The sequence below is a fragment of the Kitasatospora sp. NPDC002522 genome (genome assembly GCF_053595195.1).
This window is the reverse complement of record NZ_JBSFXE010000026.1, coordinates 1-57671: the sequence shown is the minus strand read 5'-3', so window position 1 is coordinate 57671 and position 57671 is coordinate 1. Positions and strand designations below refer to the sequence as shown.

The following is a 57671-nucleotide window of genomic DNA, read 5'->3' as shown; positions in this document are numbered from 1 at the left end:
CCGCCTCCCCTTCCACCAGCACCACGGCCGGCGGATGCCGCACCGCCGCCAGCAGCAGCCCCGACTCGCGGCCGCGGCCGACGAACCGGAACCGCCCGCCGGGATCAGCCGTCCCGCCGTCGAGCGCGCGCGTCACGTGACCACCGTCCTTGCGTGACCACGGTAGGGCCGGCCCCTGGGGGCGGCAAGCAGCGTCGCCGCAGGCGGTCGGCGCGTCACCCGGGGTGCGGCACCGGGACCTTCGCCACCGCTCGCGTGCCGTCCGGGTCGCACCACAGCATGCAGCCGGTCGAGTACGCGTTGACCAGTGCCAGGCCGCGCCCGGCCAGGGCGCCGCCGCCGCTGTCGAGGACGGTCGACGCGGGCGCCGCGCGCCACTGGCCGCGGTCCCGGACCTCGATGGTCAGCGTGTGCGGGCGGAGGCCGATCAGCACGGCCACGTCGGGGCTCGCGCTGTGCCGCACGGCGTTGGTCGCCAGCTCGGTGACGATCAGTGCCGCGGCGTCCGTGACGCTCTCCGGCAGCCGCCAGTGCCGTGCCACGGTCCGGGCGAAGCGCCGCATCCCCGGCACCGAGCGGGCCTCCGCGGGAACCACGCAGGCGGCGGCACTGTCGGCCGGGCGGCCTGCGCGGGTCGTCGACTGGTGGCAGGTGTCGGCGGTGGGCATCGGGACTCCCTGGGGGCTGGACGGTACCTCTCCCACACCCTCCGGGACCGGACCCGGAGAAACCATGCGGACCCCGGACGATGCGGGTACCCATTCCTCCCCGCCCCGACCCGCGGCGAGGCGGCCGCCGGGAGGGCCGGTGCGCGGCGTGGCGGGTGCCGGTGGGAGTCACCGGACCGCCCGCCCGGCAAGCCTCGCGACGGGCCGACGGGCTCGCGGCCCGGGGAGGACGAGGTCCCAGGCGAGCAGCGCCGCGCCGAGGCACCCGGCCAGGCGGCCGAGGCGGGCCGGGACGATCATCGGCGGGGCGCCGAAGGCCAAGCCGCTCGGCCACGGCGGCGCGCAGCGGGACGAGGTACGGGTCCCCGGCGCGGGCCAGCCCGCCGCCGATGACGATCCGCTCGGGGTCGAGGAGGCGGATCGCGGCGCCGAGGCCGTCGGCGAGGGCGTCGATCGCGTCCGCCCAGATCCGGGCGGCGACGGTGTCGCCGGCCTGCGCGCGCCGCTGGACCTCGTCGGCGCCCACCCCGGCCTCGCCGGTGGCGTGGCGGTAGCGGCGGGCGACGGCCGCGGCCGAGGCGAGGGTCTCGACGCAGCCGCGGCCGCCGCAGGCGCACGGATCGCCGCCCGGGCGGACCACCAGGTGGCCGAGTTCCCCGGCGGACCGCCGCGCGCCCGCGTGGACCTTGGCGTCGAGCACCAGGGCGGCGGCGACGCCGGTGCCGACCGGGACGAAGAGCGAGGAGCGGCAGCCCCGGCCCGCGCCGATCCTGGCCTCGGCGAACCCGCCGGCCCGCACGTCGTGCCCGAAGGCCACCGGGACGTCGACCTGCTCGGCCAGCCAGTCGCGTACCGGAACGTCGCGCCAGCCGAGGTTCGCGGCGTGCACGGCCGTGCCCGCCGCCTCGTCGACGATGCCCGGCACCACGATGCCCGCCGCGACCGGCGCGAACCGGTCGGCGAGGTCGCGGGCGTGGGCGAGGACCGTCTCGACCACGGCCTCCGGGCCCAAGTCGGCGCGGGTGGGGTGCCGTTCGGTGTGGACCAGCGAACCGTCGGCGGCCATCACACCGGCCTTGATCTCGGTGCCGCCCACGTCCAGGGCGATGACGCGACCGGCGGACGCCGGAAGGCGGTGGTCACTCACGATCACCCGATCCGATGTGGTCACGCGGTGTCGCCTCGAAATCCGCCGGGTGTGCCGCAGGTCTTGACGCGGACACCGGACCTGTCCACTCTTGCTCGAACATGCTTGATTCCAGCCATTACGAGTCAAGTTCAATCACGCATTGCATGCCTAGGAGCATCGCATGAGATGGCACCACCGTGTACTCGGAATCTGTTCGGCGGCTTTCCTGACGGCCGGTCTGGCAGTCACCGCGGGCACGCCTGCCGTGGCCGACACCCTCGCGGCCAACACCAGCACCCCGGTCGGCACCAAGCCGATGATGGGGTTCAACAACTGGGCCCGTTTCACCTGCACGCCGCAGGCGCGGCTGGACGGCACCCGGGACGGCTACTCCTTCCAGCAGTTCATGGAGGACCAGGCGAAGGCCATGAAGGACACCGGCCTGGTCTCCGCCGGATACACCAACCTCACCGTCGACGACTGCTGGATGCAGCGGACCTCCGCCGGCTACCTGCACGGCGCCGCCGCCTGGAACGGCAGCAGCCAGCCCGGGTTCGACTGGGAGCTCACCGACTACGCGAACTACGTCCACGGCCAGGGCATGGACGTCGGCGTGTACAGCACGTCCGGGGTGAACACCTGTCAGGGCGTGCCCGGCGGCATCATGGGCCACGAGCAGGTCGACGCCAACTCGCTCGCGTACTGGGGCGTCGACTCGCTGAAGCTGGACAACTGCGGCACCACGACGAGCAACCGCCAGCAGGAGTTCACCGCCACGGCGAACGCGCTGAAGACGGCCACGGCGAACACCTCCCGCAAGATCCTCTTCAACGAGTCCGCGCCGGCCGGGTACGGCCCGAGCTCCGCGGAGAAGTACCGCACCATGGACTGGGTCCGCGGCCTCGGGCAGATGTGGCGCGACAGCCCCGACATCGCGGTCTGGCACAACGCCACGCCGATGGCCTCCGGCTGGGACTGGCAGCACGGCTCGGACTACTACGAGGGCGGTGTGCTGCAGAACTTCACCGACACCGTGGCCCTCGCCCGCTACAACGGCGCCGGCAACCACAACGACGCCGACATGCTGCTGATCGGTGACAACAACCAGCTCACCCTCGCCGAGCAGCGCAGCCAGTTCGCGCTGTGGTCCGCGATGGGCTCGCCGCTGATGATCAGCACCGACGTCCGCAAGATGGCCGCCGACCCGGCCACCTACGCGCCCCAGCTCGGCATCCTGAAGAACGCCGACATCATCGCCGTCGACCAGGACACCACCGCCGGCGGCTACCTCGCCGCCCGCGACGGCGCCGCCACGACCTCCGGCACCGAGGTCGTCGTCAAGCCGCTCGCCGACGGCTCCCGCGCCGTGGTCGTGCTCAACAAGAACGCCACCCCCACCACCTACACCCTCGACCTCAGCCGCGTGGGCTTCGCCAACACCGGCTGCGCCCGCACCGCCAAGGACCTGTGGGCCCACACCAGCGCCCAGGTGACCGGGTCGATCACCACCACCATCGCGGCCCACGACAACGCCATGTACACCATCGCGCCCGGCAGTTGCGGCGCGGCGCAGGCCACCGGCCAGATCCAGGCCGCCCAGCCCGGCTTCCAGGCGTACGCCTTCTGCCTCGACGCCTACAACGGCGCCACCAACGGCACCACCGTCGGCCTGTGGGACTGCCAGAGCGGCAGCAACCAGCAGTGGCAGCGCCAGGCGAACGGCCAGATCAGCTCGCTGGCCGCCCCCTCGCTCTGCCTCTCCGGCGAGAGCACCGGCCTGAAGCTGCGCACCTGCGACGGCACCGACGCGAAGCAGCTCTGGACCTACACCCGGGCCGGCCAACTCAAGGCCAACGGCCAGTGCGCCGACATCGCCGGCGGGGTCCTCGACCAGCGCAGCGCCGCCGTCGCCACCTACACCTGCGGCACCTACCAGCCCAACCAGACCTGGAGCGCCCCCTTCACCACTCCCCCCAGCCCGTAAGCGAGACCCGCGCGCGAGACCGGACGGCCCCCGCCCCTGTGCGGGGGCCGTCCCCGTGCGCCGGTGGTGCTACCCGGTGCGGCGCAGCAGGTCGGAGAGGGCGAGGCGGGACGAGACGTCGAGTTTGCGGTAGATGCGGGAGAGGTGGGTCTCCACCGTGCGGGGGCTGAGGAAGAGGCGTTCGGCGATCTCGCGGGTGCGCAGGCCGGCCGCGGCGAGTTCGGCGATCTCCCGTTCGCGCTCGCTGAGCAGGCCGAAGGGGTGGGCGGTGCGGGAGTGCGCGGACAGCTCGGCGCGGACGCGGGTCACGCGTTGCGCGACGAGCAGCGCCGCGTGGGTACGGGCGACCGCCTCGGCGGCGTCGAGCCGCCCGAGGGCCTCGGCCGGGCCGTGGGCCTGGTGGACGGAGTGCGCGCCGGCGGCGAGGGTCCAGGCGTACTGGACGGGCATGCCGGCTGAGCGGAACGTTTCGGCGGCGAGGGTGAACTGACGGGCCGCCGGGTCGTGTTCGCCGTCGGCCGCGTGCAGGTGGGCGCGGGCGGTGCGGGCGTAGGCCTGCTGGACGGGCAGGCCGAGGCGGTCGGCTTCCGCCTCGGCGGACTTGACGAGGCGTTGGGCCTCCTCGCGGTCCCCGCAGTCGAGGGTGGCGGTGGCCAACAGGGAGAGCAGGAAGGGCCGGGAGAAGGGCCGGACCTGGGGCAGGTGGTTGCCGCGTGCGGTGTCCAGCAGGGTCCGCCGGCAGCCGGCGGGGTCGCCGGCGAGCAGCCGGGCGTGGGCGAGCAGGCCCGTCGCCGAGGCGCTCCACCAGTCGTGGCCGGGCGGGTGGGCGCCCGTCGCCTCCTCGACCAGGGCCAGGGCGTCGTCGGCGTACTCCTGGCCTCGGGCCCACAGCAGGGCGGTGGCGCGGATCACCTGGGCCAGGGTGACCGCGGGCTGCACGCCGAGGGAGCGGCCGAGGTGCTCGGCCTCGCGGGCGTGCTGCTGGGAGGCGTCCAGGCGGCCGGTCCACTGCTCGGCGGTGGCGAGTCCGAGGAGCCGGTGCAGCAGGATCGGCCGCAGCGGACCGGTGCGGTCGGCGGTCAGCCCCCGGCTCAGGTGGCGGGCCGCGTCGGTGAACCGCTCCAGGTAGAGCTCGGCGCTGCCGAGCAGGGCGAGGGTCTCGGGGGTGCGTCCGGCGAGCGGGTCCGGAAGGGCGTCCACCAGCCGGGCGCAGTGGGCGACTTCGTCGAGCGCCTCGGCCAGCTCTCCGGCGTGGGTGACGCAGAGGGCGTCGAGCACCCGGAGCACGGTGCGGTCGGCCCCGTTCGCGCCACCGGCCCGGTCGGACCCGTTCGCGCCCCCGCCCCCGTCGGCCCCGTGGGAGCCGCCGCCGCCGTCCGCCTCGCCGAGCGCCCGGACGGCCTGCCGGAGCAGGGCGCGGGCCTGGTCGTGCGTCCCGCGCAGGACGTGCACCAGCCCGTGCTCGATGACCAGTTCGGCGGCTTCGGCCGGGAGCGGGACGGGCAGCGGGCGGGGCAGCAGGCCGAGGGCGGCGTCGGCGATGGCCGCCGCTTCCGCGTGCCGGCCGAGCTGCCGCTCGGCGCCGGCGCAGACGGCGTGGGCCTGGAGCAGCTGCCGCTCGGTGAGCGCCGCGGCCCGGCGGCCCAGCAGGTCGTGCGCACGGGTGCGGGCCTCGTCCAGCTGGCCCGAGGCGATCAGCGCGCGGCAGCAGGCGAGTTCCAGCTCGGTGCGGACGGCGGCGTCCGCACCCCCGGCGGGCAGCGACTCCAGGGCGAGGCGCAGCCAGTGCGCGGCGGTCGCCGGTTCCTGCGCGGCGATCTCCGCGGCGCCGTCCGCGAGGGTGCGGGCGGCGAGCGCGGCGTCGCTGCCCAGCAGGTGCTCGGCGTGCCGGGCGCGGTCGCGGGCCCGGCCGCCGCGGGCGGTGGCGAGGTCCAGCGCCCGGCGGTGGGCGCGCAGCCGGAAGGAGAGTCCGGCGCGCTCGTGCGCGACGTGGCCGACGACGGGGTGACGGAACATCAGGCCGCCTCGCCAGTCCGCCTGGCGCACCAGGTCGGCGGCCTCCAGTTCGGCGAGCGCGTCGAGGGTGGCGTCCATGCCCAGCTCGGAGACCCGGGCGACGTCCTCCGGGCGGAACGGGCTGCCGGCGACGGCGGCGGCCGAGGCCGTGAGCACGGCCGGCGGCGACAGCGCGTCGAACTCGGCGGCCAGCGGTTTCGCCGCGCGCAGCAGCCCGGCGCTGTCGGTGCCCGCGCGGTCGGGCCAGTGCTCGGGGCGCCAGCCCGCCGCGGCGAGCAGGCGCACGTACCGCGGGTTGCCCTCGGCCGCGGCGCACAACCGGGCCGTGAACTCCCGGAGTTCGGCCGGGGTGCGGAACGCGGGGACGGCGGGGGCGGGCAGGTCGGCGAGCAGCGCGGCCACGGCGTCGGGGGTGAGGGGGCCCGGTTCGATCCGCGTCACCGTTCCCGTCCGCGCGCCGTCCGCCAGGGCGTCCCGTAACTCGGGCGCGGTCTGCCCGGGGCGGTGCGCGAGGGCGAGCAGGAACGGGGCGGGCACCACGGAGCGCACCAGCCGGACGAGCAGCGCCGTCGAGTCCGGGTCGCACAGGTGGACGTCGTCCAGGACCAGGACGCACCCCGCCGCCCAGGCGGCCGACCGGTCGCCCTCCTCGTCGAAGCGCTGCGGCCGTCCGCCGGCCGCCTGCCGCGCCTCCCAGGCGTCGCGGAACACCTGCAGCGGGGCGGCGGCCCGGCGCAGGGCGTGCGCGCGGACCACCGGGACGCCCCGCTGGGCGGCCAGGCCGGCGAGCGCCGCGGCCAGCCGGGTCTTCCCGCTGCCCGGCTCCCCGGAGATCTCCACGACCGCGCCCCGGCCGCCGCCCAGCGGCTCCAACGCCCTTGCGAGCAGGCGGAGTTCGGCGTCCCGTCCGACGAGACGCCCGGCGGCGGCCGGTGGGTGCACTGCGGCCATGGGGCGCCGTCCTCCCTTTCAGGGGCCGAGGCGAGCGCCCGCGGGTGCGCCGCACGGGGGCTCGACTTCCGTTTCTGAAGTACTGTGCCCGCTTCGGCGTCGTTTTCAACGCCAGTACGGTGCTTTGCAGTTCGATCAGTCGGGGATGTCCCATGTGAACCGGTGCACGTGGATGCCGAAGTACGGGAAGGACTCCACGGTGCGCACCTGCGGGATGGCACGGATCCGGTCGTTGATGAGGCTGGACAGCTCGTCCATGGTCCGGCAGACGACCTCCGCGAACAGGTCGAACGAGCCGGCCGTGGACACCAGGTAGATCACGCTGTCGATGCCGTCCAGGGTGTCGATGACGTCCGGCAGCCCGCCGTCGACCCTGATGCCGAGCAGCGCCATGACGGGCAGTCCGAGTTTCAGCGGGTCGGTGACCGCGGCGAACTGCAGCAGGCCGCGCTCCATCAGCCGCTGCACCCGGGTGCGCACGGCGGGGGCGGACAGCCCGACCTCCCGGCCCAGGTCGGTGTACGAGGCGCGGCCGTCCTGCTGGAGCAGCCGGATCAGGATCCTGTCGAGCGCGTCCAGCTCGTCACGGGCCGTCACGTGGTCCCCTCTCCCTCACCCCGGGTGTGCGAACGAGACCGTAGCAACTCGGCGGCCGCCGGGGGGTGCCCCCGACCTCGGCGGCTGCGCGGATACGTACCGCGATTACGTGCTTCCCCCGACGCAGTCGCATCTGCGTTCGATGAAGCTGGGGTCCCGCTGCCGACCGCCGTCGAGTCGAAAGGCCGGTCAAACGTGACCATGTGCGAGCCGCCGACCGCACCGCAGGGCGCGTCCCGCGTCCGGTTCTCCCTGCTCGGGCCGCTGGCGGTCCGGATCGGGGACGACGTGGTGGCGCTCGGTCCGCTCAAACAGCGGCTCGTCCTCGCCATGCTGCTCTGCCAGCCCAACCGGTTCGTCCCGGTCGACCGGCTGATCGAGGCCGTCTGGGCCGACGAACCGCCCCGCACGGCGCGCAAGAACATCCAGGTCTACGTCTCCGCCCTGCGCCGGACGCTGGCCCCCGCCGGGGACCGGATCGTCCACGGGCCCGGGGGCTACCTGCTGCGGCTCGCCGAGCCCGAACTGGACGTCCTGCGGTTCCAGGCCCTCGCCGGGACCGCGCGCCGCACCGCCGCGGACGGCCGGCTCGAAGCGGCCTACGGGCTGTTCGACAGCGCCCGGCGGCTGTGGACCGGGCCGCCGCTCCCCGAACTGCGCTGCTCCGAACTGCTGCGCGGACAGGTCGGCCAACTGGTCGGCCGCTACCTCGCGGTGTGCGAGGACTGGGCGGAGGCCGCGCTGGACGCGGGCCGGCCCGCGGAGGTCGCCGAGGTGACGGCGGAGCTGCTGGAGCAGCACCCGCTGCGCGAACGGCTGCGGGCCGCGCACCTGTCGGCGCTGCACCGGTGCGGGCGGCGGGCCGAGGCGCTGGCCGCGTACGAGGAGGTCCGGCAGCTGCTGTCCCGGGAACTGGGCCTGCCGCCGAGCTCCGCCCTGACGACGCTGTACGAGTCGATCCTCGCGGACGACGGGCCCGTGCCGGGCCCCGGGTGGCCGGGGCAGCGCCGCGCTCCGGTCGCGCTGCCCTCCGCCGTCGCCGACTTCACCGGCCGCGGCGAGGAGCTGCGGGACCTGCTGGCGGCGGTGTCGGACGGCGGGGCGGTGGTGCTCGTCACCGGCCCGGCCGGGGTGGGGAAGACGGCGCTCGCGGTGCACGCCGCGCACCGCCTGGCGGAGCGCTTCCCCGACGGCCGGATCCACCTCGGGCTGCGCGAGCCGGACGGGTCCCGCCGCTCCCCGGCGTCGCTGGCGGCCGAACTCCTCCGCTACGCGGGCCGGGACACGGGGGCGGCCCCGGACCCCGAATCGGCCGCCGCCCGGTGGCGGGACTGGCTGGCCGTCCGCCGGGTGCTGCTGGTGCTGGACGACGCACCCGACGAGGCGAGCGTGCGCCCGCTGCTGCCCGGCACGGGTGCGAGCAGCGTCGTCGTCACGGCCCGGACCCGGCTCGCCGGACTGGCGGGCACCCACCGGGTGGACCTGCCGCCGTTCCCGCTCGACGAGGCGCTGGAGCTGCTCGATCGGATCACCGGCCGGGTCCGCGGCGACCGGGCGGCGGCCGAACGCGTCGTCCGGGCCTGCGGCCTGCTGCCGCTCGCGGTCCGGGTCGCCGGCCTGAAACTCACCGTGCTGCGGCACCTGCCGCTGGCGGAGTACGCGCAGCGGCTGGCCGATCCGCGCGTCGTGCTGGACGAACTCGCGGTCGGCGACCTCGACGTGCGGTCGGTGGTCGCCGACGAGTGGCGGCGGCTGGGAGACGTCCAGCGGTCCGCGCTGCTGCGGCTCGCGGCGCTGCCGGACCCGTCGGTGTTCACGGCGGAGCGCGCGGCGGCCGCGCTGGGGTGCACGCCGGACGCGGCACGGCGGCGGATCGAGCGGCTGATCGAGGCCGGGCTGGTCCTCTCGCCGACCGGCGAGGTGACCGCGCACGCGGCGGTGTACACGCTGCCGCACCTCACCCGCCTGCTCGCCCGGGAGCGGGCGTCCGGCGACCGGGCCGGCCGGGAAGCGGTGTGAGGGACCGGGTGCCCCGCCCGAGCGGGGCACCCGGGAACCGCGGCTCAGTACTCGGCGCCGACCAGGCTGACGAGGCTGACGCAGGAGTTCTCGCTCTTGTCGACGTCCTTGCTCAGGCCCTGGGCGTCGAGCACGGAGCTGTGCGCCTCGACCTCGGCCACGTCCTCGGTCCGCTCCTCGGTGGGTTCGACGTTCTCAGCCATGGCATCTCCCTGGCGGTTGTGGTGACGGGCCGACCGCGAAGCCCGCGGTCCGGCACGAACAGGACGCTAGGCGGCGGGAGTTCGGCAACACCCGACCACCGGTATGAAAACGGTGGTGCCCCAGGTCAGCGGCCCGCACGGAGCCCGGCACGGACCCCGCACGGCGCCGGTCCGGCCGCCCACCAGCGCCCATACCGGTCCACAACCGCCCGTCGACCGGATCGCAACCCGTGCGACGGACCCTGCTGGGGGACACGGCCGCGTCCGGGCGGCCCACCGACGAACCGGGGGCGGCGCGTGGAACTGGCCGAACTCATCGGACTGCGACCGGTCCCGGGCGCGGGCCTGTTCCTCACCCTCACCCGGCGCTGCCCGCTCAGCTGCGCGCACTGCTCGACCTCCTCGACGACGACCGGGGAGGAACCGCGGGCGCAGGACCTGCTGCGGTTCGTCGGCTCGTTCACGCCCGCGGACCGGCCCGAGGTGCTGATGCTCACGGGCGGCGAGCCGCTGCTGCTCCCCGACCTCGCGGCGCGGCTCGCGGCCTCCGCCCGCGCCGCCGGCACCCGCACCGCGCTGCTCAGCGGGATGTTCTTCGCCCGGGGCGGCCGGGTGCCCGCCCCGGTCATGCGGGCGATCTCCGCCGTCGACCACTTCTCGGCGAGCCTGGACGTCCACCACGAGCGCGAGGTCCCCCGGGCCGACGTGCTGCGCGCGGTCCGGCACGTCCGCGACGCGGGCATCCCGGTCAGCTTCCACCTCACCGGCAGCGGCCCGGACGACCCGTACCTGGCGGACGCCACCGCGCAGATCCGGCGGGAGTTCGCCGACCGGGTGCCGATGCTGGTCAACGAGGTCCGCCCGGTGGGCCGCGCCGCCGCCTGGGCGGCCCGGGCCCGCCGCCCGGTGGACCCGCAGCGGGCGCTGCCCTGCCCGATGGCGGCCTGGCCGGTGGTGGCCTTCGACGGCGCGGTGCTGGCCTGCTGCAACCAGCAGACCGTGGACCGCCGTCCGGCCCCCGCGCACCTGCTGCTCGGGCACGCCGCCGAGGACGGCTGGCCGGCCGTGCGCCGCCGCCTGCTGTCCTCCCCGGTGCTGCGGATGATCCGCACCGTCGGCCCGGCGCACCTGGGCGCCCGGTACGCCGGGGCACCGGCGGAACCGGACTGCGGCTACTGCGGGACCTGCCGCGGCCTGGCCGGGCGCCCCGAGGTGCTGGCCGGCGCCGAACGGGACGCCTCCGGCCCGGTGGGCGTCCTGCTGGAGCGGGAGGCGGTCAGGCTCCAGGTCGAGGCCGGCCCGGTGGACGTGGTCCGGCGCCACGGCAGCCCGCCCTACGCGGAGCTGGTGGCACTGGGCGGCCCCGGCGGCGGATCGGTATGAGCGGCCTGAGCCGGTCGGCCGCGCTGCGCGTCAAGCTCGGCCTCGCCGCCCCCGCCCTGCACGCGGCCTCGGCCGCGCTGTGGGAGCCGTCCGGCCGCGCCCGCCGGTACGTCGCCTACCTGTACGCGATGCACGCCCTGATCCGGGCGTCCGTCCCCCTGATGGAGCACGCCGCCCGGCGCTGCGCGCAGCTGGCGCCAGGTGACCCGGTGGCCGGCCCGCTCGGCCGGTACCTCGCGCAGCACATCGAGGAGGAGCGCGGCCACGACGAGTGGCTGCTCGCCGACCTGGCCGCGGCCGGCGCCGATCCGGCGGCCGCCCGCGGCGCCCTCGGCCCGCCCGTGGTGGCGGGCCTCGCCGGGGCCCAGCACTACTGGATCGAGCACCACCACCCGGTCGCCCTGCTCGGCTACGTGCGGGTCCTCGAGGGCAACGCCCCGGCGCCCTGGCTGGCCGACCGGCTCGCGGCGCGCACCGGCCTGCCCGCGGCGGCCTTCCGCACCGTGCGCGACCACGCGGACCTCGACACCGGGCACCTGGCGGCACTCGACGACCTGCTCGACGAGCTGCCCCTGACGCCCGCTCAGGAGGTGGCGGTCGCGGTCAGCGCCCTCCACACGGCGGACGGCGTCGCCCGTCTCTTTCTCCAGCTGGCAGCCACCCCAGGAGGTTCCGGATGACCGACACGACCGGCCCGCAGGACACCCTCGCCCGCCTGCAGGCGGCGGGATTCGACCTGAACGCGTTCACCGACGACCAGCGGGAGGTCCTCGGCGCGCTGACCCCGCACGAACTCGGCGTGCTGGTGGACATCAAGGGCCGCCTGGACGAGACCGGACCCGAGGTGCAGGCGCACGCCGACATCGCGGGCGGGGCGCTGTTCTGACATGGGCGACTGCTCCGCGTGCCGGCACGCGCTGCCGCCCGACGCACGCTTCTGCCCGTCCTGCGGCGCCCCCAGCGCGGCGCCGTCCGAGGGTCCGCCGGACGGCCGCAAGCTGGTGACCGTCCTCTTCTGCGACCTGGTCGGCTCCACCGCGCTCTCCGGGACGCTCGACCCGGAGGTCCTGCGCACCGTCACGCTGCGCTACTTCGACCTGATGCGGCGTCAGATCGAGGCCCACGGCGGCACGGTCGAGAAGTTCATCGGGGACGCCGTCATGGCCGTGTTCGGCATCCCCACGGTGCACGAGGACGACGCGCGCCGCGCCCTCGCGGCGGCGCTGGACATGGTCGGCGCGCTCGACGGGCTGAACACCGCGCTGGCCGCCGAGCTCGGGGTCCGCCTCGACGTCCGGATCGGCGTCAACACGGGCCAGGTGGTGGCCGGCGCCGACACCTCCGCGCGGCAGGCGCTGGTCTCCGGCGAGACCGTCAACGTGGCCGCCCGGCTGGAGCAGAACGCCTCCGCCGGACAGATCCTGATCGGCCCGGACACGCTGCTCTCCGCGGGCAGCACCGTCCGGGCCGAACCGGTCGGGCCGCTTCAGCTCAAGGGGAAGGCCGAGCCGGTGACGGCGCACCGCTTGCTCGGGCTCGGCGAGGACGATCCCGAACTGCTGCGCCGCTTCGACGTCCGCTTCGTGGGCCGGCGGGCCGAGTGGGCCGCGCTCGACGCCGCGCTGGCGGACGTCGCCGAGGGCCCCCGGGTCCGGCGGGTGCTGGTGCACGGCGAGGCCGGGCAGGGCAAGACCCGCCTGCTGCGCGAATGGCTCCGGCGCACGCCGCGGCCCCACCTGCACGGCGCCGGCCGCTGCCGGCCGTACGGCGAGCAGGGCAGCCTGCGCCCGCTGGCGGACGCGGTGACCGAGCTGCTCGCCACGGCCGGGCGCGCGCCCGCGGGGGCGGGCCCCGCCTCCGCCGGGCGCCGCGGCTTCGAGGAGGCGCTGGGGCTGCTGTCCGGGGGCCTGCTGCTGGACGGCACCCCGACGCCCTCGCTGGACGAGACCTGCGCGGCGCTGGTGCGCGTCCTGCGGACGGTGGTCGCCGACGCCCCCGTCGTCCTGGTGGTCGACGACGCCCAGTGGGCGGGGCCGCTGCTGTTCGACGTCCTCGACCGGCTGGCGGGCGAGCTCGACGGGGCGGCCGTCCTGCTGGTCTGCCTGGCCCGGCCCGAACTGCTGGACACCCGGGCCGAGCCGCTCGGCGCGCGGGCCCTGGCGCTGCCGTTGACCGGGCTCTCCGACGCGGAATCGGCGCTGCTGGCCGGCGAGTTGGCGGAGGTCGACGCGCACGGCGACGAGCTGCCGGCCGCACTGCTGGAGCGGGCGGGCGGCAACCCGCTGCACCTCGAACAACTGCTGGCGGCCGCCGCCGAGTCCGGGCTGCGGGACGGGCTCCCGACCACCGTGCAGGCCGTGCTCGGGGCCCGGATCGACGCGCTCGCGCCGCCGGACCGCGGCGTCCTGGACCTGGCCTCGATGCTGGGCCGGGAGTTCACGGTGTCCGAACTGGCCGGGCTCGCCGGGGCGCGGCCCGGCGGCGCGCCCGGCACGCCGGAGGCCGTCCGGGCCGCGCTGCTGCGGCTGGCCCGGCGGCGGCTGGTGGAGCCGGTCCCCGTCGCCGCGCCCGACGAGGCCTCCTTCCGGTTCGTCAGCGGCCTGGTCCAGGAGGTCACCTACCAGTCGCTGTCCAAACGGGCCAGGGCCGAGGGGCACGCCCGGGCGGCGGAGCTGCGCTCGGTGCGCGCGACCGGCCCCGCCTCGGTCGGCAGCCACCTGGAGCACGCCCACCGCCACCGCGCCGAGCTGGGCCTGACCGACGAGGTCACCGACGCGCTGCGGGTCCGGGCGGCCGACACGCTCGGCCACGCCGGCGCCCAGGCGCTCGCCCGCTCCGACCTGCCCTGGGCGGCCGACCTGCTGGGCCGCGCGGTCGCGCTGCACCGCACCGGCGACGCGGGCGACGCCGCCGCCGCGCGCCGGCTCGGCGAGACCCGGCTCGCGCTGGGGCTCACCGGCGACGGGCTCGACCTGCTGCGCCGGGTGCACGCCACCGCGGCGGACCCGGTGGAGGCGGCCCACGCCCGGCTGGCGCTCGCGACCGTGAGCCCCGGCGGCGAGTCGCCGGCCCGGGCGGCCCGCGATGCCCTGCCCGTGTTCGAGGCCGCCCGCGACCAGCTCGGCCAGGCCCGGGCCTGCCTACGGCTCGGCCAGCGGCACCAGGCGCAGGGGCGGCACGGCGAGGCGGCCGCGCTGCTCACCCGCGCCCTGTCCCACGCGGTGAACGCCGACGGCGAGCCCGAGCGGGCCGCCGCCCTGGGCGCGATGGGCGTCTCGCTGTGGCGCGGTCCGCAGCACGCCGCCGCGGCCGTCGACCACTGCCGGGCCCTGCTCGCGGAGCACGGCGCGCACCGCCGTACGGTCCGGCTGACGCTGAGCTGCCCGCTGGCGCTGCTCCTCGCGCTCGACGACGACTGGGACGCGGCCCGGGCGAGCCTGGCGGAGGCCGAACGGCTGGCCGCGGAACTCGGGTTCGCGGAGGCGCGGGTCTTCCTGCCGGTCTTCGGCGCCACCGTGGAGACCCTGGCCGACCGGCCGGAACGGGCCCTGGCCCTGCTGGCGGACGCGGCCGTCGAGGGCCGCCGGTACGGCGCCGGCACGCTGCTCGACGGCATCGCGCTGGAGTCCGCCCGGCTGCTGGTCGACGCCGGCCGGGTCGATGAGGCCGCCACCGCCGTCGAGCGGCTGACCCGGGAGTCCGGCCGGCCGCACGCCGAGGCGGTCGAGCTGGACGGGCTGCGCGGCCGGATCGCCGCCGCTCAGGGGCGCCGGGAGGACGCGCTGCGGCTCGCCGACCGGGCCGTCGCCGCCGCCGCGGCCACCGACTCCCCGGTCGTGCGCGGCCTCGCCGCGCTGGACCACGCGCGCACCTGCCTGCTGCTCGGCCTCGGCGCCCGGGCCGCGGAGTCCGCGGCCGAAGCCGCGAGCCGGTTCCGCGCCAAGGGCCACCGGCCGGGGCAGCGGTGGGCCGCCGAGGCCTCCCGCGCCGCCGCCGGCCGCCCCGCCGTCCCGTCCGCCCACCCGCACCGGATCGAGCACCGATGACCACACCGAGCAGTACCGCAGACGGCCGCGAACTGACCTGGAGCCTGCGGGGCAGGGGCCCCGCGGACATCCCGGTGGCGGCGGCCGCCCTCCCCGACGCCGCCGCGGCGGCCACGGGGGGAACGGGCCGGGGCGTGCGGGTCTGCGTCGTCGACTCGGGGGTCGAGCGCGACCACCCCGTCGTGGGCCCGGTGCACGGGTCCTGGGTGGTCGTGAAGGACGACGACGGGGTCCGGGTGGAGCGCACCGACACCGGCGACACCTGCGGCCACGGCACCGCCTGCGCGGGCATCGTGCGCCGCGTCGCGCCGGAGTGCGAGCTCTACAGCGTCCGGGTCCTCGGCGAGCGCTTCTCCGGCACCGGGGACGTCCTGATGGGCGGGCTGCGCTGGGCCGTGCGGCAGGGCTTCGACGTGGTGAACCTGAGCCTGTCGACCACCCGGACCCGGTTCGCGGAGGAGCTGCACGCGCTGGCCGACGAGGCGTACTTCACCAGCACGGTGATCGTCGCCTCGGCGCACAACACGCCGGTGGAGAGCTTCCCCTGGCGGTTCGCCTCGGTGGTCTCGGTCGGCAGCCACCACGAGGACGACCCCGGGCTGCACCTGTACAACCCGCGGCCGCCCGTGGAGTTCTTCGCGCCGGGCCAGAACGTCGAGGTCGCCTGGCTGGGCGGCGGGACGATCCGCACCACCGGCAACAGCTTCGCCACGCCGTTCATCACCGGGCTGGCGGCCCGCATCCTGTCGGCGCACCCCCGCATGACGCCCTTTCAGCTGAAGAGCGCGCTGTACCTCTCCGCCGCCAACGTCCGTCTCCCCCACGCCGGCAGCGGTCCGCAGGCCGCCGCCGACGGCGTCCCCCAGTAGAGGTGCCCCTGTGTCCCGTGCGAACCGACCCGCGACCGACCCCTCCGGTACCCCGGCCGACCCCGCGGCCCGCGAACTGCTCCAGTCGATCGTCGACGTGGCCCGCGCGATCTTCGGGGCCGAGGCGAGCTCGGTGTTCCTGCTCGACGAGGAGGCCGGCGAGCTGGTCTTCCAGGCCGTCTCGGGTCAGGGCGAGGAGTTCCTGGTCGGCCGGCGCTTCCCGGCGGACCGCGGCATCGCCGGCTGGGTGGCCGCCTCCGCCGAACCCATGATCGTGGACGACCTGGCGGCCAACGCCTCCTTCGACCGCTCCCTGGCGCAGTCCACCGCGTACGTGCCCGACGCGATCATGGCCGCGCCGCTGATGGACGGCGACCGGGTCCTGGGGGTGCTGGAGGTGCTCGACCCGGCGCCGCAGTCCCGCTCCAGCCTCTCCGACCTCGACCTGCTGTTCCTGTTCGCCCGGCAGGCCTCCGTCGCGCTGCGCATCGTCACCGAGCGGCGGGCCGACCCGGCCGCCGCGGGGGTCGGCCTCGCCCCCGACCGGCGCACCGAGGCGGCCGAGCTGGTGCGCCGGCTGGAGGAGCTGCTGGTGGACACGCCGCGCCCGTGACCCGCCGCCGCACGCGGCCGCGCCGCCGACTCCGGTGTCCGGGGTCGGCGGCGCGGCGGTTGCAGCCGGGCGCTACAGCGTCTCGTAGAAGTGGCTGGCGAAGATGCTCAGGCACGGGTAGGCCGCGTCGGCCTCGGGCTCGGGGTCGGCCTCCAGCTGCTGGAGGGCGAGGATCTCGGTCATGAAGGTGTTCCTTCCCGGTCGGGTCAGTAGGTGTCGTTGTCGACGAACGAGCTGGCGTAGACGCTGAAGCAGGGGAAGGGGTACGCCTCCTCCGCCTGCTCGGTCTGGATCTCGAGCTGCTGGAGGGCGAGGATCTCGGTCACGGAGCTGTTCCTTCCTGGTCGAGGCGGGGCCTGCGGACGGCGACGGCCGGGACTACTCGGGGTCGAGCCACGTGCTGGCGTAGATGCTGAAGCAGGGCCACGGGTAGGCCTCCGCCGCCTGCTCGGTCTCGAGTTCGAGCTGCTGGAGGGCGAGGACTTCGGTCATGGACGGCTCCCTTCGGTTTCTCGTGGATGGGCGGGATCCAGGGTGAACCAGTCGTCACCCGGGCCGTGGAGGGCTCGGTGCAGCGCCAGCAGGATCCCTGCGCTGCCGCTGGCCACATCGGCGCTGAACCGGAGCGAGCCCGTTCCGAGCCAGCGGACGCCGTCACCGTGCGGGACGGCGTACTTGAGGAGCCCGGTCGCGAGCCGGACCGCGTCGCGGCGGTCGGCGTCGTCCCGGGTGAGGTCGGCGTACTCGGCGAGCAGGTAGGCCAGCCCGGCGAATCCGTCGTGCAGGCCGGCCTGGGCCGCGCAGACCTTGCGGGCGTCCGCGACGACGCGGGGCAGCGCGGCGGGGCAGCGCTCGTCCGCGGTGGCGGCCGCGTAGCGCACCAGGACGGTGCCGATCCCGGCGGATCCGGTGGCCAGGTACGGCATGACCCGCTTGTTGACGCTGTTGTCGGCGAACGACAGGGAGCCGTCGGGGAGGTCCACCGCGCGGTCCAGTTCGGCGTGGAGCAGCCCGAGTCCGGCCGCCCGGTAGCGCGGCTCGCCCGTCGCGTCGGCCAGGTGGTGGAGGAGGAGCGCCAGCCCGGAGCGGCCGTGGAACAGGCCGCGGGCGTCGTGGGCGCCGAGGGTCGGCACCAGGTCGGCGGTGCGCAGGATCGCGTCGCCGGCGGCGACGGCCCGCTCCAGGTGGTGGGTGTCGCCGGTGTGCCGGTGCAGGGCGAGCCAGGCCAGGCCGAGGCCGGCCCGTCCGCCGGCCAGTGTGGTCGTGGTGGCGGTGAGCGGGTGGCCGTCGGCGGCGCGCAGCAGGTCGACCGCCTCGTCGAGGTGGCCGGCCCGGGCCAGCACCCGCGCGATCCCGGCCGAGCCGACGGCCAGCCCGGGCGGCAGGGTGTCCGCCGCGGCCAGGGCGTCGCGGCGCAGCCGCTTGTCGACCTCGTCCGGGACGGGCAGGCCGGCCCGCTGCAGGGCGTGCACCACGCCGGCCGTGCCGTAGGCCACGCACACCGTGTTGGTGCGGAAGGCCAGGGGCGACGGCGGGAAGACCCAGTCGGGCCGGTCGGTGTCCGCCTGGTCGAGCAGGCTCTGCGCGGTCTGCGCGGCGAGTCGGGCCAGGCAGCCGAGCGGGTCGGCGTCGACCTGCTCGGGGTCGGGCAGCGCCCGGGAGGCGTCCGTGCCGGACGGGTGGAAGGCGGTGGCGCGCTGCCACAGGTCGCGGGGCACCGGGGCGGTCGCCGCCAGGTCGCGCCGCAGCAGGGCGAGGTTGGCCGGGGTCAGCTGGGGCGCGTTGTGGAACGGTGCGAGCAGGGTGAGCGCGAGCGCCGCGAGGCCGTAGCGGTCGGCGAGGACCGGGTCGGCGGGGTGTCCGGCGGCGAGGTCGGCGGGCGGGGCGAAGCCCGGGGTGCCCATCCGGGCGGGGCGGGCGGCCTGCGGGGTCACGGACTCGAAGTCGACCAGCCGGGCGTCCCCCTCGGGGGTGACGATGACGTTGCCGGGGCTGACGTCGCCGAACCGGAGCCCCAGCGCGTGGAGCCGCCCGAGGGCGGCGTCGAGCGCGCCGAGGATGCGCCGGCAGTCGGCGTGGTAGCGGTCGAACTCCCGCACCGGCCGGTCGACTTGGAGGATCGGCGAGCTGCGGTTGATCCACTTCACCAGCGGGAGTCCCTCGACGTGTTCCATGACGAGGAAGTCGTGCTCCCACTCGGTGAACAGCTCCAGCGGTTCGGGGCACACGCCCGGGGCGGCCGCGTGCACGGCGGTGAGCGTCTCGTACTCCCGGCGCAGCCGCTCCTGGGCGCTGACGCCGTCCCAGGTGTAACCGGTGTGCGGGCGCGCCTCCTTGATCAGCACCAGGCGTCCGGTACGGGTGTCGCGGGCCTGGTACGCGCCGCCGGCGTTGCTCGGCTGCAGCACCCGGAGGACCTCGTGGTCGCGGATCCGGATCGCACCCCGGTGCGGCGCGGGCTCCTCGGCCACGAACGGGTCGGTGACGCCCGCGGGCAGGACGAAGTACGGCTGCCGGACGTCCGCCGCCTCCTGTCCGTGACCGTCCGTCAGCAGCGGCAGCGCGGTGCCGTCGGGCTGCAGCCGGCTCCTGCGGGCGAACGCGCCGTAGCGGTAGTGCACGGTCCGGGAGTCGCGGTACCGGCGGTCGCTGAGGACGTACGCGCCCTCCTCCCCGTGCAGGGCGTCGACGAGCAGGTCCAGCAGTCGTGAGGCGGCCTCGGTGTCCGGCGGGTAGACGGCGCAGAACTTGCCCGACTGGGAGCGGGCGGCGTGCTTGTGGTGCAGGGCGAGGTAGAAGAAGCGCGCCGACACGTGCTTGAACGGCACCGCCTCGGCGAAGCAGACGTCCGCCACCGTGTCGAGGACCTCCTGGGCGCGCTCCAGCCGCGCCGACACGTGGATCTTCCAGCCCTGCTCGGCGCGGCGGACCCCGGGGGCGCTCCACGCCGTCCAGATGTCCCGGTCGGCGCCGCGCCAGCCGGCCGGCACCCGGGCGGGGGCGAAGCGCGGGCCGGGGTCGGCCATCGTGCCGAGCGGCGCGTAGTACTGCTCGTCGGCGAGGGCGTCGGACAGTGCGTCGAACAAGGGGAACTCCTCCGGTGGTCGTGCCGTTGCCCGGGATCAGCCGATGGCGAGCAGGGACAGCAGGCCGCCCTTTCCCTCGAACGCCGTGTGCAGGGCCAGCAGGATGCCCGCCGTCCCGGTGGTCAGGTCCGCGGACAGGCGCAGCAGGCCCATGCCGGGGAAGAACAGGCCCTCGTCGCGGGTGACGGCGTGCCAGGAGAGCCGGCGGACGGCCAGGTCCACCTCCTCGCGCCGGTGCGGGCCGCCGAGGGCGGCCAGCACGGCGATCAGCCCGGCGCGGCCCCGCATCAGGCCGGGTTCCCGCACGAAGTGCGAGGCGCAGCCGCGCCGGACCGGCTCCAGCAGGTCGGCGAGCCGCGGGTGGTCCGTGTGGTCGAGGTACTCGCGCGCCGCCAGCGCGATGCCGCCGCTGCCCTCGTCCAGGTACAGCAGGTGCCGGTGGCCCTGCTTGGCCTGGACGGTGCCGTCCGGCATGGTGACGCAGCCGTCGAGGTCGCGTTCCAGCGCCGCGCGGGCCATGGCCAGCCGCCGGCGCTCCCCGGTGATCCGGTACAGCCGGAGCTGGAGCAGGGCCGCGCCGCTGAGGCCGTGCATCAGTCCGGCGTGCGGCGGCGTGGCCACGCCGGGGTGGGCCCCGTCGCGGACCAGGGCGTCCAGCCGGTCGGCGGTGCGCGCGGCGGCGTCCAGCAGGGCGCCGTCGCGGGTGGCGGCGGCGAAGTGACACAGGCTCAGGGCGACGCCGGCCTGGCCGCCGAAGAGTCCCGCGTGCCGCGGTTCGGCCGCGGCGCGGGCGCGGTCGAGGGTCTCCAGGGCCTCCTCGCGGCGGCCGAGTTCGTCGAGGGCCAGGGCCGTGCCGTGCAGTCCGTCGTACAGGCCGAGGCCCGCTCCGGGGCGGGCGCGCCGGGCGGCCGCGACCAGCCAGTCGGTGTGCGCGTCGGGCACCTCCGCGCCGGTGCGGTGCAGGGCGAGCAGCACGCCCGCCGCGCCGTGGGCGACGGTGTGGCCACCGTCGGCGAAGACCCGCCGGTCCGCGGGGAACAGCCGGTCCGCGCGGTCGGGGGTGGCGGAGGAGCGGATGCCGGCGACCAGCCGTTCGCGGAGGGCCGGCCAGTCGGCGGTCGGGCCCGCGAACGGGTCGTCGCGTTCGGCGGGCGCGGCCGCTCCCGGCGCGGGGCCGATCACCGGCCTGCGCGGTCCCTCGGCGGGCGCCAGGCCGAAGCACGCCCGGGCCTCGGCCTCCAGCACCTCGGCCTTGCCGGGGTCGAGGCCGAGCATCTCCACCAGCGGCATCAGCAGGCTCAGCCAGGTGGCCCACAGGCCGTACCGGTCGGCCTCCGCTCCGGTGGCCCCGTGCGGGGCGGCGAACCCGGTGGCACCGACCTGGGCCAGCTCCGGTGCGGTGAGGTCGGTGGCGTACTCGAAGTCCACCAGCACCACCGACCCGTCGGGGCGGACGATCACGTTGCCGGGGTGGACGTCCCGGAAGCAGAGCCCCCGCTCGTGCACGGCGTCCAGCGCGGCGCCCAGGCGGTCGGCGATCCCGGTGGCCCACCGCCCGTACGCGCGCAGCGCCTCCGGGGACCGGTCGCGGCCCGGGGTCGGGTAGCGGTGGATCATCGCGTCGAGCAGGCGCTCGCCCTCGATGTGCTCCTCGATCAGGTAGTGGTGCTCCCAGGCGGTGGCGACGCCGTGCACCCGGGGCACGCAGGCGAGGCCCTGCAGCCGGGTCAGGGCGCGGTGCTCGCGGTGCAGCCGCTCGACGGCATCGGTGCCCTCCGCGTCCACGCCGCCGTACGGGCGTGCCTCCCGGAGGACGACCCGCTCGCCGGTGACGCGGTGCTCGGCCAGGTAGATGCCGCCCGCGTTGGAGTGGTGCAGCGCCTTGCGGACGGTGTACGGGAAGTCGCCCCAGCCCGCGTCCCGCCGGGCGGCCAGGTGCGGCTCCAGCACCGGCGGCACGCCGACCCAGTCGGGGGTCCGGAACACCGGTCCGCGCTGGTCGGGCACCAGCTCGCCGGAGGGCGTGCGCAGCGCCAGGACGCGCGCACCGTCCCGGTCGGTGCACCACTGCTCGACGAAGGCGCCGTAGCGGACGTGGACGGGGCCCGGGCCGATCCGCAGGTCGCTGAGGACGTAGGGGCCGGGAAAGCCGTCCAGGGCGTCGGCGAGCTCCTCGACCAGGTCGGTGAACCACTCCTCGTCCGGCGGGTAGACGGCGACGAACTTGCCGCTGCTGCCGCGGGCCATGTACTTCTCGGAGATCAGCCGCAGGGCCGCCGCGCTGCGCAGGAACTTGAACGGGACACCGCGCGCCAGCAGGATCACGCAGGCCGCTTCCAGCAGCTCCGCGGCCCGTCCCGGCACCGTCGACAGGTGGATCTTCCAGCCCTGCGCGACCGGCGGGGCGTCGACGGGGGTCATCGTGGTCCACAGCCCGGACGCGCCGCGCCGCCAGCCCGCCGGGACGGCCGCGCGGGTCTGCGGCCACCGGGAGTCCTCGTCCGGCAGCCGGCCCGGCGTCTCGAAGTGGAGCCGGTCCGCGACGCAGTAGACGACGGCTTCCTGGGGGTCTGCCATGCTGCTCTCTCCTGTCGGGCCGTCGGCGCTGCTCGGACGGGGCGGGGTCAGGCCAGCGGTTGCTCGCGGGCGGCGCTCCACGGGGCGGCGTCCCGGGCTTCCGGCTCCTCCGGCCGGGCAGCGGCGGGCGCTCCCCGGGGCTCGGAGCGCGCCGCCGACACCAGGACGGCGCAGACCAGGAAGACGGCGCCCAGCACGCCGTACGCGGGCGCCGGGCCCCAGGCCGCGAACAGCGCGCCGCCCGCCAGCGGGCCGAGCGGCTGGACCAGCGAGGAGAGCAGCCCGGCCGCGCTCTGCACCCGCCCGACCATGTGCTCCGGGGAGGCCAGCAGCAGCGAGCTGTTGAACCCGATGCCCGCCACGGTCGCCAGGGCCAGGGACAGCCCGGACAGCAGGCCCAGGTACCAGACGCCCTGACTGAGCGTCATCAGCCCGGCCGCCGCGGCGCAGGCCCAGCAGGTTCCGGCGATCAGCAGCCCGGGGCGCAGCCGCGCGGGCACCCGCGGGGCCAGCAGCGCGCCGGCCAGGGCCCCCGCGGAGGTGAGCGAGACCACCGTGCCGCCGCCGACGCCGGACCTGCCCCCGTCCGAGGCCGCGGCGAGCGAGACGAACATCAGGGCGCTGAACGCGGCGTTCATGCCCAGTCCGAAGACCAGCAGCACGGTGCGCAGGAACGGCCGGCCCCAGAGGAAGGCGATGCCGGCGGTGAACTCCCTGCGGCTGAACGGGGAACCCGCCGACGGGCCCGGCGCCGAGCGGGTGCGGACGCCCGCCAGGCAGGCCACGCACAGCAGCAGGCCGGCGGCCTCGGCGGCGAACGGCAGCGCCGGATGGACGGCGAACAGGGCCCCGCCGACCAGCGGTCCGATCAGCCGGGCGGCCGAGGACCTGGCCTGCAGCCGGGCCGAGGCCGCCGCCAGCCGGTCCGCGGGGACCACCGCCCGCAGCAGTCCCAGCGCGGCGGGTCCGACCAGGCTGGAGATGGCGGCGTTGGCCACCGCCACCAGCATGACCAGGGCCAGCGGCGAGTGCCCCAGCAGCACCGCCACGGCCAGCGAGCCGACCACGGCCGCGCTGCCCACGTCGCACCACAGCATCAGCCGGCGCCGCTCGACGGCGTCGGCCAGCGCCCCGGCGGGCAGCATGCTGACCAGCAGGGCCGCGACCGCCACGCTGCCCACCGCGCCCGCCTGGACGGCCGAGCCGGTCTCGCGCAGCACCAGCAGGGGCAGCGCGATGGCCGTCAGCTGCGACCCCAGGGCCGTCATCAGGCCGCCGACCCACAGCAGCCTGAAGTCCCTGTTCCCGCTGAGCGAGCCGTTGCGCGATGAGGCGCTCAAGGATGCCTCCCCCGGTCCGTCCGCAGTCTCCGAAGCGGCCATCGCCCGGCGGACAGGACGCTAGGCGCCGCGGGTTCGACAACGGTCAAGTCGCGGTATGGGAGCGCCTGTTCACTCCTCGCGGCTTGTCGAACAGGCGTCCGCTGGTAGCCTCCGGAGAGCATGCGAGACACAGGGGGACCCCATGCGATGGACTGATGCCGAGGGTGTGCGGTGGCGGATACGCCGGCACCGGCTCGCCGGACAGCGGCGGATCAAACCGGAGTGGGCGAACGACATCATCCCCGGCGGGCTCGGGCAGGACCCGATCTCGCTGATCATCGCGCTGCCCGCCCTGGTGGTGCTCGCCGTGCTCGTCCCGCTGTGGCTGGCCGAGTGGCTGATCAGGCTGCTGCTGACCCCGTTCGCGGTGGTGCTGAGACTGACCGGCCAGGTCCCGTACCGCCTCGAGGTGGAGCGCGCCGGCCGCACGGTGACCGCCCACACCCCGCGCGGCTACCAGGAACTGCGCCGCACCCTGGCCGAGGTGAGCCCGCAGCGCTGACGGTCCGCCCGGATGTGACGGGGCGTCAGGAGTGCTCCGCGGCCTCCTGATCGGCGCGGGCCCACAGCGCGTGCAGCGACGCGGCGAGGCGGTCGGGCTCGATGCGGTGGGGCGGGTCGAAGTGGTGGCGGTCCTCGAAGACCTCCAGCCGGAAGTCCGGGAAGACCGTCGACAGGCGGGCGGCGATCTCGCCGTAGTCGTCGGGGTTGCTGAGGCCGCCCAGGGCGAAGTAGACCGGCCGGTCGAAGGCCGCGAGCCTCGCGCGGTCCAGGTCGTAGGTCGCGAAGGTGTCGAGGAAGGCCCGGATCCCGGCCGGGCGCTGGGCCATCCACGGGGGTGGCGCGCCGGTCGGCGGCGGGGGCAGCACCACGCCGGGTCGGACGCCGAGCCGCATGAAGGCCGCCATGAACTCCCGCGGCGGCAGCCCGCGCAGGTCGTCGTAGCGCGCCCACAGCGCGGTGTGCTCCGGGCTCCAGTCCCACCTCCCGGCCCAGGCCGGCTCGAGCAGGGCCAGGCTGGCGAGCCGCTCGGGGTGGCGCTGGGCGAAGGCCAGGGCCGCGGCGCCGCCGCCGGAGTAGCCGACCAGGTGGAACATCTCCCAGCCCCGTCCGTCCGCCTCGCGCAGCACGCCCGCGACCTCGGTGTCCAGGCTGTAGCCGGCCGGCGGTTCGGCTGCCGCGTAGACCTCCAACTCCTTCCCGACCGCGTCGACGCCGGGCCCCAGGGCCTCGATCAACGCGTCGTAGGCGGGCCCGGCCGGCAGCACGCTGCCGGGCAGGAGGACGACGCGGGCAGGCTTCATGCCTTCATCGTGGCACCGGCCGGTGCCCCGGTCCCGGTGGCGCGGGCACCACGAGTCGACGACCGCGCCAGGTGTCGGCGGTCGGTCAACCGCGGGAGACCCGGAGCGCCCAGGCGATCAGCGGGGCCTGCAGGGGGAGGCGGGCCAGGGCGGCGGCGCGCTGCGGGGCCGGACGGTCGCGCCAGTCGTAGGCCATCTTCACGTTGGCGGGGAAGACCGCGGCGAACAGCCCGGCCGCGGCCAGCGCCCCGGCGCGGCGGCTGCGGGGGGACAGGACGGCGGCCCCGACGGCGAGCTCCGCGACACCGCTCACCCTGGTCCACGTCCGGGGCGAGCCGGGCAGGCTGCGCGGCACGATCGCGTCGAACGGCCCGGGCGCGGCGAAGTGGGCGACCCCGGCGGCCAGCAGCAGCCCGCCCAGCAGGCGGGCGGAACGGTCGGCGGTCATCGGCTCTCCAGGCGGTCTCGACGGCACGCGATGTTACCGAACAGTAGAGCAGCTGGGGTCCGCGGTCGGTAGTCCCCGGTGTTCCACCGGGGCCCCGCGATCTCCTGACGCAGCGTCAGGCTGTGGCATGGTCGGCGACGCCTGCCTCACCCGATCGGATGAGTCGGCAGACTCGACCAATCCGGCCCCGCCGGGGCCCCGAACCGGGGATGTGAGCAACGAACCGACCTCTCCCGGCACCCCGCCCGGCCACCGCCGAGGCCGCCTGCCGCACGCGGCCGCCGGCGCCGCGATCGGGCTGGCGGCAGCGGTGGCCGCGGTGGGTGCGGGCGAGCTGGTCGCATACCTGACGGGGGCGCGGACCGCACCGGTGATCGCGGTGGGGTCGGCGGCGATCGACCTCACGCCGACTCCGTTGAAGGAGTACGCGGTCCGTACCTTCGGCACCCACGACAAGACGGTGCTGCTGGGCGGGATCTACCTGACGATGGCTCTGCTCGCCGCGCTGGCCGGCCTGGTGGCGGTGCGCCGCCCGGCCGCCGGGGCCGCGGTCTTCGGCGGCTTCGGGCTGCTGGGCGCCTGGGCGGCGCTGTCCCGACCCGGGGCGGCGGCCGCGGACTGCGCCCCGTCGCTGGCCGCCGGCCTGGTCGGCGCGGCGGCCGTCCTGGTGCCGGCCCGCCGGTGGCGCGCGGCCCCGACGACGGCCGCCCCGGCCGCAGCCGCCCCGGAGCGCGAACCGGACGCGGAGAGCGAGAGCCCGTGGGGCGTATCGCCGGTAACGAGCCGTCGAACGGTCCTCGTCGCCACCGCGGCGACGTTCACCGCAGGCGCGGTCGCGGGGGTCACCGGCCGCGCCCTGACGGACCGCCGCTACGACGTCACTGCCGCCCGCGACGCCGTCCGCCTCCCCGCGCCGGCCGCCGCACTGCCGCCCCTGCCGCCCGCCGTCCACCCGAACGTGCCCGGCCTGTCCCCGTTCACCACCGCGAACGGCGCCTTCTACCGGGTCGACACCGCGCTCACCCTGCCCCGGATCGACCCGCGCGACTGGTCGCTGCGCATCCGCGGGCTGGTCGACCACCCGCAGTCGATCACCTTCGACCAGCTGCTGCGCGAGCCGCTCGAAGAGCTCGACCACACCCTGTCCTGCGTCTCCAACGAGGTCGGCGGCCCGTACGTCGGCACCACCCGCTGGCTCGGCGCGTCGCTGCCCGCCCTGCTGCGGCGCGCCGGAGTCCGGTCCGGGGCCGACCAGTTGGTGGGGCGCTCGCAGGACGGAATGACCATCGGCACCCCGCTGGAGTCGGTCCTCGACGGACGCCGGGCGCTGCTCGCCGTCGCCATGAACGGCGAGCCGCTGCCGCTCGCCCACGGCTTCCCCTGCCGCTCCGTCGTGCCCGGCTTCTACGGCTACACCTCCGCCACCAAGTGGCTGGTCGACCTGGAGGTCACCACCTTCGCCGCCTTCGACCCGTACTGGGTGCGCCGCGGCTGGGACCGTACCGGCACCGTCCGCACCGCCTCCCGGATCGAGGTCCCCGCACCGTTCGCGAAGGTCGCCGCCGGGGAGGTGGACCTCGCGGGGACGGCCTGGGCCACCCACCGGGGTGTCGCCGCCGTCGAGGTGCGCGTCGACGGCGGGCCCTGGCAGCAGGCGGAGTTGGCCGCCGACGCGGGGCCCGACCTGTGGCGGCAGTGGACCCACCGCTGGAGCGGCGCGACCCCCGGCGCCCACCGCATCGAGGTGCGCGCCACCGACGCCACCGACGCGGTCCAGCCCGAGCAGCGCGCCTCGCCGTTCCCCGCCGGGGCGACGGGCTGGCACAGCACCGTCGTCACCGTCACCTGACCCACGTCACCACGTACCCGTTCAGCAGTACCTGCTGACGTCCCGTCACCCCTGCACCGAGGAGAGCTTCGCCATGTCCGCCACCACCCGCCGCCGTTCCCTGACCGCCCTGTTCGCCGCCGGCGCCCTCGCCCTGACCCTGGGCGCGTGCGGCAGCAGCAACGGGTCCAGTTCCACCTCCGCCCCGGCCGCGGGTTCCGGCTCCGCCGCGGTGCCGAGCGGCGCCGCCGCGGCGGCGGCGATGGCCGATCAGCCGTTCGGCAGCGCCTGCGCCGCCGTGCCGAAGGACGGCGCCGGGTCGTTCTCCGGCATGGCGAAGGACCCGGTCGCCACCGCCGCCTCGCACAACCCGCTGCTGTCGACCCTGGTCGCCGCGGTCCAGCAGGCAGGGCTGGTGGACACCCTCAACTCCGCACAGCACATCACCGTCTTCGCACCCACCAACGACGCCTTCGCCAAGATCCCGAAGGCCGACCTGGACGCGCTGCTCGCCGACAAGGCCAAGCTCACCAAGGTCCTGACCTCCCACGTCACCCCGGACCGGCTCGCACCCACCGCCCTGGCCGGCACCCACCGGACCCTGGAGGGCGGCGGCCTCACCGTCACCGGATCCGGCGCGGACTTCACCGTCAACGGCAACTCCAAGGTCCTGTGCGGCGACGTGCAGACCGCCAACGCCACCGTCTACATCGTCGACACCGTGCTGATGCCCGCCTCCTGACGCCCCGGCGCGAAGGCACGAACGTACGAAGGCCCCTCCCGGGATGGATCCGGGAGGGGCCTTCGCGGGCGGCGGGCCACCGCCGTGGAGTCCGGGGTCAGAGCTTGAACATCGAGGTGTACGGCTGGGTGAGGCGTTCCTGGCGCGAGCCGAAGTCGACGAGCACCGCGATGTCGCTGTCGCCCTCGACGCCGATGACCCGGCCGAGGCCGAACCTGTCGTGGGTGACGCGGTCGCCGAGGGTGAAGTGCTTGCGCGGCGCTTCACGCCGCGCCGTGAAGGGGCTGGTGGGCAGGTGGGCGCGGGCTGCTGCAGATTTCGTCATTTCCCCCAGTATGCGCCCGGGAGGCCCGGCAGCGGGACCCTCCCCGGCCCTCGATCTCGGGCGGATCCGGGCCGCGGCGTGTGCCGTGCGGCACACCGCGCTCGGCGCGCGGCGGCGACTCGCCCGAAACCCGGGGTGAAATGTCCCGCCACGGCGGACCCGGGCCTGCTACAGTCGTTTCAGTTGCAGTAGTGGTTCCCATGAACGTTATGTGCGTCTGCTGATGTTCGGCAGACGCATTTTTGTTTCCCGGGTCTTCCTCCCGGGTGGGTGCTCATCGCGGCGACTCGAAATCCGCGCGGTGCGGACTTCGGACTGCCCCTGAAGGAGAAATTTTATGGCTAATGGCACCGTGAAGTGGTTCAACGCGGAAAAGGGCTTCGGCTTCATCGAGCAGGAGGGTGGCGGCCCGGACGTCTTCGCCCACTACTCGAACATCAACGCCAGTGGCTTCCGTGAGCTGCTCGAGGGCCAGAAGGTCGAGTTCGACGTCACGCAGGGCCAGAAGGGCCCGCAGGCCGAGAACATTCGCCCGCTGTAGTTCTGCCCCGGCACCCGCCCGGCAGTGAGGGGCCCGCACCGGACATCACGCCCGGTGCGGGCCCCTCGGCGTTGCGCCGTGACGCACTCCGGCTCTCCGGCCCCGGGCCCCGCCACCGGCGGCCGCCCCGACGCGAGACGCCCGGCGCCGCGTCGAGGTCGGCGCCCCACCGTGAGCCTTCACGGCTCCGGGTTCCCCGCTCCCGCTCCGACCGGTGAGCGCCCGGGCGTAGGTGACGTGCCGCACGCTGCGCCGTCCACGCTCCGCCCGTCACATTTCCGGCCCGTTCCCTTGCGGTCTCCGCCGGCGCCCCGCGCCGCGGTGCCTTCCTCGTGACGTGCCGCCCCGAGGAAGGTCATCACATGAACCGTTCCAGTCGCTCCTCGTACCGGAACTCCGGCTCCCGCTCCGGCGGCGGCGCCCCGCAGGGCGAGTTCGCGATGCCGGTGAGCACCACCCCGGCGCTGCCGGCCGTCGAGTCCTTCGCCGAACTCGACCTGCCGAAGGGGCTGTTGTCGGTGCTGACCCGGCAGGGCGTCACCTCGCCGTTCCCGATCCAGGCCGCGACGCTGCCGAACTCGCTGGCCGGCCGCGACGTGCTCGGCCGGGGCCGCACCGGCTCCGGCAAGACCCTGGCCTTCGGCCTGGCCGTGCTGGCCCGCACCGCCGGGCAGCGCGCGGAACCGCGCCAACCGCTGGCCCTGGTGCTGGTGCCCACCCGCGAGCTCGCGCAGCAGGTCACCGAGGCGCTCTCCTCCTTCGCCCACGCGGTGCACCTGCGGATGGCGACCGTGGTCGGCGGGATGTCGATCGGCCGGCAGGCCCAGGCGCTGAACCGCGGGGCGGACGTCGTGGTGGCCACCCCCGGCCGGCTCAAGGACCTGATCGAGCGCGGCGACTGCCGACTGGACCGGGTCGCCGTCACCGTGCTCGACGAGGCCGACCAGATGGCCGACATGGGCTTCCTCCCGCAGGTCACCGAGCTCCTCGAGCAGGTCGCCGACGGCGGCCAGACGATGCTGTTCTCGGCCACCCTGGACCGCAACGTCGACCGACTGGTGCGCCGCTTCCTGAAGGACCCGGTCACGCACTCGGTCGACCCGTCCACGGCGACGGTCAGCACCATGGAGCACCACGTGCTGCACGTGCAGAACTTCGACAAGAACGCCACCATCGCCCACATCGCCTCCCGCGACGGCGGGGTGATCATGTTCACCGACACCAAGCACGGCGCCGACCGCCTGGTCGAGGACCTGCTGGCGAACGGGGTCAAGGCCGCGGCCCTGCACGGCGGCAAGTCCCAGCCGCAGCGCACCCGCACCCTGGAGCAGTTCCGCACCGGCGAGGTGACGGCGCTGATCGCCACCAACGTCGCCGCCCGCGGCATCCACGTCGACGGCCTCGACCTGGTGGTCAACCTCGACCCGCCGACCGACCACAAGGACTACCTGCACCGCGGCGGACGCACCGCCCGGGCCGGCGAGTCCGGCACCGTCGTCACGCTGACGCTGCCCAGCCAGCGCCGCGCGACCGCCCGGATGATGACGGCGGCCGGCATCACCCCCGTCACCACCAGGGTCAGCCCCGGCGGCGAGGAGCTGGCCCGGATCACCGGCGCCCGGGTGCCCACCGGCGTGCCCGTGGTGGTCCCCGACCCCGTCGTCGAGCGCCCGCGCCGCAGCGCGTCCGCGGGTCGCGGACGGCGCAGCCGCCCGGCCCACGTCAGTGGCGGCACCCGGGTGGCCGCCGGCCGCGACCAGCACGGCGCCACCGAGCGCCGCCGGGCGCCCCGGCGCGTCGAGCCGTCCGCGTAGCCCTTCGGGCAGACCGAAGCGGCCCGTGCCCCCGACCGAGCGGGGGCACGGGCCGTTGTCCGACGGTCAGTTGGCGAGGCTGAAGTCGCCGCCGACCGGGGCGGCGATCTTGTCGACGCCGGTGAGCGGGGTGAGGGTGGTCACCGGAACGGTGCTCGGGTCGGTGGTGCCGTTGCCGAGCTGGCCGGAGGCGTTGGCGCCCCAGGAGCGGACGGTGTTGTCGCCGAGCAGCGCGAAGGTGTGCTCGCGGCCGCCGGCCACCGCCTGGACGCCCTTGACGCCCCACACCGGGACGGGGGCGATCCGGTAGTCGGTCGTGCCGTCGCCGATCTGGCCGGAGGTGTTCTGCCCCCAGGCCTTGAGCCGGTTGTCGCTGTCGGTGACGGCCAGGCTGTGGTTGCAGCCGGCGGCGATCTGCGAGACCCCGCCGAGCCAGATGCCCTGGGTGTCGACCGGGGTGTAGCGGTTGATGGTGCTGCCGTCGCCGAGCTGGCCGGTGGCGTTGTACCCCCAGGCCTTCACCGCGTTGCCGCTGGTGGGCTTGGCGGCGCCGCTCGGCGGGCCGACCAGGGCGAGGTTGTGGTTGCACCCGGCCGCGATCCGGCTGACGCCAATCAGGTTGACCACCTGCGAGGGGACGTTGCGGCTGGCCGAAGTGCCGTCGCCCAGCTGGCCGTTGATGTTGTAGCCCCAGGCCCAGACGGTGCCGTCCTCGCGCAGCGCCAGGCTGTGGTCGCGGCCCGCGGCGATCGCCACCACCTTGTTCAGGCCCTCGACCCGCACCGGGGTGCTGCTGTCGGAGTTGGTGCCGTTGCCGAGCTGGCCGTAGTTGTTGCGCCCCCAGGCCACCACGGTCTGGTCGTACAGCAGGGCCAGGCTGTGCGCGCCGCCCGCGGCGACGTCGGTGACCTTGTCGCTGAGCCCGCCGACCCGGCTGGGCGTGTTGTGCCCGAAGACCGTGCTGTCGCCGAGCTGCCCCGACCCGTTGGCCCCCCAGGCGTACACCGAGTAGTCGCTCATCAGCGCCAGCCCGAAGCCGTTGGTGGGGCCCGCGCCGCCGGCCGCGATCTTCGTCACGTCGGCGCTGGTCAGCCCGGTCACGGAGGTCGCCGAGGTGCGGAAGTCGGTCCAGGTGCCGTCGCCGAGCTGGCCGGAGCGGTTGTTGCCCCAGGCCTTGAGGTGCTTGTCCTGGCCGTGCGCGGTCCCGACCGGAACGGCCGCCAGGCCGAGCGCGGTGAGCGCGGCCACGGTCGCGCCGAGGGCCGAACGAAGGCGTGCGGTACGGAAGTTCGTCATGTGGTGCCTCTCTACGAGGGTGGGTGGTCAGCGCGCCAGGCTGAAGCTGCCGTTGGAGGGCGCCGCGACCTCGGACACGTTCCCGGACTTGGCCAGCACCAGCACCGGGAGCTCGCGCTGGGTGAGGGTGCCGTCGCCGAGCTGGCCCTTGTCGTTGTTGCCCCAGGCGTAGACGGTGCCGTCGTCGAGCACGGCCAGGTTGTGGGCGGCGCCGGAGGCGATGCCGACCACGCCCTTCAGGCTGTCGATCGGCACGCTGGTGTTGCGCTGGGTGACGGTGCCGTCCCCGACCTGGCCCTTCTCGTTGTTGCCCCAGGCGCGCAGGCTGTGGTCCTGCAGGAGCGCGACGGTGTGCTGCGCCCCGGCGGCGAGCGCGGTGACGTTCGCGAGCTCGCTGACCGGCACCGGGTAGGGCTTGTTCACCGTGGTGTCGTCGCCCAACTGCCCCTTGTCGTTGAGGCCCCAGGACATCACGGTGTCGTCCGCGAGCAGCGCCAGCGCGTGCGAGGCGCCGGCGGCGATGCCCTTGACGGTGTTCAGCTCGGGCACCGACAGCGCGGTGGTGCGGGTGGCCGGTGTGGGGCCGGGGACGGTGGCGGTCGCGGTGGCCGGCTTGGCGGTGACGCCCAGCTGGCCCTTGTCGTTGTTGCCCCAGGTCTTCACCGTGCCGTCCTTGAGCAGGGCCATGCTGAAGGAGTCGCCCGCGGCGATCGCCTTGACGTCGGCCAGCCCGGCGACCGTCACCGGGAGCTTGGCGTCGGCGGTGGTGCCGTTGCCCAGCTGGCCCTTGTCGTTCAGGCCCCAGGACTTGACCGTGCCGTCCTTCAGCAGCGCCAGGGCGTGCGAGCCGCCTGCCGCGACCGCCTGCACCCCGCCCAGCCCGGCCACCAGTCCGGGCACGGCGAAGTCGTCGGTGGTACTGGTGGTGCCGTTGCCCAACTGCCCCTTGTCGTTGCGGCCCCAGGCCTCGACGGTGCCGTTGGCCAGCAGGGCCAGCGCGAATCCGGACGCGGTCTTGCCGTCCGCGCTGGTGGAGCCGCCGGCGACGATCGTGGCGACCTCGGCCCCCGCGAGGCCGACCACGGAGACCGGGGTCTGCCGCTGGGTCTTGGTGCCGTCGCCGAGTTGGCCGTTGGTGTTCAGGCCCCACGCCCGCACCCGCAGGTCGTACGCGGAGGCGGCCGGGGCGGGCAGCGCGACGGAGCCCAGCAGGGTCAGGCTCGCGACCAGTGCGGGCACGGCGACGGGCAGGCGGCGGAGCGTGCGGTGCAGGGGAGACATCTCGTCCTCACGTTCGGGGGAAGGTGGAGCGCCGGACGGGCCCGCCGTTGACGAGGCCCGGGTGCGGCTGGTGGCCGTGGTGCGGCGCGGTGACGCCGACCGGGCGGTGCTCGGCCGCTCCTGCCCGGGGTGCACCCGGGAAGGGCAGGGCGGCGGCGGCGAGCAGGACCGTGCAGACCCGCAGCGCGGGCCGGGAAAGGGGTGTCATGGCGTCCCTCGGCAAGCCGGCCGCACGACACCTGGCCGCGCGGTCGCAGCTGGAAGTGAAAATCGGAACGACGGCATGTATGCCTCGGCGCTCGAAGGATTGTGCGTTTTCGAACGGCTTTCCATGCCGATGGCCCACCACGATCGTTCGCATTCGCCCTGACGGACCGTTATCGGTTGCGGACGGTGATCACGGCCCGAAGCATGACGACCGGGACTGACCTCTCGTCAGTTCACAGCTGCACAAGTACCGGAGATCCGAGCCGACTTCAGCGGGAGACAGCGTGTTGCGCACCCAACGAGCCAGACTGCTAGTCGTCACCCTCAGTAGCGCCATCGTCCTCGCGGCCCCCGCGCCGGCCGGGGCGGAGGACACCCAGCCGGTCGTGGTGGTGAACGCGACGTTCTCCGCGCCCACCGTGCCCGACGGCAAGGCGTTCGAGTCCGGCATCGACGGCTGGACCGGCGGCGGCCGCGTCTCCGCCACCCGCGCCGCCCACCGTCTGGGCATCCAGGCCGCCTACCTCCCCAGCACCGCGTCTGGACTCAGCACCCGGCTGCGCGGCGTCCGGGCCGGTGCCACCGTCACCGTCACCTGGGACGACTCCCCCGACGCCTGCGTGAAGCAGGGCGTCGCCAGCCGGACGTACACCGTGTCGGTGGCGGGCGGCGCCAACTCGCCCGGCGCCTTCACCACCAACCCCTCCGCCGCCAAGACCGACTGGTTCCTCGGCCGGGTCTACTCCTTCACCGCCGCCGAGGACGCCCCGCAGATCACCTTCGTCTCCACCGCCACCGAGAGCACCGGCTGCCCCGCGCTGATCGCCAACGTCGCGGCCATGCAGACCGCCGCGGCCCCCCAGCAGAACGACCCCTGCGCGGGCGGGTCGGCGAGCAGCCCGCAGTGCCAGGACGTCGCCGCCGACAAGGAGAAGATCGACAAGTGCCCCGCCACCTCCGAGGAGTGCCTGGCGAGCGTGGCGGGCGACGGCAAGGCGGAGAAGGACGGCATCGCCAAGGAGACCCAGGCCGTCGACGCCTTCGGCAAGGTCCCCCGGGAGCAGGACCCGAACACCGCCGCCGCCGAACTGTGCAGCCTGCCGAACGCGTTGACGGCCAACCTGCAGCCGGGCGACGCCGTGGTCCCGCCGAGCGAGTGGTGGATCTGCTGATGACCCGTCGACTCCTGCGCCGCCTCGGCTGCTCCGCGGCCACCGTCGGCCTGGCCCTGGCCGCCGCGCCGCCCGCCCAGGCCGCCGACACCGTGGACGTCCCGGTGCCCAACGGCACCTTCGCGCAGCCCGTCGCCCCCGACCACGGGACCTCGGCCGGGCACCCGGAGTGGTCGCCGGACAACAACACCGGCGTGGTCTTCGGCAAGGCCCTGGCCCAACATCCGCTCGGCTACCAGGCGACCGCGCTCAACTGGGGCGGTGCCGCGCTCTCGCTGCGGACCCGGCTGTGGGGCGTGAAGGCCGGCTCCGCCGTGACCCTGACCTGGGACGACAGCCCGGGCGTGTACAAGCAGTGCACGACCGCGCAGTTGAAGGACGGTCAGACCTACAACGTCTCGCTGGTGACCACCGGTCCGGCGCCCGACCCGGTGGTCACCACCAAGGGCACCGACACGGTGGGCACGGCGAACTGGTTCACCGGCCGGGCCTTCGAGTTCACCGCGACCGAGGACAACCCGATGGTCTCCTTCGACTCCCAGGAACGCCGCGACTCGCCGTCCTGCGGCCCGCTGATCACCAACGTCACGGCCAGGCAGACCCCGGCCCCGGTGAATCAGAAGGTCACCAAGGAGCAGCTGCCGGCCCCCAAGGCCTACCGGGGCAACGACCCGCTGGAGCCGGGTGTGGCAGTGGACGACTGCGAGGGCGCCGCCACCAACTGCACGTTCACCGTGGACAACCGGTACTCCTACCGCTACTACGGGCAGACCCGGGTGGTCGGCGAGGTCTACATCAACTGCAGCCGCAACGCGGTGGTGGACGACCGGCGGATCGAGGTCACCGAGCCGCCGTACGACAGCCTCACGCAGTACTACGCGCTCAAGGGCGCGCCGCTGGTCCCGAGCCGTTCCGACATCTCGCAGAGCCGGCCGAACCTGGCCGCCCAGGCCGCCGCCGGGTACGCGGCCGGCGGCGGCAACGCGGGGGCCGTGTCGACCAGCAACCCGCTCACCTGGAGCCGGACCACCGGCAAGTCGCTCAACCCCACCATCCAGCCCGGCGAGGTGAGTTGGATCGAGGTGCAGCCCGCGCGCGAACGGGTGGTGGGCACCTTCGCCAACACCCGCAACGCGTACCGGCTGGACGCCGTCTTCGACGTCCCGGCGGTGTCCCTGCCGGACCGCTACTACCAGCGCACCGGCCCGCTCACCGAGACCGAACTGCAGCGCTGCGGCTCCGGCCGCCCGACCGCGGGCACCCCGGACAACGGGGCGAACCCGGACAGGCGCCTGCTCGCCCTGGACGCCCCGCCCGCCGGTGTGCCGACCAGGTCGGTCCCGCTCAACCCGTAAGCCCCGTACGTACGTCGGCCGCCTGCCCCACGATCGGGCAGGCGGCCGGCGCACGGACCGGGGTCAGTCCAGCGGCTCCCAGGACCGCGCGGGCGTCAGCCGGTACCGGCGCCCGCCCTCGACGGTGCTCGGCGGCACCTCGACCAGGCCCTCCGGCGTCGACCGGGTCGGCCGCAGGGTCAGGCAGGCGGACCTGTTGGTGAAGGTCTGGGCGACCACCGTGCTGACGTTGACGCTCGACGGGCTGTCGACGATCACGCCCTTGATGAGCTTGGACGCGCCTTCCACCAGCAGCTCGCCGACGGTGCGCGTCATCGCGTTCAGCACCCCGAACTGGAGCTGGTCGCCGGACTGCAGGGTGAAGGTCACCTCCGTGGTCTCGGTGCTGGTCCGCTTCCACTCGTGCGAGTACCTGGCCTGGAAGGCGAGTTGGAAGGAGGCCGTCGCGCTGAGCTTGAGCTGGCCGGCGCCCGTGACGGTGCCGGCCACGTTCACCGAGCCGCCGTTGGCGGTCTCCGTGTTCGGCCCCTTGTCGGACGGCGAGGTCTTGTCGGTGTGGCTGCCGGTGGTGGTGTTGCTGGCGCCCACACTGCCCTTGACGTCCGTGGTGTTGTCGACGGTGCCCGTGAGCGTCGCGCTGCCGGAGATCTCGCCCGCCAGGTTGTCGGTGGTGCTGGACTCCAGCGTCACCGTGCGGGTGACGGTGATCGGCATGTCGGTGCAATTGATCGCCCCGTTGCCGACCGAGGCCACCGCGGTGGTGAACTCCCGCGACAGGCCCGGGATGACGCGGAACGAGCACCCGTAGCCCTGCCCGCAGCCGCGCGCCAGCGCGGGCGCGTCCGCGAGCGGGGTGTCGCCGTCGAAGGCCTGCGCGGCCGCCGGTTCGGCCTCCCCGTCCGCGGCGAGGGCGGGCCCGGCGCACAGCGCCAGCACGGTCACGAGGGCGGCGGGCACCGCCGCCCGGCGCTTCACCGCTGCTCCCAGGTGCCCTGGGCGGTGCGGACGTGCACCGCGTCCGGCGCCCGGCCGAAGCGTTCCGGCGGGAGCTCGACCGGCCCGGCGTCGAGCGCGCGGGTCGGAACCGACCGCAGCGACAGGCACTTGTCCTTGTTGGAGAAGGTCTGCGCGACGATCGAGCTGGAGTTGACGGTGGAGGGGCTGTCCACCGTCACGTTCTTGATCAGCTTGGACAGGCCGTTCACCAGCAGCTCGCCGACCGTCCGGGCGGAGGCGTTGGCCACCCCGAACTGCACCTCGTCACCGGACTTCACCCGGAAGGACACCTTGGTGGACTCGGTGGTCTGGGACTGCCAGGTGTGCGAGAAGGAGGCCTTGAAGGCCGACTCGAAGCTGGCCTTGGCGCCCAGGTGCAGGGCGTTCGAGCCCTCCACCGTGACCGGGAACTCGGCACTGTTCTTGCCGGTGTCCTCGGTGGACGGGCCCTTGTCCTTGTTCGGCCCGTACTGGGTGACGCTGTTCTCCGTGCCGGGCTTCACCGTGCCCGAGGCCGAGACGGTCACCGTGGTGTCCACCCCGCCCTCCAGGGTCGCCTTGCCGGAGATCTCGCCGCCGATGTTGTCGGTGCTGCTGGTCACGAAGGTGACGGTGCGTTCGACGAGCATCTCCCCGTTGGTGCAGTTGATCGCCGCGTTGCCCAGCGACACCACCCCGCTGGTGAACTCGCGCGGCAGCCGGTCGTACATCCGGAAGCTGCACGCCGCGGGCTCGGTGCACAGGCGGGTGACCTCCCGGGTGGAGGCCAGCGGCCGCTCCCCGTCGAAGGCCTGCGCGACGGGCGGCGGCGGGACGGCGCCGGTGCCGTCGGCGGCGCCGCGCGGGGCCGCGCTGCTCGGGGCGGCGGACGGGGCCAGCAGGACTATCGCGGCCCCCGGGGCCAGCAGGGCGTACCTGGCGGTGCGCCGCCATCGCGTCGGGCGGGCGTGAACGACCACGGACACTCTCCTTGCGCGTCGGGCGAGTTGGAGCGGTTGCCGCATCCTCCGCGACAGTCACATCGTGGGCGAACGGTTGCCAGTCGACCGTCCGCCATTCGCCGCACCGGCGGACCCGGGCCGCGGCGCTCGGCGGAAGGGGTGACGGCCTGTCAGCAGCCGCGCGCGCCCCGCCCCGTCGGGAGGCCGCCGGCCCGGGCCCCGGGATCGGCGCAGCTCAGCCGGGCCCGCTGTTCGTAGGATGGGTGGAGCTCCTCCGGGAGGAACTCGCGCCGGAGGGGACATGCCGCAACACGCGAAGGACCGACTGATCGGGCGGAACCGCGAGCTGGCGGAGCTGGACCGCCTGCTGCACGAGGTGCGCGAGGGGCGCAGCCGGGTGCTGGTGCTGCGCGGTGAGGCCGGCGTCGGCAAGTCGGCGCTGCTCGACCGCCTGGCCGGGCAGGCGGCGGGGGCGCGGCTGCAGGTGGTCCGGGCGGCCGGCGTCGAAGCGGAGTCGGAGTTCGCGTACTCGGCCCTGCAGCGCCTGTGCGCGCCGCTGCTGTCGCACCTGGACCGGCTGCCTCCGGTCCAGCGGGACGCGCTGCGGGTCGCGTTCGGACTGAGCGCGGGGAGCCCGCCGGAGCTGCTGCTGGTCGGGATCGCGGTCCTCGGCCTGTTCGCGGAGGCCGCGGCCGGGTCCCCGCTGGTGTGCCTGGTCGACGACGCGCAGTGGCTGGACCTGATGTCCCAGCGGATCCTGGCGTTCGTCGGGCGGCGGCTGGACGCCGAGTCGGTGGCGCTGGTGTTCGCCGAGCGGATCACCGGGGGCCCGGACGAGGAGGGCTTCGCCGGGCTGCCGGACCTGGTCCTGGGCGGGCTGGCCGACGCCGACGCGCGGGCGGTGCTCGACGGCGTGCTGCCGGGGCCGGTCGACGCCCGGGTGCGGGACCGGATCGTCGCCGAGACCGGCGGCAACCCGCTCGCCCTGCTGGAGTTGCCGCGGGGCCTGTCGTCGGCCGAGTTGGCGTTCGGCTTCGGCGGGGTCGGGGCGGGGCCGCTGGCGACCCGGGTCGAGGACGGCTTCCGGCGGCGGGTCGACGCGCTGCCGGCCGACACCCGGGCGCTGCTGCTGGTCGCGGCGGTCGAACCGGTCGGCGACGGGCCGCTGTTGTGGCACGCGCTGCGCCTGCTGGGCATCGGGCTGGAGGCCGCGGCGCCGGCCGAGGCGGCGGACCTGATCACGCTGGGCGCCCCGGTGCGGTTCCGGCACCCGCTGGTGCGCTCGGCCGTGTGGCGCGGCGCGGACGCCGCCGCCCTGCGGTCGGCGCACCGGGCCCTGGCCGAGGCCACCGACGCCGAGCGCGACCCCGACCGGCGGGCCTGGCACCAGGCGCACGCCGCGGTCGGCCCGGACGAGCAGGTCGCCGCCGCGCTGGAGTGCTCCGCCGACCGGGCGTTGGCGCGCGGCGGCCGGGCGGCCGCCGCCTCCTTCCTGGAGCGCGCCGCCGCGCTCACGCCCGACCCGAAGGACCGGGCGCGCCGCGCGCTGGCCGCGGCCGGGGCCCACCTCGCCGCGAGCGCGCCGGCGCGGGTCCCGGACCTGCTGGCCGCCGCCGAGCTGGGGCCGCTGGACCCGTTGCAGCAGGCCCACGCCAGTCGGCTGCGGGCCAGGGCGTCGGCGATGACCGACCCGGGACGGGGCTCGGTGGAGCCGCTGCTCGACGCGGCGGGCCGGCTCCGGGACCTCGACCCGGCCGGTGCGCGGGAGACCTGCCTGGCCGCGTTCGGCGCGGCCGTCTGGGCCGGCCGGCACGAGGCGGGCGGGCTGCGGCGGGCCGCCGAGGTCGCCCGCGCGCTGCCGCCCGGCGACGAGACGGCGGACGTCTTCCTGCGCGCCCTGGTCGCGTGGACGGTGGACGGCCCGGTCGCCGCCTTCCCGCTGCTGGCACGGGCGCTGCGCGCCCTCGACGACGAGGAGCAGCTGGCCGTGCTGTGGCCGGCCGCGAACGCCGCCGTGGAGCTGGGCGACCTCCGGGCCTGGCTGGACGTCACCGACCGGGCGGTCCGCTTCGCCCGCCGGACGGGCACCCTGTCGATCCTCTCGACGGCCCTGCCCTACCGGGCGGCCTCGCTGGGCTTCGCCGGGCGGTTCGCCGAGGCCCGGGACCTGCTGGCCGAGGCCGCCGCGGTCGAGCAGCCCGCGGGCGTGGCGACGCGGATGGTCTCGACGGCGCTGATCAGCGCGTACGGGGGGCGGGAGCGGCCGACCCTGGAGCTGGTCGAGGCGCTGGAACGTGAGGGCGGGCGGCGCGGCCTGGGCCGGCTCGACGGCATGGCGGCGTGTGCGCGGGCGGTGCTCCACAACGGCCTGGGCAACTACCCGCTCGCCCTGGAGGCCGCGCTCCGCGGCGGGGAGTACCGGGACCTGGTCGTGCACCACTGGACGTGCAGCGAGCTGGTCGAGGCCGCGACCCGGGCGGGCGAGCCGGCCGTGGCGGCCTCGGCGCGCGAGCGGCTGGCCGACTGGGCCCGGGCCGGCACGCCGTGGGCGCTCGGCGCGCTGGCGGTCGCCGACGCCCTGACCGGGGCGCCCGAACCGGCCGAGGACCGCTACCGCGAGGCCCTCGACCAGTTCGCCCGCGGCGGCCTCGGCGTGTTCGAGACCCGCACCCGGCTGCTGTTCGGCGAGTGGCTGCGCCGCCAGAACCGGCGGGCCCAGGCCCGCACCGAGCTGCACGCCGCGCACGAGGCCGCCGCGGCCATGGGCATGGAGGCGTTCGCCGAGCGGGCCCGGCGGGAGCTGCTGGCCACCGGGGAGACGGTCCGCCGGCGAACGCCCGGCGCGCCGGTCCTGACGCCGCAGGAGGCGCAGATAGCGCGGCTCGCGGCGGCCGGGCACCCGAACGCGGAGATCGGCGCGCAGTTGTTCCTCAGCCCTCGCACGGTCGAGTGGCACCTGCGGAAGGTCTTCGCCAAGCTGGGCGTCTCCTCCCGCCGGGAGATCGCCGGCGCCCTCGCCGACCGGTGACCGCCGCCGCGGTGTGACGGCGGGTCAGCGGGTGGCGCGGGCCGCCTTCTCGATGACGCCGGCCACCAGGTCGGGGTGGGACACCGCGACGGAGTGCGAGGCGGCCACCTCGGTGGTGTGCGCGTGGGCGCGCTCGGCCATGAACCGCTGGGCGGCGGCCGGGATGTTGAGGTCCTCGGTGGTGACGACGTCCCAGCTGGGGACGGTCTGCCAGGCCGCGGCGGTGGCCGGCTCGGTCAGTGCGGCCTGGGCGATCGGCCGCTGCGTCGCGGCCGCCAGCGCGGCCCGGTCGGCGGGCACGTCGGCGGCGAACTGGGCCCGGAAGGCGTCCTGACGGATGTACAGGTCGGTGCCGGTGGTGCCGTCGGCGGCGGTGAACGGCACCGGGTCCAGCGTGCCGGACAGGGTGGAGCCGGGGAACCGGCCGGTCAGCTGCAGCGCGCTCTCGCCGGGCGCGGGCAGGAACGCGGCGACGTAGACGAGGGCCCTGACCCGCGGTTCGCCGACGGCGGCCGCGCTGATCACCGAGCCGCCGTAGGAGTGGCCGACCAGGACGACGGGGCCCTTGAGGTGGGCGAGCAGGCTGCGCAGCGCGGCGGCGTCGGAGGCCGGGCCGCGCAGCGGGTCGGCGGCGGCGACCACCGGGTAGCCGTCGCGGCGCAGCGCGGCGATGACGCCGTCCCAGCTGGAGGCGTCGGCGAACGCGCCGTGCTCCAGGACGACGGTCGGCTTCGGGGCGCGGTCGGCCGCCGGGTCGCGGGGCTGGGCGTCGGCGGTGCCGGCGACGGCGAGCGCGCCGACGGCGGCGGTGGCGAGCAGGGCGGCGAGGCCGGTGGCGAAGCGGCTGCGGCCGTTCTCGAGGCGGGACATGGGAGTTCACGCTCCAGGGGTGGCGGACGGTGCGGTGGGTTCGGCGGTCCCCACGGTGGCCCGCGCTGCGGCTCGGACGCATCGGTCATGTGACTCCGCCTTCGGCGCGGCCGCGACGAGCACTGACTGAGCGTCAGGTGACTGATGTGCGGGCGCCGGCGCGGCGGCGACAGTGGGGGCGCCAACCCCGAGCTCCGAGGAGAGATCATGAAACGACGGTTCCTGGCCGTCGCCGCGGCCTGCGTCCCGCTGGCCGCCGCCCTGTACGCGCCGGTCGGCGCGTCGGCGGACACCCTGGCGGGCGGCCCCGCGTCCTTCACCTGCGCCTCGCTCGCGGTGCCCGCCCCGGCGGGCACCGCGGTGGAGTCGGTGACCGCGGCCGGTGTTCCGGCCGGCACCTTCCAGGTGCCCGGGGTCCCGCCGCTCGGCGGCTTCCCGGTGGCCGACGTCCCGGCGCACTGCGAGGTGACGGTGACGCTGACCCACCCGGGCGCGAACGACCACGCCAAGGTCGACGTGTGGCTGCCGCAGGCCGGTTGGAACGGCCGCTTCCAGGCGGTCGGCGGCAGCGCCTACGCCGCCGGGGACAACGGCGCGGGGCTCGCGGCGGCCGTCAAGCAGGGCTACGCCGCCGCCACCACCGACGCCGGTGTCGGCGGGGCGCTGGACACCGCCTGGGCGCTGGACGCCTCGGGACGCGTCGACACCGCGCTGCTCGACAACTTCGCCTCCCGCTCGGCGCACGAGATGGCGCTGGTGGGCAAGCAGGTGGTGGCGGGCGTCTACGGGCGGGCCGCGTCCTACGCGTACTGGAACGGCTGCTCCACCGGCGGCCGCCAGGGCTACCTGGAGGCCCAGCGGTACCCGAAGGACTTCGACGGCATCAACGCCGCGGCCCCGGGCATCAACTGGAACCAGTTCGAGGTCGCCACCCTGTGGCCGCAGGTGGTGATGAACGAGGCGCACACCTACCCGACCGCGTGCGAGTTCGACGCCTTCAACCGGGCCGCGCTGGCGGCCTGCGATCGGCTCGACGGCCTCGCCGACGGCCTGGTCGCCGACCCGGGGCGGTGCGACTTCGACCCGCGGCGCCTGGTCGGCACCCGGCTGGTGTGCGACGGCCGGGAGGTCACCGTCACCGCGGCGGACGCCGAGGTGGTCCGCCGGATCTGGGACGGCCCGCGCGACCCGGACGGCAGGAGGCTCTGGTACGGCCTGCCGGTCGGCGCGGACTTCCGCTACCTCGCGGCCAGCAAGACCGACGAGAACGGCGTCACCACGGGCGTGCCGTTCGTCGTGCCGTCGGTGTGGGTCGCGACCTTCGTGCAGAAGCAGCCCTCGTTCGACACCGCGCACCTCACCTCCGCGCAGTTCGCCGAGATCTTCCGCAAGGCCCGCGCCGAGTACGACCGGGTCATCGGCACCCGCGACGCGGACCTGTCGGCGTTCCGCGACGCCGGCGGCAAGCTCATCACCTGGCACGGCGAGGCCGACCAGCTGATCCCCACCGCGGGCACGGTGGACTACCGCCGGCGGGTGGACGCCCGGTTGGGCGGCACGCAGCAGGTCGACGACTTCTACCGGCTGTTCCTGGCGCCGGGCGTCGCGCACTGCGGGCTGGGCGGCGGCGCGGTCGACGACCTCGCCGCGCTGACCGCCTGGGTCGAGCAGGGCAGGGCCCCGGCCGTGCTGCACGCCGAGCTGACCACCGCCACCGGCACGACCGTCGCCCGCGAGCTGTGCCGCTACCCGATGGTCTCCCGCTACAGCGGCCACGGTGACCCGGCCGCCGCGAGCAGCTTCCGCTGCGTGCAGCCCGCGCGCGGCTGACCCGCGGGTCCGGGTCCGCCCCCGCTCGGGGGCGGACCCGGCCGCACTCACAGGCCCAGGTCCGCCGCCAGGCAGGAGAACCTGACCGCCAGGGCGTCGGGGTCGTGGGCCTGCGGCGGCCGACGCACCGTCAGCACCGGCTTCTCCTCGACCAGGTCCGCGGCGGCGACCCGGGGCGGGAGCGCGCCGAACCGGGCCCGGCGGACCTCCGCCGCCTGCTCGGGGGTCACAGCCGGTCCGCGTCGACGACCGCCTGGGCGAAGGCCGTCGGCGCCTCCTGCGGGGCGTTGTGGCCGATGCCCGGGAGCACCCGGTGCTCGCACGGGCCGGTGAACAAGCCCCGGTAGGACGCGCCGTCGGTGGCGGCCAGGAACGGGTCGAGGGCCGGGTCCAGCGTGATGGTCGGCACCGTGACCGGCGGCCGCGCGGCGAGCCGCTGCTCGTAGCGGTCGTAGCACCGCTCACCGTCGGCGAGGCCGAGGCGCCAGCGGTAGTTGTGGATGACGACGGCGGCGTAGTCGGGGTTGTCGAACGCCGCGGCGGTGCGCTCGAAGGTGGCGTCGTCGAAGTCCCAGCTCGGCGAGACCTCGTCCCAGACCAGCCGGCACAGGTCGTGCCGGTACTGCGGGGTCTCCATGGCGGTGCGGCCGCGGTCGGTGGCGAAGTAGTACTGGTACCACCAGGTGTGCTCCGCCTTCGGGGGCAGCGGGTTGAGCTGCGCGGCCACGTTGGTGACGAGGTATCCGCTGACCGACACCAGGGCCCGGACCCGCTCCGGCCACAGCGCCGCGAGGATGTCCGCGGTCCGCGAGCCCCAGTCGAAGCCGGCCAGCACCGCCCGGTCGATCCCCAGCGCGTCCATCAGGGCGAGCACGTCGAGCGCGATCGCGGACTGCTGGGCGTTGCGGACCGTGGCCGGCGACCGGAACACGGTGGTGCCGTGGCCCCGCAGGTACGGCACGATCACCCGGTAGCCGGCGTCCGCCAGCAGGGGCGCCACGTCGACGAAGCTGTGGATGTCGTAGGGCCAGCCGTGCAGGCAGATCACCACGGGGCCGTGCTTCGGGCCGGCCTCGGCGTAGCCGACGTCGAGCACGCCGGCCCGGACCTGCCGCAGGTCGGTGAAGGCGGTGTGGGTGCCGGGGGCGGTGGGCGGGATCTCGGGGGCGCCGCCGCGCCGCTCCGAGTCGGCGGCGAGGGCCGCGGCCGGGCGCAACACCGCTGCGGCGCCCACGCCGAGGCCGACCGCCTTGCTGAACGTACGCCTGTCGATCATGGTGGTTCCTCCTGGATGCTCGTCGGCTCCTCCACTGTTCTTCGGCCACCGGCCGCGACGCATCAGTCACATGACGCCCAGTCACCCGGGGGCGCAGCGCGGATCCGCCGGGCCGCCGCCCGCAGTCATCCGACTGTTTCCGCGCCGCGCGGGCGCGGTGATCCTGGACGCAGCGCCGCACCGCCGGCGGGTAGCCGTGTGCTGTCGGAAGGACTGGCCGTGAAGCAAACCCCCGTCGTCCTGGTCCACGGGGCGTGGTTCCACCGGTCCTGCTGGGCGCCCTGGGCCGAGCGGTTCGGCGCGCACGGCTACGCGGTGCGGGTGCCGGCCCGGCCCGGCGAGGCCGCCACCGTCGAGCAGGTCCGCCGCGATCCCGGCGCGCTGGACGGGCTCGGGCTGGCCGCGCTCACCGCGCACTACGAGCGGATCGTGCGCTCCCTCGACGAACCGCCGGTCCTGGTCGGGCACTCGTCCGGCGGCCTGATCGTCCAGCAGCTCCTCGGCGCGGGGCTCGGCCGCGCCGCCGTGGCCCTCGCCCCGCTGCCGTTCGGCGCGCCGCCGGCCGGTCCGGGTCGGCCCGCGGGCACGGCGTCGCTGTCCCGGGCCCGGTTCCGGGAGCTGGTGGCGAACGCGGTCGACGAGCGGGAGGCCGCGGCGCTCTTCGACCGGTACGCCGTCCCCGCGCCGCCGCGGCTGCTCGCGGACCTCGGACTCGGCCCCGCCGCCGGGCCGGCCGACGCCGTCGTGGACACCGCCAACGAGGCGCGCGGCCCGCTGCTGCTGGTGTCCGGTCAGGAGGACCGGGTGGTCCCGGACGCGGTGACCCGCTCGGTCTACAAACGCTACGGCGACTCCTCCGCCGTCACCGACCTGAAGCAGTTCGTCGACCGGGGGCACTCGCTGGTGTTCGACGGCGGCTGGCGCGCGGTCGCCGACCACGTCCTCGGCTGGCTGGCCGCCAATGGCGCCCGGGCGCTGGGCGACTGACCGGACGTCAGGTCCGCGGGGCCTCCCCGGTACGGCTCAGCGCGTCGCGCAGCGCCGCCCGGGTGGTGATGCCGAGCTTGGGGAAGACCCGGTAGAGGTGCGAGCTGACGGTGCGCGGCGACAGGTGCATCCGCTCGCCGATCTCCTTGTTGGTCAGGCCGCCGGCGGCCAGGTCGGCGATGCGGCGTTCCTGCCAGGTCAGCGCGGCCAGGCTCGGCGTCGAGGCGCGCGGCGGCGCCCCGGCGGCGCGCAGTTCGGCCCTGGCCCGCTCGCTCCACCCGGCCGCGCCCAGCCGTTCGAACGCCTCCGCGGCCGCGACCAGGTGCGGCCGCGCCGCCGCCGGGCCCTGCACGTGGCGCACCCGGACGCCGTGCGCCAGCCGGATCCGGGCCAGCTCGAACGGGAAGCGGGCGGCCTCCGGGTGGGAGACCGCCCGGGCGAACATCTCGGCGGCCTCCCGCTCGTGCTCGGCGGTCATCGCCAGCGCGCCGCAGGTGATCAGCTCCAGCCGGGGCGAGACGGCCGGCAGGCCGGCGTCGCGGGCGGCGAGGGCGTGCGCGCGGGCCTGCTCGACGCGCCCGGTGTGCTGCGCGGCCTCGACCAGGTCCAGCAGCGTCCGCGAGGCCTGGTACGCGTACGGCCGGAAGGTGCCCGGCTGGGTGATGCCGAGGGCGTGGAGGTAGGCGGCCTCGTAGTCGCCGGAGCTCAGCGCGGCGGTCGCCCCAACCGCGTCGGCAGCCTGGGTCAGGAACCCCACGCCGCGCGGCCGGGCCCAGGCGTCCACCTCGGCCTGCAGGTCCCGGGCCGCGCCGGTCCGCCCGCGCAGCGCGGCGAGTTGGGCCAGGTAGGCGCGGCTCTGGGCGGCGAACAGCTGGTGGCCGTGCTCGGTCGCGAGGTCCAGGCCGCGCCGGCCGGTGGCCTCGGCCTCGGCCCACTCGCCGACCGCCAGCTGGTCGAGCATGACCAGGTGCAGCATGACCATGCCGACGGCCACCGCCCCGGTCTCCAGCTCGCGGTCCACCACGCGTTGCAGGTGCGGGCGGTACAGGCTCAGCAGGTCGAGGTGGTAGGCGGCCGCGCCCAACCGCGTGACGTCCCACGGCTCCAGCTCCGGGAGCAGCGCGGCGGCCCGGCGCACCGGCCCGGCCAGGTCGGCGGCGCGGCGGGTCACGTCGCTCCAGGCGCCGCCGTACAGCGCCGAGCGCTCGGTGACCCGGCCGCCCAGCGAGGCGAGCAGCCGGTGGGTGCTCTCCCAGGACGCCTGGTCGCCGCTGTACTGACTGATCGCCAGGAGCAGGTTCACCAGCCTGGCGAGAACCTCCTCCCCCGGCCCGTCGGCCGGCCCGGCGTCGCGCAGCCGCTCGATCGCGGCCGACACCTGACGGTGCGTCGAGCGGACGTCCCCGTCCTGGTAGAGCGCCCGGTAACCGTCCGTCAGCACCGCGGCCGGCGAGCGGGTCGAGCCGGGCGCGTGGTCGGCCAGGACCAGCCGGTGCGCCTGGCCGAGGCGGGCGGCGTGGGCGGCGACGAAGGCCGCGTCGGCGAGCCGCCGGGACCGGTCGGCGCCCTGCTCGCTGAGCTCGGCGGCCCGGGTCAGCCAGGCCACGGCGGCCAGGGCACCGCCGCGCCGGGTCGCCGAACCGGCCGCCGCCTCCAGGACCTCGGCGACGTCCTCGTCGGGGTCGACCGTCGCCGCGGCCAGGTGCGCCGCCCGGCGCTCCAGGTCGTCCCGGTGGACCTGCGCCAGCGTCAGGTGCGCGGCGCGGCGCTGGTTGGGCGTGGCCAGCCGCACGACGGCGGAGCGCACCAGCGGGTGGCGGAAGACCGGCTCGCCGGTCGGCCCGTCGACGTCCAGCAGGCCGGCGGCCACCGCCGGGTCGGCGTCGCGCATCCGGTAGCGGGTGCCGGGGAGGGCGTCGGCGCCGCTCGGGGTGCCGGCGCCGTCGAGCGCGCCGAGCAGCAGTTCTGCCCGCACCCGCTCGTCGAGCGCCGTGATCCGGGCACCGAACAACTGGTGCAGCCGCCGCGGCAGCGGCACACCGGACGGACCGGCGAGGTCCTCGACCGGGAGGTCGGCGAGGTGGGCGGGCAGCTCCAGCAGGGCCAGCGGGTTGCCCCGGGCCTGCTCCAGGACGATCCGGCGGGCCCGGCCGCCCAGGTCCGGGTACCGGAGGTCCAGCAGGCGGGCCGCGTCCTCGTCGGCGAGCGCGGCGACCGGCAGTTCGGGCAGCGCGGCGGTGTCGAACCGCGACGGGACGTCCGCGCGGACCGCGACCAGCAGCCGCACCGGGCCGCCCGCCAGGCGGCGGCCCACGAACCCGCAGACGTCGGCGCTGGCGTCGTCCAGCCACTGCCCGTCGTCGAGGACCAGCAGCAGCGGCCGCTGGGCGGCGGCGTGCGACAGCAGGCCGAGCACGGCGATGCCGAGCGTCATCACCGACGGCGGGTCGCCCTGCGTGCCGCCGAACACCGCGTCGAGCACCGCCCGGGCGGCGGCGTCCGGCCCGGGGTCGGCGAGCAGCGGGTGCAGGAGCTGGTGCAGCCCCGCGTAGGGCAGTGCGGACTCCGCCTCCACCCCGGCCGCCCGGACCACCGCGTGGCCCTCCCGCTCGGCCAGCGCGGCGGCGTGGCCGAGCAGCGCGCTCTTGCCGACGCCCGCCTCGCCGCGCAGGACGAGCGCCCGGCCCGTGGCGGACCTCGTGAACTCCGCGAGCTGCGCCTGCTCGGCCGCGCGGCCCACCATCGTCGTGACGCCGGATTCCATGCCCTGTCCCCGTTCTGACCCCGTGTCGGCTTCCGTCGGCGCCGCTCAGCCGTCGAGCCCGGCGGCGCGGGCCATGTGGGCGGCGTACCAGACCGGCCAGTCCTCGTCCCGGTGGCCGAGCTCGACCTCGTACCCGTGGTGGGCGAGCGCCGCGTCGCGCAGCGCCGCCTCCAGCTCCTCGGCGGAGCGGTAGACCACGTGACCGATCCGGCCGGGGCGGCGCGTGGTGACCTCCTGCAGGACGAAGGTGTTGCCGTCCGGGTCGGCGAACGACGCGAACGAGCCGTACGACTGCCGCGCCGGGTGCGGGCCCGCCACGCGCTCGGCGTCGCCGGCGTGGTGGAAGACCCCGCCCGCGTCGTGGAAGACCTCGCTGACCTCGACCCCGGCGGCGGCCAGCTCGGCGCGGGCCGCGACGACGTCGTCGACGACCAGGTGCACGCCGCGCTCGGAGCCCGGCGCCGCGTCCGTGACGCCGCTGCCGATGATCAGCGACGCGGCCGAGCCGGGCGGGGTCAGGTGCACCACCCGGAACCCGCCGGGGCCCGCGTGGTCGACGTCCTCGCGGAACCCGATCCGCCGGTAGAAGGCCTTGGCCCGGTCCACGTCCGACACCGGGACGACCACGACCTCGATCTTGAACTCCACTGCGCGGCTCCTTCGCCTCGGTGGACGCCCTCGCGACGTCCACCGCTCACGATCCCCGGACCGCAGGCCCGTCGAGCCGGTGTCGACCACTGGTCGGCCCGTGGCCCGGGTACCGGCCAGTGGTCGGCACCGGCTCGACGGCGGCCCGCCACCGCGAGGCTGGGGGCAGCCGATCAGGGCACCGACACCAGGAGCGCAGGGAACACCCCATGACGACCATTCACTTCACCGAGCGGACCACGGCCACCCCGGAGCAGTTCGTGGCGGTCCTCACCGACTTCGGGCCCGGCCGCCGGGAGCTGTTCCCCAACAGCGCCGACGAGTACCTGCGGGTCCACGCGGAGGGCGCCGACCACGCCGACGTCACCGAGGGGTCGGGCGGCGTGTGGGAGCGGCTGCGCTACGACTGGTCCGATCCGCACCGCGTGGTGATGACCACGGTCGACTCCAACCTGTGGGGCGGCGCCTCCGGGCACACCTACACCTTCACCCCGCAGCCCGACGGGTCGACCCGGCTGGACGTCGTGGTGGTCCGCGAGGGCCGGAACCTCAAGGGCCGGGTCACCGGACTGCTGCTGGGCAGCGTCGGCAAGGGCCTCCTGCACAAGGCCCTGAAGCAGACCATCGCCGCGGTCGAGGCGCGCCACCTGCCCGCGCACCCGTGACGCAACGGCGGCACCGCCCGCTCCACCGACGGTCGGCTCGACCACCGCCTGGCCATCCCCAAGGAGCTGGGCGGGGCGGGCGACGCCACCAACCCTGCGAGTTCCCGCTGCAGGCCACGCCGGCCCCGCGGCTCGGCGGCGTCGACCAGCGCACCGCGGAGGAACTCGCCGAGGCCGCCCACGGGATCTGCCCGTACTCCAAGGCGACCCGGGGCAACATCCCCGTCACCCTGCACGCCACCGCCGTCTGAGCGTCCGTCACCCCGGAGGGAACGCAGAGGCCGGACCCGCCACCCGAGGACCCGCCGGACGCTGCTGGGCGTGCTCGGCGCCACGTCCTCGCCCGGGCCGTCGTCGCCGTCCCGGCGGGGCGCGTGCGCCGGGCCGCCCGGGATCCGGAAGCGCGGCGCCGCATGCCAACCGGCCACGTCGCACCCTCGCGCCTGATGAACTTCCGTCGCTGTAGTGGTTTTTGACCATTCGTTATGCACGCCTCCCTTCACGGCGGACGCCCCGAGCCGCCAGGCTTCGGACTGTTTCACCGCGACGCGCGATCGGCGCGTCCGGGTGACCGGGAGGACCGCACCGTGCCCAACAGGCAACGACGCCGACTGCTCATGTGCGCCGTCACGCTGACCGCGCTCGGCCTGACCACCAGTCAGGCCATCGCCGCCCCCGCTCCCTCGCCGCGCCCCTGGCAGGCCCGGCACCTGGCCGAGATCGGCCACCAGCACGCCCAGAAGACCGCAGCCGGCCCGGCCGCCCCGCGGTTCGGCGCCAAGGCGGAGGGCGGCGGCGAGGACGGGGGCGACGAGGCGGAGAACTCCGCCGAGGCGACCGAACAGTTCACCGAGGCCCGCACCGCACCCGGCGTGGTCGCCCCGGGCGCGTACGGCGCGGCCTGGGCGCAGCTCCAGTCGATGCCGCGCACCGGCGGCTCCTGGGACCACGTCACCGGCAAGCCGTACGACTCGGACGACCCGCGCTACCGCGACGTCAACTCCAACTCCAGCGGCGGCGCCGGCAAGGTCACCGGCCGGATCACCGGCATCGCCGCCGACGACGACGGCTACGTGTACGCGGGCGGCGCCAACGGCGGCGTCTTCCGCTCGCGCACCGGCGGCGGCAACTGGCAGGCCATCTCCGACCGGTTGCCCTCGCTGTCGACCGGCGCCCTCGGCCTCGACGGCTCCGGGCGGCTCTGGTACGCCACCGGCGAGTCCAACACCGGCGCCACCTCCTACGTCGGTACCGGCGTGTACCTGCTCGCCGATCCGAAGCACGGCGAGTTCCAGCCCGGCGGCCGGGTCGGCGGCGCCGAGCTGGAGTCGACCACCATCCACGCCCTGCGCTTCGCGGGCGACCGGGTGTGGGCCGCCACCAGCCGGGGCGTGTGGAGCCACTCCACCACCACGCTGTCCGGCCCGTGGACGCTGGAGTTCGCCCCGAACCCGAGCTTCCTGCCCGGCGGCGCGGACGCCAAGGCGCCGAACGCCCCGTACAAGAACATCGTCAACGACGTCGCCGTCGACCCCAGGGACCCGTCCAAGGTCCTGCTGGCCGTCGGCTGGCGCAGCGGCGACGCGTACAACGGCTTCTACGCCAAGGCGGCGGACGGCAGTTGGCAGCGCGTCGGCTCGCTCGGCGAGCTGCCGAGCGGCGCCGGCGACGTCGGCAACGTCACCTTCGCCCGGTCCGCGGACGGCTCGCGCTACTACGCGATCGAGCAGTCGCCGACCAAGCTGGCCACCGACCCGGACAGCGGCCTGCAGGGCGTGTACGTCTCGAAGTCCGGTTCCCCGTTCGGGCCGTGGACGCTGATCGCGGACAAGGACACCCTCAAGGGCTCCGGCTCGGCGCTGCAGGACGACGGCTACCAGCCCGGCATCCAGTCCTGGTACAACCAGTTCCTCCAGGTCGACCCGAACGACGCCGACCACGTCTACCTGGGCCTGGAGGAGGTCTTCGAGACCAGGAACGGCGGCGCCGCCTGGACCACCCCCGGCCCGTACTGGAACTTCGGTTTCGCCTGCTGGTCGATCGACCCGGCCAAGCAGACCGGTGACTGCCACCCCACCACCCACTCCGACCAGCACGCGGTCGCCATCGGCAGCTACCACGGCCGGACCAGCGTGTACGTGGGCAACGACGGCGGCATCTACCGCCGCCCGGTGAACGGCGCGGCGGACGCCGACGGCCACGCCACGGACTGGACGTCCCTCAACGACGGCACCATCGACACCCTGCAGTACTACTCGGTGGGCGTCGGCGCCGACCCGGCGGGCCACGGCGTGGTGGTCAGCGGCGGCCTGCAGGACAACGGCCAGTCGGTGCTGCGGGCCCGCGACAAGGTGATGGGCTCCGACTTCGGCGGCGACGGCGCGGACACCCTCGTCGACCCGCGCAACGGCTGCGACATCGCCGAGGAGTACGTGTACCTGGCGATCGCGGTCACCCAGAACTGCGCGGTCAACGACGGCTCCTGGACCACCGACCCGGCCAAGGCCACCAGCTACTCGGTCGCCCCGCCGGACAACGAGCTCGGCGGCGCCGGCGCCCGGTTCATCGCGCCGATCGCCACCGACGACAGGAACGTCGACAGCTGGGTCGCCGGCGGACGCCACGTCTGGGTTCAGGACAAGGGGTTCGCGATCCGCAGCGGCGAGGAGTGGAAGGCCGCGTACGACCTCGGCGAGGGCCACGTCGCCACCGCAGTCGCCGCCTCGGGCGGCACCGTGTACGCCGGCTGGTGCGGCCCCTGCAACAACCAGGGCTTCACCCGGGGCATCGCGACCGGCAACGCCGACGGCACCGGCTGGCACCAGCTCGACCTGCCCGTCGACGGCGCGCTGCCCAACCGGTACGTCTCCTCGCTGGCCGTCGACCCGGCCGACGCGAAGCACGTGTACGTCGCCTTCAGCGGCTTCTCCCGGGCCTGGACCGAGGGCCCCGGCGCGGGCATCGGCCACGTCTTCGAGAGCCGCGACGGCGGGGCCCACTGGACCGACGTCTCCGCCGACCTGCCCGACGTCCCCGCCGACTCGCTGCGCCTGCTGCCCGACGGCGGCCTCGCGCTCGGCACCGACCTGGCCGCCTTCTACCGGGCCCCCGGCGAGCGGAACTGGAAGGTGATCGGCGCCGACCTGCCCACCACCACGGTGATGCAGCTGAAGACCGGCCCCGACGGGCAGCTGTACGCCGCCACCCACGGCCGCGGCATCTGGTCCTTCGACCTCCGCCGCCTCGGGCGCGGCCACCGCGGCCTGGACGACTGAGCACGTTCGGAGTACCGAGAGGCCCGGGGGGTGTCCCCCGGGCCTCTCGGCTGTCGCGGGAATTCCCGCTCCGCCGTGCGATCGGGACCTCCCGTGCGGGGGCGGAGTCGTTCCCGTGGATGACCCATTGCCCATTTCCGAGAAGGATTTTCCTCGGCCGGGAGTTTGTTCCGCGCGGGCCCGTCGATTCTGCGCGAGCCGTTGACTGCGGCCCGTCATCGCTGCTTTTCTTCCGATCGTGCTCGCGCCGGAGCCGTCAGGCCCGGCGGCACGGCACTGGTTCCGCGGCACCACCATCGCTCTGCCGCACCACCGTTGACGCCTCGTCACGTTCCTTCGCGTCAGCTCTCACGGCACCGCCGGCACACGCACGGGCCGACCCACCGCGTTTTCTCCCGCCCGTGTCCGTGCCGTACCCCGTCATGCCACGAGCCGTCACCCGGACCCACAGGCACCCGGGACGGCAGGAGAGAGGATCCCCCCACCGATGGGCATTCCCCGTATCCGGGCGACCCGACGGCTGGCCCTTGCGGCCGTCGCGTCGCTGTCCCTCGTCACCGGCGCGCTCGCCGCCACCGGCGTCGCCCAGGCGGCGAACGAGCCGGTGTCGCCGCAGAGCGGCTCCGTCGCCAACCCCTACAGCCCCGCCTACCAGCACCCCTACCGGCACGGCGTGGTGCCGACGTTGCAGCAGCACGCCAAGATGCAGGAGTGGGCGGCGGGTCAGGCGACCCCGAACGTCGCGACCGGACCGCAGACGCTGTCGTACGGCGGCGGCATCGACGGGATCGGCGTGCAGAGCGGCCACTCCAAGGTCTACCTGGTGTTCTACGGCACGCAGTGGGGCACCCAGACCACCGACGGCAACGGCAACGCGAAGTTCTCCGGCGACTCGGCCGGGGCGGCGGGCGCCGCGCAGCAGATGTTCAAGGGCATCGGCACCGGCAACGAACTCTGGTCGGCCGACCTGACCCAGTGGTGCGACGGGCCCAACGTGGCTGTCGGTGCCACCAGTTGTCCCTCGAACGCCAACTTCGTCCCGTACCAGAGCGGCGGCGTCCTCGCCGGCGTCTGGTACGACAACGCGGCCGCCTCGCCGGCCGCCGCCAGCGGCCACCAGCTGGGCGTGGAGGCCGTCAACGCCGCCGCGCACTTCGGCAACACCACGGCCGCGGCCAACCGCGACGCCTACTACGTGATCCTCTCGCCGCACGGCACCAACCCCGACAACTACCAGAACCAGTACTGCGCCTGGCACGACTACAACGGCGACACCACCCTCACCGGCGGTGCGGTGAACTCGCCCTACGGCGACATCGCCTTCTCCAACCAGCCGTACAACATCGACTCGGGCGCGGGCTGCGGCGTGGGCTTCGTCAACTCGCCCGGCACCCTCGACGGCTGGACGATGACCCTCGGCCACGAGTGGCACGAGATGATGTCCGACCAGAACCCGGCCGGCGGCTGGACCAACCACGTCTCGGGCAGCTCCTACAACGGCCAGGAGAACTCCGACGAGTGCGCCTGGCTGTCCCCCGGCACCACGGGCGGCGCGGCCAACATCACCTTCGGCACCTTCGGCACCTGGGCCGAGCAGGCCAGCTGGTCCAACGACACCAACTCCTGCGCCATCTCCCACCCGATCGTCGGCGGCCAGACCGGCAACACCGTGACGGTCACCAACCCCGGCAGCCAGAGCGGCAAGGTCGGCACCGCGGTGAGCCTGCAGGTCAGCGCCTCCGACTCGGCCTCGGGCCAGACCCTCACCTACTCGGCCACCGGCCTGCCGGCCGGCCTGTCGATCAACGCCTCCACCGGCCTGATCTCGGGCACCCCGACCACCGTCGGCACCTCCTCGGTCACCGTCACGGCCAAGGACACCACCAACGCCTCCGGCAGCGCCTCGTTCTCCTGGGCGGTGTCCACCACCGGCGGCGGCTGCACCCCGGCGCAGCTGCTCGGCAACGCGGGCTTCGAGACCGGCTCCGCCGCCCCGTGGACCACCACCAGCGGCGTGGTCGACAACTCCGCGTCCGAGGCCGCCCACAGCGGCTCCTGGAAGGCGTGGCTGAACGGCTACGGCTCGGCCCACACCGACAGCGCCGCGCAGACCGTCACCATCCCGGCCGGCTGCAAGGCCACCCTGAGCTACTGGCTGCACATCGACACCGCCGAGACCACCACGACGACGGCGTACGACAAGCTCACCGTGACCGTCAACGGCACCACGGTGGCCTCGTACTCGAACCTCGACAAGAACACCGGCTACGCCCAGAAGACCGTCGACCTGTCGTCCTACGCCGGTCAGACCGTCACCCTGAAGTTCAACGGCGTGGAGGACTCCTCGCTGCAGACCAGCTTCGTGATCGACGACACCGCGATCCAGACCAGCTGAATCTGACGCATCGTCAGCAGGAGTACCCGGGCCCGGCGGCCGTTCGGTCGCCGGGCCCTTCGCTGTGGAAAATCGCCCAAGAATCAGCAAAGAAATCCTCGCTAATTCCCCCTTGAGGGACTTCAACAGAGGTGCCGAGTTGAATACTGTTAATGCCCTGACGAGGCCGGACGCATTTCTCGCGCAGTTCCATTGACGGCCTGTCGGCGGTTCTGCTTTGCTTCAGCCGCAGACGGGCGGCCAACCCCACATGACGGGCAATCAGCTCGTCGGCCGACGCGCGGAGATCGTGTTCTCCCTTCCTTGCGCGCCCACCCGTCGGCTCCTGTCCACGCATTCGGCCGTTCCATGCCCACCGGTGTGCGGGCGGCCGGCAGAGAGAGGCTCCCCCACCGATGGGTAGTTCCCCCACGTTCCGGCGGACCAGGCTGGCGGCGCTCACCGGCGTCGCGTCGCTGACGCTCGCCGCCGCCGGGCTCGCCGCCACCGTGGCGCCCGCGCAGGCCGCCACCGCCCCCGACGCGCCGTCCGCGGCCGTCTCGGGGCAGGCGCACCACAACGCCGCCACCGCCGACTCCGGCATCTCCAACGAGTTCAACCCGTACAGCTCGGCGCTCACCCAGAGCACGATCCCGGGCATGAAGCAGTACGCGGCCAAGAAGCAGAACCTGCTCGCGCACCAGCTCCAGGCGGCGGCCACCGGCCAGCAGACCCTGTCGTACGGCGGCGGCGTCGACGGGATCGGCGTGCAGAGCGGGCACTCCAAGGTCTACCTGGTGTTCTACGGCTCCCAGTGGGGCACGCAGACCACCGACGCCAACGGCAACGCGAAGTTCTCCGGCGACTCGGCCGGGGCGGCGGGCGCCACGCAGCAGATGTTCAAGGGCATCGGCACCAACGGCGAGACCTGGTCGGCCGACCTGACCCAGTGGTGCGACGGCCCCAACGTGGCCGCCGGGGCGACCAGTTGCCCCGCCAACGCGAACTTCGTCCCGTACCAGAGCGGCGGCGTCCTCTCCGGTGTCTGGTACGACAACGCGGCCGCCTCCCCCGCGTCCGCGACCGGCCACCAGCTGGGCGTGGAGGCCGTCAACGCGGCCGCCCACTTCGGCAACACCACGGCCGCGTCCAACCGCGACGCGTACTACGTGATCCTCTCGCCGCACGGCACCAACCCGGACAACTACCAGAGCCCGACCCAGGGTTACTGCGCCTGGCACGACTGGAACGGCGACACCACCCTCACCGGCGGCGCGGCCAGCTCGCCCTACGGCGACATCGCCTTCTCCAACCAGCCGTACAACATCGACATGGGCGCCTCCTGCGGCGTGGGCTTCGTCAACTCGCCCGGCACCCTCGACGGCTGGACGATGACCCTCGGCCACGAGTGGCACGAGATGATGTCCGACCAGAACCCGGCCGGCGGCTGGACCAACCACGTCTCGGGCAGCTCCTACAACGGCCAGGAGAACTCCGACGAGTGCGCCTGGATCAAGCCCGGCCAGACCGGTGGCGCCGCCAACGTCAGCTTCGGCTCGTTCGGCACCTTCGCCGAGCAGGCCAGCTGGTCCAACGACACCAACTCCTGCGCCATCACCCACGCGATCCTCACCCACGGCACCACCAACACCGTCACGGTGACCAACCCCGGCGGCCAGTCCGGCACCGTGGGCACCGCGGCCAGCCTGCAGGTCAGCGCCAGTGACAGCGCGTCCGGCCAGACCCTGACCTACAGCGCCACCGGCCTGCCGGCCGGCCTGTCGATCAACTCCTCGACCGGCCTGATCAGCGGCACCCCGACCGCCGCCGGCACCTCCTCGGTGACCGTCACCGCCACCGACACCACCGGCGCCGCCGGCTCCGCCACCTTCAGCTGGACCGTGTCCGGCACCGGCGGCACCTGCACCGCCGCCCAGCTGCTCGGCAACGCGGGCTTCGAGACCGGCTCCGCCGCCCCGTGGACCACCACCTCCGGCGTGGTCGACAACTCCAGCTCCGAGGCCGCCCACAGCGGTTCCTGGAAGACCTGGATGGACGGCTACGGCTCCGCCCACACCGACACCGTCTCGCAGACCGTCACCATCCCGGCCGGCTGCAAGGCGACCTTCAGCTTCTGGCTGCACATCGACACCGCCGAGACCGGCTCGACCGCGTACGACA

Annotated in this window: 45 protein-coding genes and 1 pseudogene (1 of these 46 running past the window's edge); 22 read left to right on the top strand and 24 right to left on the bottom strand. The window is 75.2% G+C overall.

What is annotated here, in order from left to right:
- The 3 genes and pseudogenes from ACWD4U_RS22130 to ACWD4U_RS22120 form a co-directional block, all read right to left on the bottom strand.
- On the bottom strand, positions 1-136 hold the start of the coding sequence (locus tag ACWD4U_RS22130) for an ATP-binding protein (protein WP_363454138.1). 2741 nt of this gene lie to the left of the window's left edge; 136 of the gene's 2877 nt are visible here — the first part of the coding sequence; the start codon lies at positions 134-136; its stop codon lies off the left edge, out of view.
- Positions 137-215: 79 nt separating this feature from the next.
- Complete coding sequence (locus tag ACWD4U_RS22125; RefSeq protein WP_363454140.1) at positions 216-668, bottom strand: ATP-binding protein; 453 nt, start codon at positions 666-668, stop codon at positions 216-218.
- A gap of 379 nt (positions 669-1047) precedes the next feature.
- Positions 1048-1734 (bottom strand): annotated as a pseudogene (locus ACWD4U_RS22120) (ROK family protein); the annotation flags it as partial.
- A 328-nt stretch (positions 1735-2062) separates the two neighbouring features.
- Between ACWD4U_RS22120 and ACWD4U_RS22115 the strand changes: the two are divergent.
- Positions 2063-3781 (top strand): ricin-type beta-trefoil lectin domain protein, encoded by a 1719-nt coding sequence (locus ACWD4U_RS22115; RefSeq protein ID WP_363454142.1) that lies wholly within the window; start codon positions 2063-2065, stop codon positions 3779-3781.
- 69 nt (positions 3782-3850) lie between these two features.
- Here ACWD4U_RS22115 and ACWD4U_RS22110 read toward each other — a convergent pair whose 3' ends face one another.
- On the bottom strand, positions 3851-6748 hold the full coding sequence (locus tag ACWD4U_RS22110) for a helix-turn-helix transcriptional regulator (RefSeq protein WP_363454144.1): 2898 nt from the start codon (positions 6746-6748) through the stop codon (positions 3851-3853).
- A 135-nt stretch (positions 6749-6883) separates the two neighbouring features.
- Positions 6884-7345: an Lrp/AsnC family transcriptional regulator gene (locus ACWD4U_RS22105; RefSeq protein WP_363454146.1), complete on the bottom strand. Its 462-nt coding sequence runs from the start codon at positions 7343-7345 to the stop codon at positions 6884-6886.
- A 201-nt stretch (positions 7346-7546) separates the two neighbouring features.
- Between ACWD4U_RS22105 and ACWD4U_RS22100 the strand changes: the two genes are divergently transcribed.
- The gene (locus tag ACWD4U_RS22100; RefSeq protein ID WP_363454148.1) at positions 7547-9364 is read left to right on the top strand and encodes an AfsR/SARP family transcriptional regulator; all 1818 of its coding nucleotides are present in this window, start codon (positions 7547-7549) and stop codon (positions 9362-9364) included.
- Positions 9365-9408: 44 nt separating this feature from the next.
- Here the strand turns inward: ACWD4U_RS22100 and ACWD4U_RS22095 are convergent, their stop codons facing one another.
- Positions 9409-9567 (bottom strand): hypothetical protein, encoded by a 159-nt coding sequence (locus tag ACWD4U_RS22095; RefSeq protein ID WP_363454150.1) that lies wholly within the window; start codon positions 9565-9567, stop codon positions 9409-9411.
- Positions 9568-9864: 297 nt separating this feature from the next.
- Here ACWD4U_RS22095 and ACWD4U_RS22090 point away from each other — a divergent pair, with 297 nt between their 5' ends.
- From ACWD4U_RS22090 to ACWD4U_RS22065, 6 genes are read left to right on the top strand one after another with little or no spacing between them, the layout of a single operon-like run.
- Positions 9865-10950: a radical SAM protein gene (locus tag ACWD4U_RS22090; protein WP_363454151.1), complete on the top strand. Its 1086-nt coding sequence runs from the start codon at positions 9865-9867 to the stop codon at positions 10948-10950.
- Positions 10947-11630 carry an iron-containing redox enzyme family protein gene (locus tag ACWD4U_RS22085; protein ID WP_363454153.1) on the top strand — a complete coding sequence of 228 codons (684 nt, stop codon included), beginning with the start codon at positions 10947-10949 and terminating at the stop codon, positions 11628-11630. Before ACWD4U_RS22090 ends, ACWD4U_RS22085 begins: the two co-directional genes overlap by 4 nt.
- Positions 11627-11836, top strand: coding sequence for an aroma-sacti cluster domain-containing protein (locus ACWD4U_RS22080; RefSeq protein ID WP_363454155.1), 210 nt, complete (start codon positions 11627-11629; stop codon positions 11834-11836). The genes ACWD4U_RS22085 and ACWD4U_RS22080 overlap by 4 nt, the downstream gene beginning before the upstream one ends.
- A 1-nt stretch (position 11837) precedes the next feature.
- Positions 11838-14996, top strand: coding sequence for an adenylate/guanylate cyclase domain-containing protein (locus tag ACWD4U_RS22075; protein ID WP_363454157.1), 3159 nt, complete (start codon positions 11838-11840; stop codon positions 14994-14996).
- A complete protein-coding gene (locus tag ACWD4U_RS22070; protein ID WP_363454159.1) occupies positions 14993-15865 on the top strand; it encodes a S8 family peptidase in 873 nt (290 codons plus the stop codon). Before ACWD4U_RS22075 ends, ACWD4U_RS22070 begins: the two co-directional genes overlap by 4 nt.
- 10 nt (positions 15866-15875) lie before the next feature.
- The gene (locus tag ACWD4U_RS22065; protein ID WP_363454161.1) at positions 15876-16478 is read left to right on the top strand and encodes a GAF domain-containing protein; all 603 of its coding nucleotides are present in this window, start codon (positions 15876-15878) and stop codon (positions 16476-16478) included.
- 72 nt (positions 16479-16550) lie between these two features.
- Here the strand turns inward: ACWD4U_RS22065 and ACWD4U_RS22060 are convergent, their stop codons facing one another.
- The 5 genes from ACWD4U_RS22060 to ACWD4U_RS22040 all read right to left on the bottom strand — a co-directional run bounded on the left by ACWD4U_RS22060 (position 16551) and on the right by ACWD4U_RS22040 (position 23481).
- The gene (locus tag ACWD4U_RS22060; protein WP_363454163.1) at positions 16551-16661 is read right to left on the bottom strand and encodes a class III lanthipeptide; all 111 of its coding nucleotides are present in this window, start codon (positions 16659-16661) and stop codon (positions 16551-16553) included.
- 195 nt (positions 16662-16856) lie between these two features.
- Positions 16857-16970, bottom strand: a complete 114-nt coding sequence (locus ACWD4U_RS22055; protein WP_363454165.1) for a class III lanthipeptide — start codon at positions 16968-16970, stop codon at positions 16857-16859.
- On the bottom strand, positions 16967-19564 hold the full coding sequence (lanKC, locus tag ACWD4U_RS22050) for a class III lanthionine synthetase LanKC (RefSeq protein ID WP_363454167.1): 2598 nt from the start codon (positions 19562-19564) through the stop codon (positions 16967-16969). Before lanKC (ACWD4U_RS22050) ends, ACWD4U_RS22055 begins: the two co-directional genes overlap by 4 nt.
- A gap of 36 nt (positions 19565-19600) precedes the next feature.
- Positions 19601-22141, bottom strand: a complete 2541-nt coding sequence (lanKC, locus tag ACWD4U_RS22045) for a class III lanthionine synthetase LanKC (protein ID WP_363454169.1) — start codon at positions 22139-22141, stop codon at positions 19601-19603.
- A gap of 47 nt (positions 22142-22188) precedes the next feature.
- Entirely contained in the window at positions 22189-23481 is a 1293-nt protein-coding gene (locus tag ACWD4U_RS22040) for an MFS transporter (RefSeq protein WP_449787266.1), read from the bottom strand.
- Positions 23482-23665: 184 nt separating this feature from the next.
- Between ACWD4U_RS22040 and ACWD4U_RS22035 the strand changes: the two genes are divergently transcribed.
- Entirely contained in the window at positions 23666-24025 is a 360-nt protein-coding gene (locus ACWD4U_RS22035) for a hypothetical protein (RefSeq protein WP_363454171.1), read from the top strand.
- Between the two features lie 25 nt (positions 24026-24050).
- Here the strand turns inward: ACWD4U_RS22035 and ACWD4U_RS22030 are convergent, their stop codons facing one another.
- Together ACWD4U_RS22030 and ACWD4U_RS22025 are read right to left on the bottom strand one after the other, a co-directional pair.
- Positions 24051-24827, bottom strand: a complete 777-nt coding sequence (locus ACWD4U_RS22030; RefSeq protein WP_363454173.1) for an alpha/beta fold hydrolase — start codon at positions 24825-24827, stop codon at positions 24051-24053.
- A gap of 85 nt (positions 24828-24912) precedes the next feature.
- Complete coding sequence (locus ACWD4U_RS22025) at positions 24913-25275, bottom strand: DoxX family protein (RefSeq protein WP_363454175.1); 363 nt, start codon at positions 25273-25275, stop codon at positions 24913-24915.
- A gap of 211 nt (positions 25276-25486) precedes the next feature.
- Here ACWD4U_RS22025 and ACWD4U_RS22020 point away from each other — a divergent pair, with 211 nt between their 5' ends.
- Both ACWD4U_RS22020 and ACWD4U_RS22015 read left to right on the top strand, forming a co-directional pair.
- Complete coding sequence (locus tag ACWD4U_RS22020; RefSeq protein ID WP_363454177.1) at positions 25487-27124, top strand: molybdopterin-dependent oxidoreductase; 1638 nt, start codon at positions 25487-25489, stop codon at positions 27122-27124.
- 73 nt (positions 27125-27197) lie between these two features.
- Positions 27198-27845 carry a fasciclin domain-containing protein gene (locus ACWD4U_RS22015; protein WP_363454179.1) on the top strand — a complete coding sequence of 216 codons (648 nt, stop codon included), beginning with the start codon at positions 27198-27200 and terminating at the stop codon, positions 27843-27845.
- A gap of 97 nt (positions 27846-27942) precedes the next feature.
- Here the strand turns inward: ACWD4U_RS22015 and ACWD4U_RS22010 are convergent, their stop codons facing one another.
- Complete coding sequence (locus tag ACWD4U_RS22010) at positions 27943-28170, bottom strand: hypothetical protein (protein ID WP_363454181.1); 228 nt, start codon at positions 28168-28170, stop codon at positions 27943-27945.
- Between the two features lie 337 nt (positions 28171-28507).
- Between ACWD4U_RS22010 and ACWD4U_RS22005 the strand changes: the two genes are divergently transcribed.
- A complete protein-coding gene (locus ACWD4U_RS22005; RefSeq protein WP_030916923.1) occupies positions 28508-28711 on the top strand; it encodes a cold-shock protein in 204 nt (67 codons plus the stop codon).
- Positions 28712-29073: 362 nt separating this feature from the next.
- The gene (locus ACWD4U_RS22000; protein ID WP_363454183.1) at positions 29074-30525 is read left to right on the top strand and encodes a DEAD/DEAH box helicase; all 1452 of its coding nucleotides are present in this window, start codon (positions 29074-29076) and stop codon (positions 30523-30525) included.
- 66 nt (positions 30526-30591) lie between these two features.
- Here the strand turns inward: ACWD4U_RS22000 and ACWD4U_RS21995 are convergent, their stop codons facing one another.
- Genes ACWD4U_RS21995 through ACWD4U_RS21985 form a run of 3 tightly spaced genes read right to left on the bottom strand, consistent with a single transcriptional unit; the run spans position 30592 to position 33310 of the window.
- Positions 30592-31821: an RCC1 domain-containing protein gene (locus ACWD4U_RS21995; protein ID WP_363454185.1), complete on the bottom strand. Its 1230-nt coding sequence runs from the start codon at positions 31819-31821 to the stop codon at positions 30592-30594.
- Positions 31822-31848: 27 nt separating this feature from the next.
- The gene (locus tag ACWD4U_RS21990) at positions 31849-33102 is read right to left on the bottom strand and encodes an RCC1 domain-containing protein (protein WP_363454187.1); all 1254 of its coding nucleotides are present in this window, start codon (positions 33100-33102) and stop codon (positions 31849-31851) included.
- Positions 33103-33109: 7 nt separating this feature from the next.
- Positions 33110-33310 (bottom strand): hypothetical protein, encoded by a 201-nt coding sequence (locus ACWD4U_RS21985; RefSeq protein ID WP_363454189.1) that lies wholly within the window; start codon positions 33308-33310, stop codon positions 33110-33112.
- A 286-nt stretch (positions 33311-33596) separates the two neighbouring features.
- Here ACWD4U_RS21985 and ACWD4U_RS21980 point away from each other — a divergent pair, with 286 nt between their 5' ends.
- Positions 33597-34481, top strand: a complete 885-nt coding sequence (locus ACWD4U_RS21980) for a hypothetical protein (protein WP_363454191.1) — start codon at positions 33597-33599, stop codon at positions 34479-34481.
- Positions 34481-35836 (top strand): hypothetical protein, encoded by a 1356-nt coding sequence (locus ACWD4U_RS21975; protein ID WP_363454193.1) that lies wholly within the window; start codon positions 34481-34483, stop codon positions 35834-35836. Before ACWD4U_RS21980 ends, ACWD4U_RS21975 begins: the two co-directional genes overlap by 1 nt.
- A gap of 63 nt (positions 35837-35899) precedes the next feature.
- Here the strand turns inward: ACWD4U_RS21975 and ACWD4U_RS21970 are convergent, their stop codons facing one another.
- Together ACWD4U_RS21970 and ACWD4U_RS21965 are read right to left on the bottom strand one after the other, a co-directional pair.
- Positions 35900-36811 (bottom strand): hypothetical protein, encoded by a 912-nt coding sequence (locus tag ACWD4U_RS21970; RefSeq protein WP_363454195.1) that lies wholly within the window; start codon positions 36809-36811, stop codon positions 35900-35902.
- On the bottom strand, positions 36808-37791 hold the full coding sequence (locus ACWD4U_RS21965) for a hypothetical protein (protein ID WP_363454196.1): 984 nt from the start codon (positions 37789-37791) through the stop codon (positions 36808-36810). Before ACWD4U_RS21965 ends, ACWD4U_RS21970 begins: the two co-directional genes overlap by 4 nt.
- A 283-nt stretch (positions 37792-38074) precedes the next feature.
- On the opposite strand from ACWD4U_RS21965, the gene ACWD4U_RS21960 reads away from it, so the two are divergent.
- A complete protein-coding gene (locus tag ACWD4U_RS21960) occupies positions 38075-40801 on the top strand; it encodes an ATP-binding protein (RefSeq protein WP_363454198.1) in 2727 nt (908 codons plus the stop codon).
- 24 nt (positions 40802-40825) lie between these two features.
- On the opposite strand, the gene ACWD4U_RS21955 is transcribed toward ACWD4U_RS21960, so the two are convergent.
- Positions 40826-41671, bottom strand: coding sequence for an alpha/beta fold hydrolase (locus tag ACWD4U_RS21955; protein WP_363454200.1), 846 nt, complete (start codon positions 41669-41671; stop codon positions 40826-40828).
- 207 nt (positions 41672-41878) lie between these two features.
- Here ACWD4U_RS21955 and ACWD4U_RS21950 point away from each other — a divergent pair, with 207 nt between their 5' ends.
- Entirely contained in the window at positions 41879-43501 is a 1623-nt protein-coding gene (locus ACWD4U_RS21950) for a tannase/feruloyl esterase family alpha/beta hydrolase (protein ID WP_363454202.1), read from the top strand.
- 47 nt (positions 43502-43548) lie between these two features.
- On the opposite strand, the gene ACWD4U_RS21945 is transcribed toward ACWD4U_RS21950, so the two are convergent.
- Entirely contained in the window at positions 43549-43731 is a 183-nt protein-coding gene (locus ACWD4U_RS21945; RefSeq protein WP_363454204.1) for a hypothetical protein, read from the bottom strand.
- Positions 43728-44777 carry an alpha/beta fold hydrolase gene (locus ACWD4U_RS21940; RefSeq protein WP_363454206.1) on the bottom strand — a complete coding sequence of 350 codons (1050 nt, stop codon included), beginning with the start codon at positions 44775-44777 and terminating at the stop codon, positions 43728-43730. The genes ACWD4U_RS21945 and ACWD4U_RS21940 overlap by 4 nt, the downstream gene beginning before the upstream one ends.
- A gap of 219 nt (positions 44778-44996) precedes the next feature.
- On the opposite strand from ACWD4U_RS21940, the gene ACWD4U_RS21935 reads away from it, so the two are divergent.
- Positions 44997-45764: an alpha/beta hydrolase gene (locus tag ACWD4U_RS21935; RefSeq protein WP_363454208.1), complete on the top strand. Its 768-nt coding sequence runs from the start codon at positions 44997-44999 to the stop codon at positions 45762-45764.
- 7 nt (positions 45765-45771) lie between these two features.
- On the opposite strand, the gene ACWD4U_RS21930 is transcribed toward ACWD4U_RS21935, so the two are convergent.
- On the bottom strand, positions 45772-48528 hold the full coding sequence (locus ACWD4U_RS21930) for a helix-turn-helix transcriptional regulator (protein WP_363454210.1): 2757 nt from the start codon (positions 48526-48528) through the stop codon (positions 45772-45774).
- Between the two features lie 45 nt (positions 48529-48573).
- Positions 48574-49176: a VOC family protein gene (locus tag ACWD4U_RS21925; protein ID WP_363454212.1), complete on the bottom strand. Its 603-nt coding sequence runs from the start codon at positions 49174-49176 to the stop codon at positions 48574-48576.
- 209 nt (positions 49177-49385) lie between these two features.
- On the opposite strand from ACWD4U_RS21925, the gene ACWD4U_RS21920 reads away from it, so the two are divergent.
- The 4 genes from ACWD4U_RS21920 to ACWD4U_RS21905 all read left to right on the top strand — a co-directional run.
- Positions 49386-49841 (top strand): SRPBCC family protein, encoded by a 456-nt coding sequence (locus ACWD4U_RS21920; protein WP_363454214.1) that lies wholly within the window; start codon positions 49386-49388, stop codon positions 49839-49841.
- A 617-nt stretch (positions 49842-50458) separates the two neighbouring features.
- Complete coding sequence (locus ACWD4U_RS21915) at positions 50459-53116, top strand: glycosyl hydrolase (RefSeq protein ID WP_363454228.1); 2658 nt, start codon at positions 50459-50461, stop codon at positions 53114-53116.
- Between the two features lie 487 nt (positions 53117-53603).
- Positions 53604-55511, top strand: a complete 1908-nt coding sequence (locus ACWD4U_RS21910; RefSeq protein WP_363454216.1) for a putative Ig domain-containing protein — start codon at positions 53604-53606, stop codon at positions 55509-55511.
- Positions 55512-55906: 395 nt separating this feature from the next.
- The coding region (locus ACWD4U_RS21905; protein WP_363454218.1) for an Ig domain-containing protein at positions 55907-57671 on the top strand (1765 nt) is incomplete at its 3' end.

Coding starts and splice junctions, on each gene's coding strand:
- ACWD4U_RS22125 (WP_363454140.1), bottom strand. CDS start 668: ATGCCCACCGCCGACACCTGCCACCAGTCGACGACCCGCGCAGGCCGC.
- ACWD4U_RS22110 (WP_363454144.1), bottom strand. CDS start 6,748: ATGGCCGCAGTGCACCCACCGGCCGCCGCCGGGCGTCTCGTCGGACGG.
- ACWD4U_RS22100 (WP_363454148.1), top strand. CDS start 7,547: ATGTGCGAGCCGCCGACCGCACCGCAGGGCGCGTCCCGCGTCCGGTTC.
- ACWD4U_RS22095 (WP_363454150.1), bottom strand. CDS start 9,567: ATGGCTGAGAACGTCGAACCCACCGAGGAGCGGACCGAGGACGTGGCC.
- ACWD4U_RS22085 (WP_363454153.1), top strand. CDS start 10,947: ATGAGCGGCCTGAGCCGGTCGGCCGCGCTGCGCGTCAAGCTCGGCCTC.
- ACWD4U_RS22080 (WP_363454155.1), top strand. CDS start 11,627: ATGACCGACACGACCGGCCCGCAGGACACCCTCGCCCGCCTGCAGGCG.
- ACWD4U_RS22075 (WP_363454157.1), top strand. CDS start 11,838: ATGGGCGACTGCTCCGCGTGCCGGCACGCGCTGCCGCCCGACGCACGC.
- ACWD4U_RS22070 (WP_363454159.1), top strand. CDS start 14,993: ATGACCACACCGAGCAGTACCGCAGACGGCCGCGAACTGACCTGGAGC.
- ACWD4U_RS22060 (WP_363454163.1), bottom strand. CDS start 16,661: ATGACCGAGATCCTCGCCCTCCAGCAGCTGGAGGCCGACCCCGAGCCC.
- ACWD4U_RS22055 (WP_363454165.1), bottom strand. CDS start 16,970: ATGACCGAAGTCCTCGCCCTCCAGCAGCTCGAACTCGAGACCGAGCAG.
- lanKC (WP_363454169.1), bottom strand. CDS start 22,141: ATGGCAGACCCCCAGGAAGCCGTCGTCTACTGCGTCGCGGACCGGCTC.
- ACWD4U_RS22035 (WP_363454171.1), top strand. CDS start 23,666: ATGCGATGGACTGATGCCGAGGGTGTGCGGTGGCGGATACGCCGGCAC.
- ACWD4U_RS22030 (WP_363454173.1), bottom strand. CDS start 24,827: ATGAAGCCTGCCCGCGTCGTCCTCCTGCCCGGCAGCGTGCTGCCGGCC.
- ACWD4U_RS22025 (WP_363454175.1), bottom strand. CDS start 25,275: ATGACCGCCGACCGTTCCGCCCGCCTGCTGGGCGGGCTGCTGCTGGCC.
- ACWD4U_RS22015 (WP_363454179.1), top strand. CDS start 27,198: ATGTCCGCCACCACCCGCCGCCGTTCCCTGACCGCCCTGTTCGCCGCC.
- ACWD4U_RS22010 (WP_363454181.1), bottom strand. CDS start 28,170: ATGACGAAATCTGCAGCAGCCCGCGCCCACCTGCCCACCAGCCCCTTC.
- ACWD4U_RS22005 (WP_030916923.1), top strand. CDS start 28,508: ATGGCTAATGGCACCGTGAAGTGGTTCAACGCGGAAAAGGGCTTCGGC.
- ACWD4U_RS22000 (WP_363454183.1), top strand. CDS start 29,074: ATGAACCGTTCCAGTCGCTCCTCGTACCGGAACTCCGGCTCCCGCTCC.
- ACWD4U_RS21995 (WP_363454185.1), bottom strand. CDS start 31,821: ATGACGAACTTCCGTACCGCACGCCTTCGTTCGGCCCTCGGCGCGACC.
- ACWD4U_RS21990 (WP_363454187.1), bottom strand. CDS start 33,102: ATGTCTCCCCTGCACCGCACGCTCCGCCGCCTGCCCGTCGCCGTGCCC.
- ACWD4U_RS21985 (WP_363454189.1), bottom strand. CDS start 33,310: ATGACACCCCTTTCCCGGCCCGCGCTGCGGGTCTGCACGGTCCTGCTC.
- ACWD4U_RS21975 (WP_363454193.1), top strand. CDS start 34,481: ATGACCCGTCGACTCCTGCGCCGCCTCGGCTGCTCCGCGGCCACCGTC.
- ACWD4U_RS21960 (WP_363454198.1), top strand. CDS start 38,075: ATGCCGCAACACGCGAAGGACCGACTGATCGGGCGGAACCGCGAGCTG.
- ACWD4U_RS21955 (WP_363454200.1), bottom strand. CDS start 41,671: ATGTCCCGCCTCGAGAACGGCCGCAGCCGCTTCGCCACCGGCCTCGCC.
- ACWD4U_RS21950 (WP_363454202.1), top strand. CDS start 41,879: ATGAAACGACGGTTCCTGGCCGTCGCCGCGGCCTGCGTCCCGCTGGCC.
- ACWD4U_RS21940 (WP_363454206.1), bottom strand. CDS start 44,777: ATGATCGACAGGCGTACGTTCAGCAAGGCGGTCGGCCTCGGCGTGGGC.
- ACWD4U_RS21930 (WP_363454210.1), bottom strand. CDS start 48,528: ATGGAATCCGGCGTCACGACGATGGTGGGCCGCGCGGCCGAGCAGGCG.
- ACWD4U_RS21920 (WP_363454214.1), top strand. CDS start 49,386: ATGACGACCATTCACTTCACCGAGCGGACCACGGCCACCCCGGAGCAG.
- ACWD4U_RS21915 (WP_363454228.1), top strand. CDS start 50,459: ATGTGCGCCGTCACGCTGACCGCGCTCGGCCTGACCACCAGTCAGGCC.
- ACWD4U_RS21910 (WP_363454216.1), top strand. CDS start 53,604: ATGGGCATTCCCCGTATCCGGGCGACCCGACGGCTGGCCCTTGCGGCC.